General features: G+C 71.5%; 49 protein-coding genes (1 of these 49 running past the window's edge). 23 read left to right on the forward strand and 26 right to left on the reverse strand.

The genetic code is table 11. The features are described 5' to 3' along the window. Positions 1 to 1012: 1012 nt before the first annotated feature. Positions 1013 to 2260: an MFS transporter gene (locus ACIA5D_RS33640; RefSeq protein ID WP_396034416.1), complete on the reverse strand. Its 1248-nt coding sequence runs from the start codon at positions 2258 to 2260 to the stop codon at positions 1013 to 1015. Here ACIA5D_RS33640 and ACIA5D_RS33645 point away from each other — a divergent pair. From ACIA5D_RS33645 to ACIA5D_RS33655, 3 genes are all read left to right on the forward strand, one after another. After that, a complete protein-coding gene (locus tag ACIA5D_RS33645) occupies positions 2259 to 3203 on the forward strand; it encodes a helix-turn-helix domain-containing protein (protein WP_396034417.1) in 945 nt (314 codons plus the stop codon). The two genes, ACIA5D_RS33640 and ACIA5D_RS33645, sit on opposite strands and share 2 nt — an antisense overlap. Before the next feature lie 25 nt (positions 3204 to 3228). Beyond that, entirely contained in the window at positions 3229 to 4077 is an 849-nt protein-coding gene (locus ACIA5D_RS33650) for a GDSL-type esterase/lipase family protein (RefSeq protein WP_396034586.1), read from the forward strand. 66 nt (positions 4078 to 4143) lie between these two features. Continuing rightward, positions 4144 to 7119 (forward strand): glycine--tRNA ligase, encoded by a 2976-nt coding sequence (locus ACIA5D_RS33655; protein WP_396034418.1) that lies wholly within the window; start codon positions 4144 to 4146, stop codon positions 7117 to 7119. A 4-nt stretch (positions 7120 to 7123) separates the two neighbouring features. Here ACIA5D_RS33655 and ACIA5D_RS33660 read toward each other — a convergent pair whose 3' ends face one another. After that, positions 7124 to 7483 carry an MmcQ/YjbR family DNA-binding protein gene (locus ACIA5D_RS33660; protein ID WP_396034419.1) on the reverse strand — a complete coding sequence of 120 codons (360 nt, stop codon included), beginning with the start codon at positions 7481 to 7483 and terminating at the stop codon, positions 7124 to 7126. Between the two features lie 57 nt (positions 7484 to 7540). Beyond that, entirely contained in the window at positions 7541 to 8206 is a 666-nt protein-coding gene (locus tag ACIA5D_RS33665; protein ID WP_396034420.1) for a DUF2306 domain-containing protein, read from the reverse strand. Positions 8207 to 8328: 122 nt separating this feature from the next. Here ACIA5D_RS33665 and ACIA5D_RS33670 point away from each other — a divergent pair, with 122 nt between their 5' ends. Beyond that, complete coding sequence (locus ACIA5D_RS33670) at positions 8329 to 9093, forward strand: LLM class flavin-dependent oxidoreductase (protein ID WP_396034421.1); 765 nt, start codon at positions 8329 to 8331, stop codon at positions 9091 to 9093. A 9-nt stretch (positions 9094 to 9102) separates the two neighbouring features. On the opposite strand, the gene ACIA5D_RS33675 is transcribed toward ACIA5D_RS33670, so the two are convergent. Further along, entirely contained in the window at positions 9103 to 10143 is a 1041-nt protein-coding gene (locus ACIA5D_RS33675; protein WP_396034422.1) for a hypothetical protein, read from the reverse strand. 852 nt (positions 10144 to 10995) lie between these two features. On the opposite strand from ACIA5D_RS33675, the gene ACIA5D_RS33680 reads away from it, so the two are divergent. Beyond that, positions 10996 to 12228, forward strand: coding sequence for a ricin-type beta-trefoil lectin domain protein (locus tag ACIA5D_RS33680; RefSeq protein ID WP_396034423.1), 1233 nt, complete (start codon positions 10996 to 10998; stop codon positions 12226 to 12228). Between the two features lie 58 nt (positions 12229 to 12286). Here the strand turns inward: ACIA5D_RS33680 and ACIA5D_RS33685 are convergent, their stop codons facing one another. The 3 genes from ACIA5D_RS33685 to ACIA5D_RS33695 are packed head-to-tail and all read right to left on the reverse strand — an operon-like array spanning position 12287 to position 14805. Continuing rightward, complete coding sequence (locus ACIA5D_RS33685; protein ID WP_396034424.1) at positions 12287 to 12910, reverse strand: response regulator; 624 nt, start codon at positions 12908 to 12910, stop codon at positions 12287 to 12289. Next, on the reverse strand, positions 12907 to 14214 hold the full coding sequence (locus ACIA5D_RS33690; protein ID WP_396034426.1) for a sensor histidine kinase: 1308 nt from the start codon (positions 14212 to 14214) through the stop codon (positions 12907 to 12909). The genes ACIA5D_RS33685 and ACIA5D_RS33690 overlap by 4 nt, the downstream gene beginning before the upstream one ends. Next, positions 14215 to 14805, reverse strand: coding sequence for a hypothetical protein (locus ACIA5D_RS33695; RefSeq protein WP_396034427.1), 591 nt, complete (start codon positions 14803 to 14805; stop codon positions 14215 to 14217). 194 nt (positions 14806 to 14999) lie between these two features. On the opposite strand from ACIA5D_RS33695, the gene ACIA5D_RS33700 reads away from it, so the two are divergent. Continuing rightward, positions 15000 to 16088 (forward strand): glycerophosphodiester phosphodiesterase, encoded by a 1089-nt coding sequence (locus ACIA5D_RS33700; protein WP_396034428.1) that lies wholly within the window; start codon positions 15000 to 15002, stop codon positions 16086 to 16088. Between the two features lie 240 nt (positions 16089 to 16328). On the opposite strand, the gene ACIA5D_RS33705 is transcribed toward ACIA5D_RS33700, so the two are convergent. The 6 genes from ACIA5D_RS33705 to ACIA5D_RS33730 all read right to left on the reverse strand — a co-directional run bounded on the left by ACIA5D_RS33705 (position 16329) and on the right by ACIA5D_RS33730 (position 20783). Next, on the reverse strand, positions 16329 to 16973 hold the full coding sequence (locus tag ACIA5D_RS33705; RefSeq protein ID WP_396034429.1) for a tetratricopeptide repeat-containing protein: 645 nt from the start codon (positions 16971 to 16973) through the stop codon (positions 16329 to 16331). Between the two features lie 236 nt (positions 16974 to 17209). Further along, positions 17210 to 17491: a hypothetical protein gene (locus ACIA5D_RS33710; RefSeq protein WP_396034430.1), complete on the reverse strand. Its 282-nt coding sequence runs from the start codon at positions 17489 to 17491 to the stop codon at positions 17210 to 17212. A 12-nt stretch (positions 17492 to 17503) separates the two neighbouring features. Further along, entirely contained in the window at positions 17504 to 18733 is a 1230-nt protein-coding gene (locus ACIA5D_RS33715) for an anion permease (RefSeq protein ID WP_396034431.1), read from the reverse strand. Between the two features lie 171 nt (positions 18734 to 18904). Further along, positions 18905 to 19219: a DUF3349 domain-containing protein gene (locus tag ACIA5D_RS33720; protein WP_396034432.1), complete on the reverse strand. Its 315-nt coding sequence runs from the start codon at positions 19217 to 19219 to the stop codon at positions 18905 to 18907. Positions 19220 to 19232: 13 nt separating this feature from the next. Next, positions 19233 to 19550 (reverse strand): hypothetical protein, encoded by a 318-nt coding sequence (locus tag ACIA5D_RS33725; protein ID WP_396034433.1) that lies wholly within the window; start codon positions 19548 to 19550, stop codon positions 19233 to 19235. 12 nt (positions 19551 to 19562) lie between these two features. Continuing rightward, a complete protein-coding gene (locus ACIA5D_RS33730; protein WP_396034434.1) occupies positions 19563 to 20783 on the reverse strand; it encodes an anion permease in 1221 nt (406 codons plus the stop codon). A gap of 129 nt (positions 20784 to 20912) precedes the next feature. Here ACIA5D_RS33730 and ACIA5D_RS33735 point away from each other — a divergent pair, with 129 nt between their 5' ends. The 7 genes from ACIA5D_RS33735 (at position 20913) to fabV (ending at position 27211) form a co-directional block, all read left to right on the forward strand. Further along, positions 20913 to 21695 (forward strand): DUF899 domain-containing protein, encoded by a 783-nt coding sequence (locus tag ACIA5D_RS33735; protein ID WP_396034435.1) that lies wholly within the window; start codon positions 20913 to 20915, stop codon positions 21693 to 21695. Between the two features lie 67 nt (positions 21696 to 21762). Beyond that, positions 21763 to 22344, forward strand: a complete 582-nt coding sequence (locus ACIA5D_RS33740; protein ID WP_396034436.1) for an RNA polymerase sigma factor — start codon at positions 21763 to 21765, stop codon at positions 22342 to 22344. Positions 22345 to 22378: 34 nt separating this feature from the next. Continuing rightward, on the forward strand, positions 22379 to 23137 hold the full coding sequence (locus tag ACIA5D_RS33745; RefSeq protein ID WP_396034437.1) for a hypothetical protein: 759 nt from the start codon (positions 22379 to 22381) through the stop codon (positions 23135 to 23137). Further along, positions 23134 to 23502, forward strand: coding sequence for a hypothetical protein (locus ACIA5D_RS33750; protein ID WP_396034438.1), 369 nt, complete (start codon positions 23134 to 23136; stop codon positions 23500 to 23502). The genes ACIA5D_RS33745 and ACIA5D_RS33750 overlap by 4 nt, the downstream gene beginning before the upstream one ends. 1 nt (position 23503) lies before the next feature. Beyond that, on the forward strand, positions 23504 to 25597 hold the full coding sequence (locus ACIA5D_RS33755) for a bifunctional polysaccharide deacetylase/glycosyltransferase family 2 protein (protein ID WP_396034439.1): 2094 nt from the start codon (positions 23504 to 23506) through the stop codon (positions 25595 to 25597). A gap of 48 nt (positions 25598 to 25645) precedes the next feature. Then, positions 25646 to 25942 carry an STAS domain-containing protein gene (locus ACIA5D_RS33760; protein ID WP_396034440.1) on the forward strand — a complete coding sequence of 99 codons (297 nt, stop codon included), beginning with the start codon at positions 25646 to 25648 and terminating at the stop codon, positions 25940 to 25942. 75 nt (positions 25943 to 26017) lie between these two features. Beyond that, the gene (gene fabV / locus ACIA5D_RS33765; RefSeq protein WP_396034441.1) at positions 26018 to 27211 is read left to right on the forward strand and encodes an enoyl-[acyl-carrier-protein] reductase FabV; all 1194 of its coding nucleotides are present in this window, start codon (positions 26018 to 26020) and stop codon (positions 27209 to 27211) included. Positions 27212 to 27225: 14 nt separating this feature from the next. Here fabV and ACIA5D_RS33770 read toward each other — a convergent pair whose 3' ends face one another. After that, entirely contained in the window at positions 27226 to 28728 is a 1503-nt protein-coding gene (locus ACIA5D_RS33770; RefSeq protein ID WP_396034442.1) for a DUF4157 domain-containing protein, read from the reverse strand. Positions 28729 to 28873: 145 nt separating this feature from the next. Here ACIA5D_RS33770 and ACIA5D_RS33775 point away from each other — a divergent pair, with 145 nt between their 5' ends. After that, positions 28874 to 32179 (forward strand): S8 family serine peptidase, encoded by a 3306-nt coding sequence (locus tag ACIA5D_RS33775; protein WP_396034443.1) that lies wholly within the window; start codon positions 28874 to 28876, stop codon positions 32177 to 32179. 20 nt (positions 32180 to 32199) lie between these two features. On the opposite strand, the gene ACIA5D_RS33780 is transcribed toward ACIA5D_RS33775, so the two are convergent. The 3 genes from ACIA5D_RS33780 to ACIA5D_RS33790 all read right to left on the reverse strand — a co-directional run bounded on the left by ACIA5D_RS33780 (position 32200) and on the right by ACIA5D_RS33790 (position 35142). Continuing rightward, positions 32200 to 33279 (reverse strand): M4 family metallopeptidase, encoded by a 1080-nt coding sequence (locus tag ACIA5D_RS33780; RefSeq protein ID WP_396034444.1) that lies wholly within the window; start codon positions 33277 to 33279, stop codon positions 32200 to 32202. After that, a complete protein-coding gene (locus tag ACIA5D_RS33785; RefSeq protein ID WP_396034445.1) occupies positions 33258 to 33701 on the reverse strand; it encodes a phosphoglycerate mutase family protein in 444 nt (147 codons plus the stop codon). Before ACIA5D_RS33785 ends, ACIA5D_RS33780 begins: the two co-directional genes overlap by 22 nt. 70 nt (positions 33702 to 33771) lie before the next feature. Further along, the gene (locus ACIA5D_RS33790; RefSeq protein ID WP_396034446.1) at positions 33772 to 35142 is read right to left on the reverse strand and encodes an FAD-binding oxidoreductase; all 1371 of its coding nucleotides are present in this window, start codon (positions 35140 to 35142) and stop codon (positions 33772 to 33774) included. 66 nt (positions 35143 to 35208) lie between these two features. Here ACIA5D_RS33790 and ACIA5D_RS33795 point away from each other — a divergent pair, with 66 nt between their 5' ends. Beyond that, positions 35209 to 37434 (forward strand): putative bifunctional diguanylate cyclase/phosphodiesterase, encoded by a 2226-nt coding sequence (locus ACIA5D_RS33795; protein ID WP_396034447.1) that lies wholly within the window; start codon positions 35209 to 35211, stop codon positions 37432 to 37434. Here the strand turns inward: ACIA5D_RS33795 and ACIA5D_RS33800 are convergent. The 3 genes from ACIA5D_RS33800 to ACIA5D_RS33810 all read right to left on the reverse strand — a co-directional run bounded on the left by ACIA5D_RS33800 (position 37431) and on the right by ACIA5D_RS33810 (position 40899). Beyond that, positions 37431 to 37853: a VOC family protein gene (locus tag ACIA5D_RS33800; protein ID WP_396034448.1), complete on the reverse strand. Its 423-nt coding sequence runs from the start codon at positions 37851 to 37853 to the stop codon at positions 37431 to 37433. The genes ACIA5D_RS33795 and ACIA5D_RS33800 overlap by 4 nt on opposite strands. A gap of 62 nt (positions 37854 to 37915) precedes the next feature. Then, the gene (locus ACIA5D_RS33805; protein ID WP_396034449.1) at positions 37916 to 39988 is read right to left on the reverse strand and encodes a PQQ-dependent sugar dehydrogenase; all 2073 of its coding nucleotides are present in this window, start codon (positions 39986 to 39988) and stop codon (positions 37916 to 37918) included. Further along, on the reverse strand, positions 39988 to 40899 hold the full coding sequence (locus ACIA5D_RS33810) for a sugar phosphate isomerase/epimerase family protein (protein ID WP_396034450.1): 912 nt from the start codon (positions 40897 to 40899) through the stop codon (positions 39988 to 39990). Before ACIA5D_RS33810 ends, ACIA5D_RS33805 begins: the two co-directional genes overlap by 1 nt. A gap of 247 nt (positions 40900 to 41146) precedes the next feature. Here ACIA5D_RS33810 and ACIA5D_RS33815 point away from each other — a divergent pair, with 247 nt between their 5' ends. After that, positions 41147 to 42022 (forward strand): phytanoyl-CoA dioxygenase family protein, encoded by an 876-nt coding sequence (locus ACIA5D_RS33815; protein WP_396034452.1) that lies wholly within the window; start codon positions 41147 to 41149, stop codon positions 42020 to 42022. 183 nt (positions 42023 to 42205) lie between these two features. On the opposite strand, the gene ACIA5D_RS33820 is transcribed toward ACIA5D_RS33815, so the two are convergent. Beyond that, on the reverse strand, positions 42206 to 43507 hold the full coding sequence (locus ACIA5D_RS33820; RefSeq protein ID WP_396034453.1) for an aspartate aminotransferase family protein: 1302 nt from the start codon (positions 43505 to 43507) through the stop codon (positions 42206 to 42208). 12 nt (positions 43508 to 43519) lie between these two features. Beyond that, entirely contained in the window at positions 43520 to 44872 is a 1353-nt protein-coding gene (locus ACIA5D_RS33825) for an aminotransferase class I/II-fold pyridoxal phosphate-dependent enzyme (protein ID WP_396034454.1), read from the reverse strand. A 350-nt stretch (positions 44873 to 45222) separates the two neighbouring features. On the opposite strand from ACIA5D_RS33825, the gene ACIA5D_RS33830 reads away from it, so the two are divergent. Genes ACIA5D_RS33830 through ACIA5D_RS33860 form a run of 7 tightly spaced genes read left to right on the forward strand, consistent with a single transcriptional unit; the run spans position 45223 to position 52007 of the window. Further along, the gene (locus ACIA5D_RS33830) at positions 45223 to 46062 is read left to right on the forward strand and encodes a nitrilase-related carbon-nitrogen hydrolase (RefSeq protein WP_396034455.1); all 840 of its coding nucleotides are present in this window, start codon (positions 45223 to 45225) and stop codon (positions 46060 to 46062) included. Then, the gene (gene hydA / locus ACIA5D_RS33835; protein WP_396034457.1) at positions 46059 to 47459 is read left to right on the forward strand and encodes a dihydropyrimidinase; all 1401 of its coding nucleotides are present in this window, start codon (positions 46059 to 46061) and stop codon (positions 47457 to 47459) included. Before ACIA5D_RS33830 ends, hydA begins: the two co-directional genes overlap by 4 nt. A 4-nt stretch (positions 47460 to 47463) precedes the next feature. Continuing rightward, positions 47464 to 48459: a TIGR03842 family LLM class F420-dependent oxidoreductase gene (locus ACIA5D_RS33840; RefSeq protein WP_396034458.1), complete on the forward strand. Its 996-nt coding sequence runs from the start codon at positions 47464 to 47466 to the stop codon at positions 48457 to 48459. Beyond that, positions 48456 to 49298 carry an ABC transporter permease gene (locus tag ACIA5D_RS33845; protein WP_396034459.1) on the forward strand — a complete coding sequence of 281 codons (843 nt, stop codon included), beginning with the start codon at positions 48456 to 48458 and terminating at the stop codon, positions 49296 to 49298. Before ACIA5D_RS33840 ends, ACIA5D_RS33845 begins: the two co-directional genes overlap by 4 nt. Beyond that, positions 49295 to 50074 (forward strand): ABC transporter ATP-binding protein, encoded by a 780-nt coding sequence (locus ACIA5D_RS33850; RefSeq protein WP_396034460.1) that lies wholly within the window; start codon positions 49295 to 49297, stop codon positions 50072 to 50074. Before ACIA5D_RS33845 ends, ACIA5D_RS33850 begins: the two co-directional genes overlap by 4 nt. Then, the gene (locus ACIA5D_RS33855; RefSeq protein WP_396034461.1) at positions 50071 to 50835 is read left to right on the forward strand and encodes an ABC transporter permease; all 765 of its coding nucleotides are present in this window, start codon (positions 50071 to 50073) and stop codon (positions 50833 to 50835) included. Before ACIA5D_RS33850 ends, ACIA5D_RS33855 begins: the two co-directional genes overlap by 4 nt. Positions 50836 to 50873: 38 nt before the next feature. Continuing rightward, positions 50874 to 52007: an ABC transporter substrate-binding protein gene (locus tag ACIA5D_RS33860; RefSeq protein WP_396034462.1), complete on the forward strand. Its 1134-nt coding sequence runs from the start codon at positions 50874 to 50876 to the stop codon at positions 52005 to 52007. Here ACIA5D_RS33860 and ACIA5D_RS33865 read toward each other — a convergent pair whose 3' ends face one another. The 4 genes from ACIA5D_RS33865 to ACIA5D_RS33880 form a co-directional block, all read right to left on the reverse strand. Beyond that, complete coding sequence (locus tag ACIA5D_RS33865) at positions 52008 to 52787, reverse strand: hypothetical protein (RefSeq protein WP_396034463.1); 780 nt, start codon at positions 52785 to 52787, stop codon at positions 52008 to 52010. Between the two features lie 121 nt (positions 52788 to 52908). Further along, positions 52909 to 53418 (reverse strand): hypothetical protein, encoded by a 510-nt coding sequence (locus ACIA5D_RS33870; RefSeq protein WP_396034464.1) that lies wholly within the window; start codon positions 53416 to 53418, stop codon positions 52909 to 52911. Positions 53419 to 53461: 43 nt separating this feature from the next. After that, positions 53462 to 55750, reverse strand: a complete 2289-nt coding sequence (locus tag ACIA5D_RS33875; RefSeq protein WP_396034465.1) for a putative bifunctional diguanylate cyclase/phosphodiesterase — start codon at positions 55748 to 55750, stop codon at positions 53462 to 53464. 41 nt (positions 55751 to 55791) lie between these two features. Next, positions 55792 to 57671, reverse strand: partial view of a putative bifunctional diguanylate cyclase/phosphodiesterase gene (locus ACIA5D_RS33880; RefSeq protein WP_396034466.1) — the 3' portion only. Its footprint extends 406 nt past the window's final position; 1880 of the gene's 2286 nt are visible here — the last part of the coding sequence; its start codon lies off the right edge, out of view — the gene reads right to left on this strand; the stop codon is at positions 55792 to 55794.

Genomic DNA, 57671 nt, shown 5'->3' on the forward strand with positions numbered 1-57671 from the left:
TCCGAGCGTTTCTCCCGCACCCCGCACACCGCGACCGCGTCATCGACCGCGTCCCGGGGAACCTGCGAGATCAACACCCCGAGCGTGACCTGATCAGGACCCACGACCGGCCGACCGGCCGCACCAGAGGACATGACACACAAGCCAAGTCCGCGCCACCCCGCAAGTCACCACACCACGCCGACATCCACCAAGATCAAACTAGGCTACGCGGCATTGGGGGCTTGTCGAGCGGCACGCTCGTAAGCTGCGCCGCCTGCACGGCGGTGACGACGGTTCGCCACTGACGGCGGCCGGGCGCCGGCTCTGGTCCGGCGGCGCAGGCACACCTGGGCGCCCCGTGGCGCCGGTCCCGCCGCCCGCCCCCGCCCGCACCGGCCAGGACCTCGGCTCACCAGCACAGCGGGCGGTGCACCCGACAGGCAACCAGATCACGCAGCCCACCCCGGCGGTGCCCGCCGCGATCGAACAGATCACGCAGCCCACCCCGGCGGTGCCCGCCGCGGTCGAACAGGTCACGCAGGCCGCACCCACCGAGCAGGCCGCGCCCGCCGCGGGCGAGCCGCTGGCCTCCGCCGACCAAGACCGCACACCACCCGACCCGCGGCGCCGACCAAATTTCGGCCGCCGTGCCTGCCATTCCGTCAGCGCTGTTCCGCGTCATTCTTCCGCGACGGCAAACACCATTCAACAGCCTCCACCGACGATGGCAGATACCGATCGCATCAGCGTGGGACAGGCCGGGCGAAATCGGCGCCGACCAAAGCGGAGACTCGCGCAGCCCACCGCACGGGGCGAGCCGGGCGGCTGCCATGGCCCGGGGCGTCAATGGGCGCGGCCCGCCACCACCGGGCAGATCCGTCCGTGCGCCGGCAGTTGATCGAGGGCAGCCAGGGAGGACGAGTGCCGCCCCGTCACGGTCATCCGCGGCTGCCGCTTCCGACACCGGCCCGGCGCGGCTCGGCCATCACAGCCAAAGCCCGCTCGAACAGACCCCCACTCCAAGAAGTGTCTAACGCAATGCCGGCTCGGGGAGGCCGGCCCGGGCGCGCGCCGCGATCACGCACGTCCCGGCCCCGGCCGCCAGGAACAGCACGGCCAGCACTGCCCACCCCGGGCCGCCGTGGTCGATCGCGGTGGTGGTGACGGCCGCCGGCGCCAGCATCGTCCCGATGGCCGGTCCGGTCTGGCTGACCCCCTGATAGGCGCCGGCGAACCGCGGGTCGGCCAGCTCGAACGCCAGCTCCCACCCGCCCGACTCGGCGAGGACCTCCCCCGTACTGTGCGCCAGGACGCCCGCCACCAGCAGCACGACGGCCACCCCCGCCGGGCCGTGGCCGGCGAGCGCGTACAGCGCGCAGGCAACGGCCAGAACGGCCGCGGCCCCGAGAACCACGCGCCCGGCCGTACGGATATCGCGTGCCAGCCGTGCCGCACGGACCTGGAACATTGCCACGAAGGCCGTGTTGATCACCAGCATGAGCGCGACCGTCGCGGCCGGCGCGCGCGTGTGCCCGGTGACCCACAGCGGCATGCCGACGGTGAGCACCCCGAACTGGATCGTGAGGAGCCCGTTGAGCCCGGCGATCGCCACGTAGCGCCGATCCCGCAGCGGCGAGACGCGAGCCTCGCCGGTGGCGGCGACCGGTGACGAGGCCAACGGGAGGCGGCGCAGCGGAATCGCCGACGACAACACGAGCAGCGCGGCGATGACCATCGTCAAGGCGTACGCGACAGGCGAATTGAGCGTGAGCGCGCCCGCCGCCGCAACCGATCCCACGCCGATGAACACATTGGTCGCCACCCGCAGGCGGGCGCGGACCGAGACCCGATCGGCGCCGGTGAACTCGCGGGCCAGCAGCGTGGTCCGCGCCGTCCGCTGCGCGGCCTCCGCGCCCACCGCGACGCATGCGGTCAGGACGAAAGCGACGGCGCTGCGAGCCAGGCAGTACGCCCCGAGCGCCGCACCCTGGCACACCGTCATCGCCACCAGCACCCGACCCGCGCCGAGCCGATCGGCGAGGTGGCCGGCCCCGAACGACGCCGCCAGCCCCACCGCCCCGGCGATCGTCAGGCCCAGCCCGACGGTCGCCGCGCTCAGCCCGATCACCCGGGTGAAGAACAGCGCGCTGATGCCGAACAGCAGGCCCTTGGCCAGCGAGGAGGTGGCGGTGCCCCAGGTCAGGGCTCGTTCGAGAGTCACCAGATCTTTCTCGCAGCCCGGCCCGGCGCGAGCGAACGATGTAGCGTATTGCTTCATGTCCGTGCGCTATCGCCTCGTCGGCCAGGACCTCGCCGACGTGCGGTTCGCCATTTCCCCGCTCAACGAGCTGGTCCTGTCGCTGCACGCCTGGCGCGACCCCGGCCGGTACCCGTTGCACCTGCCGTGGATCCGCGACCTCGAGCGCGCCCGCGACCGGCTCGACGCCGAGATGCTGTTCGAGCTGGTCAACGACGCGCTGTGGACGCCCGACTTCCTGAACCCGCGCCCGCGCACCCCGCTGACCCGTCTCGAGGACGAGTTCAGGCTGGTGGCCGCCACCCCGGCCGACGTCGTCGCGCGCGACCTGCGGATGCTGCACGGGCCGGACCACCGCCCGCCGCCGCTGCACCGCGTGATCGAGGCGCTCGCCGGCTACTGGGAGCTGTGCTTCGCGCCACACTGGCCGCGGATGCGCGCGCTGCTCGAGGGCGACGTCACCCACCGCGGCCGGGAGATCGCCCAGCGCGGGCTGGCCGCGATGTTCGCCGGCCTGGCCGGGCGCGTCCGCATGACCGACGACGTCGTCGAGGTGCGGCTGACCTCCGCCGGCATCGACTACGAGCGCCCCACCACCGGCGGCCTGACCCTCGTCCCGTCGATGTGGACCAGCAGCGCGTCGGTGCCGATCTCCCCGTCGGAACCGCCGATGATCATCTACCTGGCGCGCGGCGTCGGCACCCTCTGGGAGGCCCAGCCGCTCCCGGCGCCCGGCGCGCTCGCGGCGCTGCTCGGCGCCCACCGCGCCGGCCTGCTCGCCACGCTCGACACGCCCGCGTCCTCAACCGAGCTGGCGGCCCGCCTCGGCGTCACCACGACCGCCGTCAACCAGCATCTGCGCGCCCTGCGCGCCGGAGGACTGCTGGTCAGCACCCGGCACGGCCGATCCGTCCTCTACCGCCGGTCCGAGGTGGCCGACCGGCTCCTCGCCCACGCCCGATAACATACCGTGCGTGGATCGTGGCTATCTGTTACGTCGTTGGCACCTTGTCACCTTCGTTCTGCTCGGCGCGCTGGCGCTCGCCTGCGAACAGGGCGCCGGCGGCGCCGAGCCGAAGCCCACCGGCAGCGTGAAGGGCTATCCGTCCTCGATGGCCGCCCTCGGCGACTCGATCACCGCGGGCTTCGGCAGCTGCGGCGCGTTCCTCATCTGCGGCCGCAACTCCTGGTCGACCGGCACGGCGGACGCGGTCGACAGCCACTACCGCCGCATCCTGGCCAAGAACCCGCGGATCGAGGACCACGCCCGCAGCTTCGCCCAGCCCGGCGCCGATTCTTCAGATCTGGCCGGCCAAGCCTCTCGCGCGGTCGACATGAAGGCCGAGTACGTCACGGTCCTGATCGGCGCCAACGACGCGTGCGCCTCGGCCCCGGCCGCGATGACCTCGGTGACCGCCTTCCGCGCCTCGATCGACCAGGCCCTCGCGCGCCTGCGCAAGGGCCTGCCCAAGTCGCGGGTCCTGGTCGCGAGCATCCCGGACGTCTACCGCCTGTGGCAGGCAGGACACACCAATCCCGACGCCGTACGGGTGTGGTCGCGCGCTCACATCTGCCCGGCGATGCTGTCCGATCCCACCGCGCAGACGAAGGCGGCCGAGGACCGGCGCCGGCAGGTGCGCGACCGCATCGACGACTACAACGACCAGTTGCGACAGTCCTGCAAGGCGTACGGGAAGCGCTGCCGCTGGGACAACGGCGCCCTGCACGAGTCCCGGGTGACGCTCGACCTGGTGAATCAGGTCGACTACTTCCACCCCGACGCCGAGGGCCAGCACGAGATAGCCGAGGCGACCTACCCGGGCCGCTTCACCTGGTGACGCGATCGGGTATCGGCGGGATATTCGATGCATGCCGTTCCGGCCGCCCACTTAGACTTGTCGGCCATGCTCACCATGCAGGACGCGCTCGCCCGGCTGACCTCGTACTGGACCGATCAGGGATGCCTGGTCGTGCAGCCGATGAACACCGAAGTCGGGGCGGGGACGCTCAACCCGGCGACGTTCCTGCGGGTGCTGGGGCCGGAACCGTGGCGGGTCGTCTACGCCGAGCCGTCGGTGCGGCCCGACGACTCGCGCTACGGCGAGAACCCGAACCGGCTGCAGACGCACACCCAGCTCCAGGTGATCCTCAAGCCCGACCCGGGCAACCCGCAGGAGCTCTACCTCGGCAGCCTCGCCGCGCTCGGCATCGATGTTGCGGCGCACGACGTGCGGTTCGTCGAGGACAACTGGGCGTCGCCGGCGCTGGGCGCGTGGGGGCTGGGCTGGGAGGTCTGGCTCGACGGCCTCGAGATCACCCAGTTCACGTACTTCCAGCAGGCCGGCGGCATCAACCTCGACCCGGTCTCGGTCGAGATCACCTACGGCATCGAGCGCATCATCATGGCGCTGCAGGACAAGAACCACTTCAAGGACATCGCGTACGGGCCGGGGATCTCCTACGGCGAGGTGTTCGGCCAGACCGAGTACGAGATGTCCCGGTACTACCTGGACGATGCCGATGTGGCGGCCAACCGTCAGCTGCTCGATCTCTACGCCGCCGAGGCGCAGCGGCTGATCGATGCCGGCCTGCCGGTGCCGGCGCACACCTATGTGCTCAAGTGCTCGCAGGCGTTCAACGTGCTCGACGCCCGCGGCGCGGTGTCGACGGCCGACCGGGCGAGGGAGTTCGCGCGGATGCGGCGGCTCGCCGGCGAGGTCGCCAAGCTGTGGGTGGCGCGCCGCGACGAGCTCGGCCATCCGCTCGGCCGGGTCGAGCCGCCCGCGCTCGCTCGCCCCGTCTCGACGCCGGCCGGGAAGGACGGGACGCGGCTGCTGGTCTTCGAGATCGGCACCGAGGAACTGCCGCCGTCGGAGTGCCGCGCCGCGCAGGGCGCCGTCGAGCGCGAGCTCAGGTCCGGTCTGGCCGGCACCCGGCTCGCCCACGGCGACGTGCGGGTGTTCGCGACACCCCGGCGGGTGGTCGCGGTGGTCACCGAGGTCGCCGCCCGTGAGGACGACCACGTACGGACCGTGCGCGGCCCCAAGCTCGCCCAGGCGTACGGTGCGGACGGCGCGCCGACGAAGGCCCTCGAGGGATTCCTGCGCGGACAGGGCGCGACCCTCGACGAGGTCGCGGAGGCCGACTTCAACGGCGTACGCCATGTGGTGCTGAACCGGCCGGAAACCGGCGGCGCGGCAGCCGAGGTCCTCGCCCCCGTGCTCGCGAAGGTCGTGACCGGCCTGCGCGCGGCCAAGAACATGCGCTGGCGCGACCCGCAGCTCTCCTACAGCCGGCCGATCCGCTGGCTGATGGCGTTGTGGGGCGACGACGTGGTGCCGGTGACGGTGGGGCTGCTCGCCGCGGGCCGCAGGACCCGGGTGCTGCGCACGGCCGCCGCGCCCGAGTTCGAGATCGCGTCGGCCGAGACGTTCATGGAGACCCTGGCGTTCAACGGCATCGTGGCCGACCCGGAGGACCGGCGCGAGCTGATCGTGACCGGCGCCCAGGACCACGTGTACCCGGAGGGCCGGGTCGACGTGCGCGGCGAGGCGGCGCTGATCGACCAGATCACCTACCTCGTCGAGGCGCCCACTCCCCTGCTCGGCACGTTCGACGAGAGCTACCTGACGCTGCCCGACGCGGTGCTGACCACCGTCATGCGCAAGCACCAGCGCTACCTGCCGGTGCGCGACGCCGACGGCGCGCTGCTGCCGATGTTCGTGACCGTCGCGAACGGGCCGGTCGACGTCGAGCTGGTGCGCAACGGCAACGAGGCGGTGCTGCGGGCCCGCTACGAGGACGCGGCGTTCTTCTACCGCGCCGACCGTTCGTCCGCTCCGGCCGAGCTGCGCAGTCGCCTGGAGCGGCTCACCTTCACCGACAAGCTGGGCTCGATGGCCGACCGGGCCGGGCGGATCTCGTCGCTGGCGCTCGCGCTGGCCGCCGACCTCGAGCTGTCGTCGGCCACGCTGAACCGGGCGGCCGCGCTGGTCAAGTTCGACCAGGGCTCGCAGCTGGTCACCGAGATGACCAGCCTGGCCGGCCTGATGGCCCGCGACTACGCCCTGCACGCCGGGGAGCCGCGGGCGGTCGCGCAGGCCGTCTACGAGGCGGAGCTGCCCCGCAACACCGGCGACGACCTGCCGGCCTCGCTGCCGGGCGCGCTGCTGTCGCTCGCCGACCGGCTCGACCTGGTGGCCGGCCTGGCCGCCACCGTCGGGCTGCCCACGGGCAGCAGCGACCCGTTCGCGGTGCGGCGGGCCGTGCTGGGCCTGCTCGCCGTGCACCGGGCGCATCCGGCGCTGGCCGGGCTCAGCCTGACCGACGCGCTCCGGCGGGCGGCCGCGCTGCAGCCGGTGCCGGTCTCCGGCGAGGTCCTCGCGGCGTGCGCCGGCTTCCTGGCCAAGCGGCTCGAGCAGACCCTCACCGAGGAGGGCAACCCCATCGATCGCGTACGGGCGGTGCTGCCCCACGCCGACCGGCCCTCCGTCGCCTCGAACCTGCTGGCCCAGCTCGCCTCCGTGACGGCGAACCCCGACTTCGTGGCCGTGGCCGAGGCCGTGCAGCGGGCCCGCCGGATCGTCCCGCCGTCGACGCCGGCCGGGTACGACGCCGGGATCCTCAAGGAGCCGGCCGAGGTCGCGTTGCACTCGGCCGTCGTCGCGGTCGCCGCCGAGCTGGGCCCGTCGCCGGAGCCCGATCTGTTCCGCTTCACCAGCGTCGTGTCCCGGCTGGTCGCGCCGCTGGCCACGTTCTTCGACGAGGTCTTCGTGATGGCCGACGATGCCGAGATCCGGGCCGCCCGGCTGGGGCTTCTCGCCACGGTCCGCGACCTCGGCGCCGGGCTGCTCGACTGGCCGGAGCTGCAGCTGCGCTGATCGGTTACCGGCTGCCGGCCAGGTCTCCGGGTGCGCGCATCCGCCACGCGTCGACGACCAGCTCGGTGAGACGGTCGACGGTGACCTCCGGCAGCCTCAGCATGACCAGCGGCAGCCCGTCGTAGCCCGGCGTGGTGAAGAACAGACCGGGCTCGCCGAGCAGCAGCGCCTGCTTCTCGGCCTCGTCGCCGACGTAGAGGACGGCGACGTCGGTGCGGATGACGCGCGGCTTGCCCGGCAGGCGCTCCGGATACGACCAGACGAAACCCTTGTTGCCCACCCGGAAATCGAAGCCGTCGCTGTCGATCTCCACCACCTGCGGCAGCGACAGCGCCAGCCGGCGCACGTCGTCGGCGTCCGCCACTCTCGCGTCCCCTTCCCGTCGTCTCGCAGCAGAGATCCCGTCGTCTCGCAGCAGAGATTACGACGTGGAGACCTCGAAGCGGGGACGCGCCGGGACCCGGGCGGCCTTGCGGTTCCGGCGGATGATCCATTCGGCGATCAGCGCGTTGATGAGCCAGCCGCCGCCCAGCGCGATCGCCCGCCCGGTCGCGTTCAGCTCGCCCACCGCCAGGATCCACGGGAGCTGCGTGAACGCCTGGGTGCCGGCGCCCTGGGCCAGCGCGTAGGCGCGGATCATCCAGGCCCGGTGGTTCGCGATGTCGCGCTTGCGCACGGCGAGGACGGCCAGGACGATCGCCGCGGTCATCACCCCGCCGACGATCAAACGTTCGATCTTCACGGCAAGACCGTCGACCGGCGGGAACTCGTACGCCAAAGTCATCCACACCCCGCTGAGCGCGACCATCAGGCCCGCCGGGATCAGCACCCGGCCGGCGATGCGATGCCACCGCGGGTGGCGACGCCGGAAACGCGGCGCGAACTGGAACGCGCCGAGCAGGCAGTAGATCAGGGCCGCGATGATGTGCAGCACGACCGGCATGGGCATGGCGAAGAAGCGCTCGTTGTCGGGGGTGACCGGGCCGCCGGAGGCGAGACTGCCGAGACGGATGGCGCCGCCCGCGGCCGGGATCAGGGTGAGGGCGATCAGCCCGGTCGGGATCAGCCAGCTCCTGCGCGAATTCATGGCCTTGATGCTTCCGGCCCCGGCGTCGCGGATCATCGGCGCGCGGGCCGGGTTTCCGCCGGTCTTTATGACGGCGGCAAGACCGTACTTCCGGCCGATGTGCCCGCCGGTAGGGTCTGGTGATGGTCATCCGGTATGCCGTCGGCCTGCCCACGGTCGGTCAATTCGGCGACGTCCGCTTCCTCACCGACCTCGCGGTCGCCGCCGAGCAGCACGGCTGGGACGGCGTGCACCTGTGGGACCACGTGCTGTACCACGACCGCGACTGGCCGGTCACCAGCGCCACCGTGGCGGCCTCGGCCATCGCGGCGAAGACCAGCCGGGTGCGCATCATCCTGACGGTGACGCTCCCCCGACGGCAGGCCCAGGACGTGGCCCAGGACGCCGCGGCGATCAACGAGCTCTCCGGCGGGCGGCTGACCCTGCTGACCATCCTCGGCTCGATGGACGAGGAGTATTCCGAGTTCGGCCTCGACCCTTCCCTGCGGGCTCGCGGACGCGCTCTCGACGAGCGGCTCGAAAAGATGGGCCGGCTCTGGTCGCAGTGGAATGTTCCCCGGCCGCCGATCTGGTGCGGCGGTCTGTGGCCGAACCGCGCCGGCTTGCGGAGGGCGGCCCGCTTCGACGGCGCGATGCCGATCTTCGAGGATCAGCGGGAGCGAAAAGTTGCGGTGGGCGATTTCGCGGCGGCGGCAGATTTCGTACGGGGGCAGGCAAGCGGCCCGGTCGACATGGTGCTGGAGGGCGCGACGTCGCCGGCGTCGGCGGTTTCGCAGATCGAGCCGTACGCGGCGGCCGGGCTGACGTGGTGGGTGGAGGCGCTCGGCTGGTGGCGCGGGGACCGAAACGCGGCGGCCGAGCGCATCGCGCTGGGTCGCCCGGCCTGAGCGCTCCGGTCAAAACCAACCCGCCCGCCAGATTCGCGGGAGGCGCCGGGCTGGCTTTCCCGAGCCGGCCGTCGCCAATCCACGCCCGAGGAGCTTGAAGAGAACCTCGGCCGATGCGCGGGCGGCGAATGCCTGGTACCGGTCGTCCTTGCGGGGATCGGCATGGTCCGTGACGCCCTTGACGACGACCCAGTACGGGACCTCGGCGCGGAATGCGGCGCTCGCGACAGTTGCCGCCTCCATCTCGAGCCCGAGAACGGTGCGCACTCCGGCCTTCTTCAACTGCCGCCACGTCACGCCGTCCTTCACGACGACGTTGCCGCTCGCCATCGGGCCGACGGCGACCTGGAACGGCAGGCGAACCGGTCCGTGGACGTCGTCGCAGATCACTTGCTCGATTTGACGCCGGCCGTCCTTGGTCAGGGACAGGTGCGCCCCGTCCCGCACCACCAGGCCCTCGGCCACCAGGGAACGAACGCACGTCGTCCAGGTCTCGGCGGGGAAGTACCTCTTCCGAGCCGGATGCCTCGTCGGATCTTCCCGCGCGAGAAGCCTTTCGAGCAGCCAGAGCCGGGCATCCGGCGGGCGAACCTCGCCGTAGCTCGGCAGATCCGCGGGCGACAGCTCCTGCGCTTCCCGCACCCATCGGTCGGCCAGCGGGAACTGCCGATGATCCCCCTCGAAAGCGCCCGGCCGGCGCCGCCCTTCGTCGTAGGCATACGTCAGCTCGGCAACGATCACGTCGCCGAGAGCGACGTTCTCGGGATTGCCGGCGCACACCCCCGACATGGCCAGGCACTGCGGCTTCAGGCGTTCCACCAGCGTGGAGACGACGGGAGCGATCGCGACGCCGCCCATCCTCGTCGGTCGCGCGAGGGCGACCAGGAAGGACGATCCTTCCCCTGTCGCGTACCGGCCGAGAAGGTACGGCGCCGATGTGTCGAGGTCCTGCGCCTGCCAATGCGCAACCCCGGGGGCGTCCGGGCAGCCTGCCAGCCCCGCCTGCCGGGCAGCCTCGTACTCCGCCTGCAAGGCGGTGACGATCAGCACGTCCACCTTGGTCGCGTCGCCGTCGGCGCAGGCGCACTGCTCGCCGCTTGACAGATCGCCCCTAGTCGCATGTAGGGTAGTCGTGTAGGAAGTTGTCGGCCGCCGCCCCGGCCGACGACCAAGGAGGGAGCGACCGAGATGGGCGCGACCTGAGGTTTCGGTTTCTTTTGGTGGGTCAGGCTCCTTCGGTGCGTTCCGCCGGCCGCGTCGTAGGCTTGACATCGGATTCCTTCCTTCGAGGGCAAGGATCTAGAGGCGGCACCCGGGGCAACGGGTGCCGCCATCCTTCGTTCAGGCCACTGTCCACTTTTCAGACCGCAGTCCCACCCGAGGCGATCATGTGCAGATGCACGTGCATTTGGTATTGCATCCTCAAGTGCTAGGCGCATGCTACTCACGCGACACCCAGTTCGCGGGTAGCTGTGCGTAGCGTTTCGCCGAGGGCACCCTCGTGGCGGCCGGAGCCGCGGTGCGGAGAGTCGTGCAAGATGCACGTGCGTCTTTGCGCGCGCGTGAGCGGTTTTCGCCGCTTGGCTCTTTGGCCTGATCAATGCCATCGCCACTGCCCGTGACCAAAAAGCCGACATTTCAGCTACCGCAGCCCGACCGCTAGGTCGGTTAGCGGGCATGCGATGATCGCACTACCACTGGTAACTGCCGTGATTTGCGTCACAATTCGGCCCGATCACCAGTTCGGGCGACATGAAGCTTTCTCCGGTGTCGGAGACGACGGAGCGTCAGCGAAGCCATGGTGTTGGTGAAGCTTTTCCGATAAGCCCGTTTCGGGCTTGACTGATGGCCGTCAATTTTTAAGACTCTTACGCATTACACCTCTTCCCCGGAGGAATCCCCATGCGTAAGTCCAGGTTTCTCATCGCGGCGATCGCCGTCGTGGTGACCATGGGCGCCGGCCTAGCCGTCGGCTCCCGAAGTGACAGGGCCGAAGCGGCCGTCGTCTGGAACGAAGATTTCAACGGCGCGGCCGGCACCGGCGTCGACACGTCGAAGTGGAACTTCGACACCGGCGGCAGCGGCTGGGGCAACCAGGAGCTGCAGTACTACAACAGCGGCACGAGCAACGTCGCGATGGACGGTCAGGGCCACCTGGTCATCACGGCCCGCAAGGGCAGCGGCGGCCACAACGACTGCTGGAACGGCACCTGCCAGTTCACCTCAGGCCGGATTCAGACCGCCGGCAAGTTCACCCAGCAGTACGGCCACATCGAGGCCCGCATCCAGGTCCCCAACGGCTCCGGCCTCTGGCCCGCCTTCTGGATGCTCGGCGGCGGCAACTGGCCGACCGACGGCGAGATCGACATCATGGAGGTCGTCGGCCGGGACCCCAACCGGCTGTACGCCACGCTGCACGGCCCCGGTTACTCCGGCGGCAACGGGTACGGCAACACCCTGCTCGCCGGCTCGCCGTGGTATCAGGCCTTCCACAACTTCGCCGTCGACTGGTCGGCGAACCAGATCGTCTGGACCGTGGACGGCCAGGAGTACTTCCGGGCCACCCCGGCCTCGCTGCAGGCCGCCAAGGGCAACGTGAGCTGGGTCTACAACCACGCGTTCTTCATCATCCTCAACCTGGCGGTCGGCGGTAACTTCGGCCAGGGCAACCCGGCCGGTCTGCCGGCCGAGAGCCGGATGCTGATCGACTACGTGCATGTCAGCACCTCGAGCACCACCCCGCCGCCGAGCGGCGGCCAGGCGATCAAGTCCAGCCTGAGTGGACGCTGCATCGACATCCCGGGCGCCAACCCGGTGGACGGCGCCCGGCTGCAGACGTACGACTGCAACGGCACCGCCGCCCAGCAGTGGGCGGCCAACAGCGACGGCACGCTGCGGGCTCTTGGCAAGTGCATGGACCCGGCCGGCGGGGCGCTCACCAACGGCACCCCGATCCAGCTGGTCACCTGCAACGGCAACCCGGTCCAGCGGTTCACCCTGTCGGCCGCGGGCGATCTGGTGAACGTGTCGGCGAATCGCTGCGTCGACGTGAAGGACCGCAACACCGCCAACGGCGCCCAGCTTCAGCTGTGGGACTGCACCGGCGGCTCCAACCAGAAGTGGACGCGCGCCTGATCCACCGGACGATCGGAACGCCGGCAGCCTCCCCGCTGCCGGCGTTTCTCGAGCCGGCTCAGGCGAACCCGTTCTCGTACGCCCACATGGCGATCTCGACGCGATTGCGGGCGGGCAGCTTCATCATCAGGCTCGCGATGTGGGTCTTGACCGTGCTCAGGCTGATGTACAGCTCGTCGGCGATCTCGTTGTTGGTGCGGCCGCGCGCCACCACCCGCAGCACCTCCGCCTCGCGGTCGGTCAGCGGCTCGAGGGGCTTGCTTTTGGCCCGGCCGGTGGCGAAGGTGCCGAGCAGCCTCGCGGTCACGCTGGGGGCGATCAGGGCGTCGCCCGAGGCGGCGGCGTGGACGGCCTGGTCCAGCATCGCCGCGCCGGACTCCTTCAGCAGGAATCCCCGGGCGCCTGCCCGCAGGGCGGCGTAGACGTGCTCGTCCAGGTCGAAGGTGGTGATCACGACCACCGGGATGGGATGCACCTGGCGGGTGGCCTCGATGCCGTCGAGGACGGGCATCCGGATGTCGAACAGGCACACGTCGGGCTGCAGGTCCCGGGCCAGCGCCACCGCCTCGCGGCCGTCGGAGGCCACGCCCACGACCTCGATGCCGGGTCTCGAGTTGAGCAGCATGGCCAGGCCGGTGCGGACGATCTCCTGGTCGTCGGCGACCAGCACGCGCAAAGTCACGACGCCGGCCCGGTGCGGGGCAGGGTCGCCGTCACGCTCCAGCCGCGGCCGGGGTTGGGGCCGGCCGAGCAGACGCCGCCGAGCAGGGCGGCGCGCTCGCGCATCCCGGCCAGGCCGAAGCCACCGCCCGCGGCGACGCCGGAACCGCCGCCCGCGGCGAAGCCGGAACGGTCGCTCGCGGCGAGCCCGGAACCACCGCCTGCGGCCGATTCGAAGCCCCCGCCGGTCGCGGCGAGCCCGGAACCCTCACTCGCGGCGAGCCCGGAACCGTCACTCGCGGCGGGGCCGGAACCGTCACTCGCGGCGGGGCCGGAACCGCCGCCCGCGGCCGATTCGGAGCCCTTGCCGGTCGCGGCGGCAACCTCGCCGTCGTCGGTGACGCGCAGGTGGACCGAGGTGTCGTCGGCGGCCACGCGCACCTCGATGCGGGTGGCGTGCCGGGCGTGGCGCCGGGCGTTGGTGACCGCCTCCTGGGCGAGGCGGAAGACCGCCGCGCCGACGGCCGGGGCCACCCCGCCGAGGTCGCCCGATATGCCGAGGTCGACCCGGGTGTCAACCGCGGCGAGGGTCTCGAGGTCGGCCAGGGACGGGGACGGCGACGCGCGCAGCGCCTTCACGACCGTGCGCATCTCGGCCAGGGCGGCGGTCGCCTCGGCCTCGATCACGCGCAGCGCGTCGGTGGCGGCGGCGGGGTCGGTCTCGGCGAGGGCCAGGCCCGCCTGCGCACGGATCGCCATGGCGCTGACGTGGTGGGCGACGGTGTCGTGCAGGTCGCGGGCCAGGCGTTCGCGCTCGACGAGGCGTACGCGCTCGTGCTCGCGCAGCCGGCCGACGGCCCGGAAGCGCATCGCCAGGCCCAGCGCGGCGACGGCGAAGGTGACGGCCGCGCCGGCCAGCGCGTCGGGGACGGTCATCTGGTCGGCGATCACCGAGACGACGATCTTGGCGGCGATGACGGCGACGCCGATCACGACGGCGCGGCCCGATCCCCAGCGCAGCAGCGAATACGGCAGCAGCGCCACGAAGACCAGCGACGCCGCCTCGGGCGGGACCCCATCGGTGAGGACCGGCGCGATGGCGGTGGCCGCGAAGGCGATCGTCACCATCAGCAAGGGACGGCTGCGACGCCACAGCAGGGTCGGTGCGAGCAGGAAGACCAGCGCGACGGCGACGAAGCCGCCGGAAAGCGACGGGCGGGCCAGGCCTTCGATCACCGCGAGCACGCAGAACGCGGCGACCAGCGCCCAGTCACGCCACCCGCGGGAAGGCGCGCCGGGCGCGGCCGGCTCCGCCCACAAGCTCATTCAGTGCCTCAGTGTCAGCCTCAGCAGGTTCTCGTTGTCGCGAGCGTACAGCGCGTGCATGGTGAAGGTCGGGAACCGCCATTGGTCGGACGGGCCGTACTCGTCGACATCGGCGCGGTCACGGTTGGGGTCGGTGCTCTGGTCGGGGCGGCCCAGCGCCACCCAGAGGCTGCTGCGCTTGGGAATCGTGCCGCCGCGGCCGGGGATGGTGCCGGCGTAGCGCCCGAAGCCGGCGTCGCCGTGGAAATGCAGGAAGATCATCGCGACCGTGCCCTGGTCGTCGGCGAGCAGCGAGACGCCGGCGCCGACCGACTGGTACGAGCGGGCCGGGCCGGCGCCCAGCGCGGGCAGCAGCGCGTACTCGCGACAGATCTCCTGTACGAAAGTTTCCACGATGTTGCGCCCGAGCAGCTGGGTCAGGTCGGTGCGGACGGCCGGACGCGGCGGCGGCGGCTGCATCGCGGGGAGGCGTACCTCGATGGGGTCCTGCCGCTCCATGTGGGAGCTGCGGGGCTGTTCGTCGACGGAAAGGGCGTGGCGCGGCGGCGGGGCGGCGCGCCGCCCCGGAATCACTCGCTCCAGAAAACCCATGGCCTCTCCGCCCGGCGAAGGTTTCGTGTCCGGTTGACAACCGTACGGAATCGCGAATGCCTTCGATAGATGCTTCCCATGTCGTTTCCGTGATCGCCATGTCACGGTCGCCGCCAGGTTGATCAGGTCGCGTCGACTGCTCCACGGGATCCGCCGGCGAGGGACGCCGGCAGCCGAGTCCCGTGGAGGATCTCGTGGCAGACCGACGTCAGGTGCTGCGCATGGGCGCCGTCGCCGCCGCAGCACCCGCCCTGACCGCGGCCGTCGCGACCCCGGCGCTCGCGCACGGGCACGACCGCGCGTCCTCGGAGGTGTTCGGCCACCGCGGCGCCTCGGGCTACCGGCCCGAGCACACGCTCGCCTCGTACGAGCTCGCCGCCCGGCTGGGCGCCGACTACCTGGAGCCCGACCTGGTCTCCACGAAGGACCACGTGCTGGTGTGCCGGCACGAGCCGGAGATCGGCGGCACCACCGACGTGGCGAGCCGGCCGGAATTCGCGAACCGCAAGAAATCCGTCCTGCTCGACGGCGTCAGCGTCACCGGCTGGTGGACCGAGGACTTCACGCTCGCCGAGCTCAAGACGCTGCGCGCGGTCGAGCGCCTCCCCGCCGTCCGGCAGCGCAACACGCTGTACAACGGCCTGTTCCAGGTGCCGACCTTCACCGAGATGCTGGAGCTGCGCGCGAAACTTTCCAAGGAGCTGGGCCGCGACCTGGGTGTCATCCCGGAGACCAAGCACCCCACCTACCACCGCCGGCTCGGCATGGAGCTGGAGACGCCGCTGCTGCGCACGCTGGAGCGGTTCGGCCTCAACAAGCGTGGCGCGAAAGTGTGGATCCAGTCGTTCGAAGCGGCCAACCTGCGCGCCATCCGCGGACAGGCCCGGGTCAACCTGGTGTTCCTGACCAGCGCCGCGGGCAGCCCGTTCAACGACACCACGACCTACGCGCAGTACCTGACACCGGCCGGGCTCAAGGAGCTGTCGCGCTACGCCGACGGCATCGGCCCGGACAAGGCCCAGGTCATCCCCCGCAAGGCGGACAACACCCTGGGCACGCCGACCTCGCTGGTCAAGGACGCGCACGCGGCCGGGCTCAAGGTCATCCCGTACACCTTCCGCGCGGAGAACCAGTTCCTGCCGGCCGACTACCAGGTGGGCACGGACCCCAACGCGTACGGCAGGGCGCTCGACGAGCAGATCACCTTCCTCGGCACCGGCATCGACGGCCTGTTCACCGATCAGGCCGACATCGGCGTCCTCGCGCGCAAGTTGCGCGGCTGAGTTTTCGCGCTTTCTTGCGAGACCGCGCCACGCCTTCGCGCTTTCTTGCGCGACCGCCACGCCTTCGCGCTTTCTTGCGCGACCGCCACGCCTTCGCGCCTTCTTGCACGACCGCCACGCCTTCGCGCCTTCTTGCGCGACCGCCACGCCTTCGCGCCTTCTTGCGCGACCGCCACGCCTTCGCGCCTTCTTGCGCGACCGCCACGCCTTCGCGCCTTCTTGCGCGACCGTGCCACGCCTTCACGAAAGGTGTGGCGCGGTCGCGCAGATGCGGCGCGCCTCCCCGGCCACCTCAAGCTGCCACTCGTCGGGATTTTCCAGCAATTCCAGCGACTTTCGTACGGTCATGGCGAGGCTCACCGCCTCGGCGGCCGGAGTCGCGTAGCCGTCGAGCCGCACGCCGTCCGTGGCCGCGAGCATCAACAGAGCAGCGGCCCGCACTCCGTGGTGGCAGTTCGCGTCCGGGGCGGCGAGATAGGTGCTCCGGTACCACCGGATCGCCTCGGCCAGATCGGCGGGACGGCGGGCGCCGAGGTAGCGCGCGTGGTGGACCCGCGCGATCGCCGCGCGCGTCAGGGCGTCGTCGCGGACGAAGGCGGACGGCAGCCGGAGCAGCACCGCCTCCGCCGCGGCGATCAGACCCCGGTCGAGGAGGATCAGCGCATATCGGCAGCGCACCCGAGGATGGTCGAGCCCGTGCCCGAGCATCGTCTCGGCCAGGGTGCGCGCGATCTCCCCGTACCCGTGCCGGTGAATTTGATGGAGCATCTCGAGGCCTTGGGCCAGCAGCACCGGGCCGCCGTCGCTGCGGGCGACCACCCGCCCGAACCGTGCGGCGGAGGTGACGACCCGCCGCCGATCGCCGCGCGCGAGTGCCTCGTCCAACCGGGCTTGATCCGTCCCCGTCCAGATCCCCATTTGTCGATGAGCGTCACGCCGCGCGACAGCCCGGGTCAATCACCCCGAAGAGTGAGCGCCGGAAAGTGAGCACCGGAAAGTCAGCGCCCGAAAGTGAGCGCCAGAAAGCCAGCGCCCGAAAGTCAGCGCCCGAAAGTCAGCGCCGGAAAGTCGGCGCCCGAAAGTCGGCGCCCGGAATTTGACGGCCGACGCGTGCGGGTCAGTCAGTGCTTGGGGACGATCGTCGGGAAGATGTGCTCGAAGCTGAGGGTCTTGCCGAAGCCGGTCGCCACGATGAACGTGATGCCGAGGACGACCCCGATGATCACGACGGCGAACAGCCCGTACCCGATGGCCTTGCCGGCCGGGCGCGGCGCCGGACCGGCCGCCGACCAGGCCAGCGAGCGGATGCCGAGGGTGAACAGGATCGGCAGGCCGGCGCCGAGAACCAGGCCGGCGAGCAGGACGCGCCAGGCGCCGTCGAGGGCGAAACCCAAGTTGTGCATCGGTGGTCTCTCTCAGCTCGCGGCAGCGGCGGGAAGGCGGGTCTCGGCGGGAGGCGGGGCCACCGCGTCCCAGTCGTCGTTGACGTTGCTGTGGTCGACGCGGATGCGGCGGGAACGCAGCCACATGGCGGTCGCGGAGACGATCAGCAAGGCGACCACGACCAGGGCGCCGGCCAGGCCGCCCACGAGGTCGCCGATCCACCACGTCAGCGCGCCGACCAGGCCGGCCGCCGGCAGCGTGATCAGCCAGGCGAGCACCATGCGCCCGGCCACCCGCCAGCGGACCTCGGCGGCGGGCCGGCCGACGCCGGAGCCGAGCACCGAGCCGGTCGCGACGTGCGTGGTGGACAGCGCGAAGCCCAGGTGGCTGGAGGCGAGGATGACCGCGGCCGAGGCGGACTGGGCGGCCATGCCCTGCGCGGGGACGATGTCGACCAGGCCCTTGCCGAGCGTGCGAATGATCCGCCAGCCGCCGAGGTAGGTGCCGAGCGCGATCGCCAGGGCGCAGGCGACCTTCACCCACAGCGGGATGCTCTTGGTGTCCGACCATTCGCCGGCGGCGATCAGCGCGAGCGTGATGACGCCCATCGTCTTCTGCGCGTCGTTGGTGCCGTGCGCGAGCGAGACCAGCGAGGCGCTGCCGATCTGGCCCCACTTGAAGCCGCGCTCGGCGTGGCGCAGCGCGATGCCGGCGGCCATCTTGAAGATGATCCAGGTGCCGGCCGCGGCGACCACGCCGGCGATGACCGGCGACATGATCGCCGGAAGCAGGACCTTGCCGACGACGCCGTCGAGCTTCGAGCCGTCGCCGTTCCAGTTGACCCCGGCCCAGCCCAGGCCCGCGACGGTGGCGCCGATGAGGCCGCCGAACAGCGCATGCGACGAGCTCGACGGGAGGCCGAGCAGCCAGGTCAGCAGGTTCCAGACGATACCGCCGACCAGGCCGGCCAGGATGATCATCAGGAGCGCCTCGCCGCCGTTCGCGGTGAGCGCCTCCTTCGGCGTGCCGTTGGAGTTCTGAATCTTGACGACCGCGTTGGTGACCGTCAGCGCCACCTGGACCGACAGGAACGCCCCGACGAGGTTGAGCAGACCGGAGAGGGCGACGGCGGTCTTCGGCTTCAGCGCCTTGGTCGCGATGGATGTGGCCATCGCGTTCGCCGTGTCGTGGAATCCGTTGGTGAAATCGAAGGCCAGAGCCGTCACGACAACCAGGGCGAGGATCACCGAAGTTTGGGTCACAAGGCTGATCGTCACCTGTACGACGTACCCCTTGCCAGAGGATGAACGTCACCTTTTCGATGTTCGACCCGTGTTAACCGGATGTTTCCTAAAGTTGCACGGAGCGTTACGGCTGATATACGGAAGGTGAATGGCCGAGGCCTCTGGCCCCGGCCGTTCATGTGAGGTTCATCATTCGGTAGGCGGATCCACCAGCGGCCAGCCGCCCGCCGCGAGGTGCGCCGAGACACGCGCGACGTCGGCCGGCGTGGCCTCCTGCAGCATCGAATCGCTGATCATCTGCTCGATGTCGTCGCCGCTGATCGGGTCGTCGGAGAGCAGCGACTGCTCGGCGAGGTCCTTGGCGATCTGCCGGATCTCGTCCTCGGTCAGCTTGCGGCGCAGCACCCCGAGCAGCGCGACATAGTCCTGCCGGGGCACCCCGGCCGGGTATCCGGCGCGCAGCCACTCCACGCTGCGCGTCAGGAAATTGGAACGTTCGCTCAAGGCGGGCTCCCTGTCAGTGCTTGTCCACGATCGTCGGGAAGATGTGCTCGAAGCTCAACTGCTTGCCGAAGCCGCTGGCCACGATGAACGTGATACCCAGGGCGATGCCCGCCAGCACCACCAGGAACAGCAGCCACCCGATCACCGTGCCGACAGGTTGCGGCTTCGGGCCGGTGACGCCGTCCGCGTGGACCTCGGCCTCGCCGCCGGCGCCCCACGCCAGCGAGCGGATGCCCAGCGCGAACAGCAGTGGCAATCCTGCGCCGAGAATAAGACCGGCGAGCAGAACCTTCCAAGCCCCTTCGAGGGCGAAGCCCAGGTTGTCTCCCATTGTCTACCCCCTTCAGCCGGCCGTGCCGGCGGGAACCCGCTCCGGCGCGGTCGTCTCGTCCCACTCGTCGTTGACGTTGTGGTGGCCGACCGGCGCCCGGCGCGAGCGCAGGTACATGTACCCGGCCGCGGCCAGCAGCAGGACGAAGATGACGATCGCGCCGGCCGTGCCGCCGATCGCGTCGCCGATGTACCACATGATCGCGCCCACGATCCCCGCCGCCGGCAGCGTGATCAACCAGGCCGAGACCATGCGGCCGGCGACCCGCCAGCGCACCTGCGCGCCCGGTCGGCCGACACCCGAGCCGAGGATCGACCCGGTGGCCACGTGCGTGGTGGAGAGCGCGAAGCCCAGGTGGCTCGAGGCCAGGATGACCGCGGCCGAGGCCGACTCGGCCGCCATGCCCTGCGGCGGCGAGATCTCGACCAGGCCCTTGCCGAGCGTCCGGATGATCCGCCACCCGCCGAGGTAGGTGCCCAGGGCGATCGCCAGCGCGCAGCACACCTTCACCCAGAACGGGATGCTCGCGGTGTCGGTCCAGTGTCCGGAAGCGATCAGCGCGAGGGTGATCACGCCCATGGTCTTCTGCGCGTCGTTGGTGCCGTGCGCGAGCGAGACGAGCGAGGCGCTGCCGATCTGGCCCCAGCGGAACCCGTTCTCGGTGAACCGCCGCGCCACCCCGACGACCACCCGGTAGATCAGCCAGGTCCCGACCGCGGCGACGATGCCGGCGATCACCGGCGACAGGACGGCCGGGAGGATCACCTTGCCGACCACGCCGTCGAGCTTGGTGCCGTTGCCGTTCCAGTTGACGCCGGCCCAGCCCAGTCCCGCGACCGTCGCGCCGATGAGGCCGCCGAACAGCGCGTGCGACGAGGACGACGGGAGGCCGAGCAGCCAGGTCAGCAGGTTCCAGATGATGCCGCCGACCAGACCGGCCAGGATGATCAGCAGGAGCGCGACGCCGCCGTCGGCGGTGAGCGACTCCTTCGGGGTGCCGTTCGAGGTCTGGAGGTTGCCGACGGCGTTGGTGACGGTCAGCGCGACCTCGACCGACAGGAACGCGCCGATGAGGTTGAGCAGACCGGAGAGGGCCACGGCCACCTTGGGCCGCAGCGCCTTCGTGGCGATGGACGTCGCCATCGCGTTGGCGGTGTCGTGGAAGCCGTTGGTGAAATCGAAACCGAGGGCGGTGACGATCACCAGGGCCAGAATGACCGTTGACTCTGTCACGACGCCAGCCTCGCGCCGGAAAGGTCAGACCAGAAGAAGTCGTCCGCAATGTTCCGCCGGGATTGGGCAGACTCACCCTCATCGTTCGCCGAACAGTCAGCCGGACCGACGTTTACGAGGAGGTCAGCAATGACGATAGGCAACCTTCCCGAGGTGGTGTCGCAGGACCGGTGGCTCGCCGCGCGCCGGGAGCTGCTGGCCAGGGAGAAGGAGGTCACCCGGCTGCGCGACCGGGTGAACGCCGAACGCCGGCGCCTGCCCATGGTGAAGGTCGAGAAGGCGTACACGTTCGAGGGCCCCGGCGGCACGGTGAGCCTCGCCGATCTCTTCGCGGGACGGCCGCAGCTGGTGATGCACCACTTCATGTACGCGCCGGAGTGGGAGCAGGGCTGCCCGAGCTGCTCGTCCTGCGCCGACGGGATCGCCGGCCTGCGCCAGCTGCACGCACGCAACACGACCCTGGTGGCGGTGTCCCGCGCGCCGTACCCGAAGCTCGCCGCCTTCCGCGACCGGATGGGCTGGACGTTCCCGTGGTACTCGTCGTTCGGCACCGACTTCAACTACGACTTCCACGCCACGCTCGACGATCGGGTGGCGCCGGTGCTGCTGCATTTCCGCACCGAGGCCGAGCTCGCCGAGGCGGGCACGCCGTGGACGGAGGGCGGGTGGACACCCGACATGCGCGGCACCGAGATGCCGGGGATCAGCTCGTTCCTCAAGCTGGGCGACGACGTGTTCCATACGTATTCGACGTTCGGGCGCGGCATCGAGGAGTTCCACAACGGCAACCCGTACCTCGATCTGACGATCCTGGGCCGCCAGGAGGAGTGGGAGGAGCCGGCCGGCCGGGCCGAGCCGCTCGGCCGGCAGGTCGGCGGGCCGGGCCTGCGCCTGCCCGACGAGTACGAATGAGACGGCCGGCCGCCCGCGTGATACAACACGTGGTCGGATCGATGCGTACCGTCCAGGGGAGTTGTGCTTGCCGACCGATGACGAGCTCGCCGGCGCGTTGAGCGCCGCGCGGGCCGGCCACGAGCATGGCTTCGCCGTCCTCTGGCGGGAGCTGAATCCCGGGGTGCTGCGCTACCTGCGGGTGGTGGCCGGCGACGCCGCCGAGGACGCCGCCTCCGAGACCTGGCTGCAGGTGGCGCGCGATCTCGACCGGTTCACCGGCGACCCGGCGGCGTTCCGCGGCTGGCTGTTCCGCATCGCCCGGCACCGCGGCATCGACGAGCTGCGCCGGGCCCGCCGCCGGCACGAGGACCCGGCCGAGGTGATCGATACGGGAACGCCCGCGCCGGACGCCGCCGCCGAGGCGATCGAGAGCGCCGAGACCGCCTGGGCGCTCGACCGGGTCATGGCCCTGCCCGCCGATCAGGCGGAGGCCGTCATGCTGCGGATCGTGGCCGGGCTCGACGTCGCCGCGACCGCCCGTGTGCTGGGCAAGCGCCCCGGCGCGGTGCGGATCGCCACCATGCGCGGCCTGCGCCGGCTGGGCGCCGACCCGCAGGTCCGCGACCGCGCCGGGGAAAATCTCCACGAATCCCGGAAGGGGGTGTAACAGGATGCGACCCCGCAACGCTCTCCTGCGTGCGATGCGTACATGGCGAGCTGGCCGGAGCGGCCTCGACGAGGCCGACCGGTTGGCCGCGGGCGGCCGGGCCGGGCCCGCAAGCCCCGGCCTCGACCACCTGCTCGACGCTCTGCGGGCTCCCGCCACAGCGGGAGACCGGAGCGCCGAGCAGTCCGTGGCCGCCGCTCTCGCCGCGGAGCGTCGCCGCGCTGCGCAGACCACGAGACGAAGGGGAGGCATCCGTGTCCACGTGCCGGCGTCCACGAGGACGATCGTCGTGAGCATCGCGACGGCCCTCGCCGTCCTCGGCGTCGCCGGCACCGCTGTGGCGGCAGGAACCGGAAATCTCCCCTCCGCGGTCCAGCAGCGCGCGCACCGCCTGTTCTCGGCGCTCGGCGTGCCGGCGCCGGGAACAGGCCCCACCTCGCCGGCCCCGCAGCCGGCGGCTACCTCCAACCCGGCCACGCCCGCCACCACAGCGTCGCCGACGGCCACCGCCACCCCCACCACTGTGCCGGCGCAGCAGCTCGCCTGGTGCGTGGCATGGCGGGAGGCCGTCGGCGGCGACCACCCGATGAACGGCCGGGACCGGCGCGACCTGATCGCCGCGGCCGGCGGCGAGGACCAGGTCGGGCGGTACTGCGCCGGCCTGACCGGCGCCGTCTCGCCCACGCCTGCCGCGACGACCACCGCGCCCGGTAAGTCCGGCTCGCACCGCGCGACCCCCGCACATCCGACCCCGCACGCCACCACCCCGAGCCACCCCGGCGGCAAGGAATGATCGTCGATCCCGTTTTCGTCGACCGGTCCGGCCGGCGGCGCCGCGTCCTCGTGGCCGCCGGCGTCGCCGGCGGGCTGCTGCTGGTGGCGGCCGCCGTCGCGTTGCTGGCCGGATTCACCGGGCCGGGCGGAGCGGGCGTGCCCGGCTGGCCCGCTGCGGCCGGGCATCCCGCGCCGCCACGGACGTACACCGCCACCACGACGCCCGCCGCCACCACCACCAGGGCGCGGCCCACCGCCACCACCAGGCCCGCCGCGCCGACGGCGACCAGCGTCTCCGCCTCGGCCACGCCGAGCGCCTCCGCGTCGGCTCATCCCCGCAGCCACGGCCGATCCCCCAGCGTGCGACCGTCCCGGAAGAAGTGACGTGGGCAAGCGGGTCCTCCGGCACGAGCCACGCGCCCACTGGGTCCTGCTCGCGCTCGCCATGCTCGTCCTGCTGGCCGAGCTCAGCCTCAACGGGTACGTCACGCACGCCGGCGCCGAGGGAGGCGATCCGCCGGCGGCCGACAACACACCGGCGCCCGCCGCGTCCACGGCCGGCGCTGCCGTCCAGCGCCTGGAGGCCGACGGGCGGGTGACCAGCCGCGCGCTGCCCGCCAAGACCATCGCGCTGACCTTCGACGACGGCCCCGACCCGCAATGGACCCCCCGCATCCTCGCCGTCCTTGCCAAGCACCGCGCCCACGCCACGTTCTTCGAGGTGGGCTCGCGGGTCAACGAGCACCCGGAGCTCACCCGCCAGGTCGTGGCCGGCGGCAACGAGGTCGGCTCGCACACGTTCACCCACGTCAGCGCCGGGACGCCGGCCTGGCGGATGCGCCTGGAGCTCACCCTCACCGGCAACGCCGTCGCCGCGGCCGTCGGCACCCGGCCCGTGCTGTTGCGCCTGCCGTACTCGTCGTCGCCGGAGGCGCTCACCGCCGCCGAGCAAACCGCGTGGCGCGAGGCCGGTCCCGGGTACCTGCTCGTGCTGACCGACCACGACACCGGCGACTGGCGCAAGCCCGGCGCCGACGCGATCGCCCGTGAGGTCCGGCCGGGCATCGTCATGCTGCACGACAGCGGCGGCGACCGCGCCCAGACCGTGGCCGCGCTCGACCGGGCCATCCCCCGGCTCCAGGCCCAGGGCTACCGCTTCGTCACCGTCTCGCAGGCGCTCGGCCTGCCGCCCGCGCCCGGCGCGCCCGCCGGCCAGCGATGGCGCGGGCAGGCGCTGCGGGCCGCCCAGGTCGCCGCCGCCGGGCTGGCCCGGATCCTGACCGTCGCGATGATCGTCGCCGTGGCCCTGGGCCTGCTCCGCCTCGCCGTTCAACTCGTCACGGCGGCCGTGCACGTCCGGCGGGTACGGCGCCGGCACCGCGGGCCACTGCGCTACCTCGGGCCGGTCAGCGTCGTCGTGCCGGCGTACAACGAGGCTGCCAACATCGCCGCGACGGTCCGTTCGCTGGTCGCCAGCGACTACCCGTCGGTCGAGATCATCGTGGTCGACGACGGCTCGACCGACGACACCACCCCCATCGTGGAGCGCCTCGGACTGCCGGGAGTGCACGTCGTCCGGCAGGCCAACGCGGGCAAGCCCGCGGCCCTCAACACCGGCATCCGGCACGCGCGCGGCGACATCCTCGTGCTTGTGGACGGCGACACCGTCCTCGAGCCCGGCGCCGTGGGCCGCCTCGTGCAGCCGCTGGCCGACGCCCGCGTCGGCGCGGTCTCGGGCAACGCCAAGGTCGCCAATCGTGGTGGCCTGCTCGGCCGGTGGCAGCATCTCGAGTACGTCATCGGCTTCAACCTGGACCGGCGGATGTTCGAGATCGCCCGCTGCATGCCGACCGTGCCGGGCGCCATCGGCGCGTTCCGCCGCGCCGCGGTACACGATGCCGGCGGCGTGCCGGCGGAGACGCTGGCCGAGGACACCGACTTCACCATGGCCGTGCTGCGCGCCGGGTGGCTGGTCGTGTATGAGCCCCGCGCGGTCGCCTGGACCGAGGCGCCTGCCTCCCTCCGCCAGCTCTGGCGGCAGCGCCACCGCTGGTGCTACGGCACGATGCAGGCCATGTGGAAGCACCGCCGCGCGGTGCTCCAACGCGGCGCGCCGGGCCGCCTCGGCCGGCGCGGGCTGGGCTATCTGCTTCTGTTCCAGGTCCTGCTGCCGCTGACCGCGCCCGTGATCGACGTGTGCGGGCTCTACAGCGTCGCCTTCCTGCCGTGGGGCAAGGCCGCCGCCGTCTGGGCCGGCTTCACCGCCGTGCAGACCGCCACAGCGGCGGTGGCCCTGCGTCTCGACGGGGAACGGCTCGGCCCGCTCTGGAGCCTGCCACTGCAACAGCTGGTCTACCGCCAGCTGATGTACCTGGTGGTCATCCAGTCGACGGTGGCGGCGCTGCTCGGGGGCCGGCTGCGCTGGCACAGCATGATCCGCACCGGCGCCGCCGCGGTGCACGCGGGCCGCGCCGACTGATCCCGACCGCGGTGTAACGACACGACCACTGCGCGCGCTCTTCACGCCATGACGACGGCACGAGTGCGCGAAGAGGTCGACATGGCGACGGTACGACTGCGCGGCGAGGTCGACTTGGCCACGGCGGCTGCCCTGGAAGGGGCGCTCGTGCGCACGATCGACCCGGGCGCCGACCTGGTCGTCGACGTCGGCGAGCTGACCTTCATCGACGCCGCGGGGCTGCACGCGCTGGCGCGGGTCGACGAGCGGATGCGCGAGCACGACCGCCGGCTGCGCCTGGAGCGGGCGAGTCCTCAGCTGCTCCGGATCCTCGCGGTGATGGGCCTCGGGGAGTTGGCGGCGTAGCGCGGCCGTCGAACATGGCGGATTACCCGATCGGGATGGGTGGCGCGGCGGTGATCCACCGCTACGCTACGGACCATGTCCGAGCGCATCGTGAGTCCCACCGGCCGCGGGTTTCTCCTGCTCGACTCGCACCCCGCCGGGTGCGTCGAGAGCGTCGCGCGGATGCGCGCCGAGGCCGGGGCGCCGCGTGACGCGGCGACGCCCGGGCCGGTCGCGCTGGTGATCGGCTCCAGCGCCGGGTACGGCCTGTCGGCGACGATCGCCGGGCTGGTCCGGCACGGCATCCGCGGGCTCGGCATCGGCTTCGAGCGGCCCGCCGGGCGGCGCAGCGCGACCGCCGGCTGGTACCGCACCATCGCCACCGACGCGATCGCCCGCGAGCTCGGCTGCGACTTCTCGTTCCTCAACGCCGACGCGTTCGCCGACACAACCAAGACGCAGGCGCTCGACCTGATCGCCGAGCGGTTCGGCGGCATCGACTACCTGATCTACAGCGTGGCGGCGCCGCGGCGCACCGACCCGCGCAGCGGGGACACCTACCAGTCCGTGATCAAACCGCTCGGCCGCACGTACGTCACCAAGACCCTCGAGTTCGACATCGAGGGGACACCGTCGCTGCGCGAGGTCACCCTGGAGCCGGCCAACGAGGCCGAGGCCGACGCGACCGTACGGGTGATGGGCGGCGAGGACTGGTCGCGCTGGATCGAAGCCTTGTCCGAGCGAGGGCTGCTGCGCGACGGGTTCCGGACGGTCGCGCTGACGTACATCGGCTCCGAGCTGAACGCGCCGATCTACCGCAACGGCACCATCGGGGCGGCCAAGGCCAACCTCGAGGCCACGGCCCGCGAGCTCGACGCGCAGCTCACGCCGCGCGGCGGCCGGGCGCTGACGGTGGTGAACGGGGCCGCGGTCACCCAGGCCTCCACCGCGATCCCCAGCATCGCGCTCTACGTCAGCATGCTGCGCGGCGAGCTGGGCGAGCGGCTGCAGTCCCCGATCGAGCAGTCGGTGCAGCTGTGGGAGCAACTGACCGGCGCCCGGCCGTTCGACATGGACGACGAGGGGCGGGCGCGGCTCGACCGATGGGAGCTCGACCCGGCGGTGCAGGCCGGGGTCACCAAGCGCTGGCAGGCGATCGCCCCCGAGACGGTCGACGAACTCGCCGACATCGACTGGTTCCGCACGCAGTTCCGGGCGCTGTACGGCTTCGACGTGCCGGGCGTCGACTACACGCATCCGGTCGAGACCGATCAGCCCTGGCCGGCCTGACAAACCTCATTGCCTCACCGGGCGAAGATCGCCTCGAGGCGGGATTCCTGGTCGCCGCTGATGAGGTCGCTGGGGTCGATCGCCTTCCTGATCATCGACCTCTCGGCCGGGGTCGCGCTGGTGTAGAGCACCTCGATCGCGTCGATGTCGCCGTCGGCCACCCAGCCTTCGAAGGCGAGCTCCGCCATCCGCACCTTCTCGTGCGGCGTGAGCAGCTTGATCACCTCGGGCCGCTGGGTGAACGTGAACTCGCGGACGTCGTCATCGTCGTCGACGCTCAGCGCGCCCTTGAGGAAGTCGGTGTCGGTGATGGTCTTGGGATCGTCCGGGTCGATCACGAACGGGAACGAGCGCTCCTTGCCCGCGAACTCCGGGATGGTCAGCAGGGGCGGGACCGCGGACTCGTTCTGGTTGGCGGGGATCATGTCGCCGGGGCTCTTCGGCTTCGGGTCGTTCACCACGTCGCCGTAGAAGTGCAGGACCGCCGACTGGCTGACCGAGCTGAGCGAGACGAAGTCGACGGGGTCGCAGCGGTCGAGCATGTCCTTGATGGTGTCGATCAGGTCGTCGGACTGCGGCCGGCCCGCCAGGCGGCTGCCGGTGTACGCCCCCATGGCGTTGGAGGTGGCGTCCTCGGCGCCGAACCGCGATTCCGACTCGGCCTCCAGCTCGTGTTCGCGGCCCTGCCGGGTGGCCGACCGGTTGCCGTTGGTGCCGGGCGACACCGCCGAGACGAAATGGGAGATGTAGAGCAGCTGGAAGAAATGCCGCATGTCGAGCAGGCCGGCGCGGCTGGTCAGCAGATAGCGCGGCAGCAGCATGGACTTGACCGTCGGCATGTCCGAGCCCAGCGTCTTGGAGATCTTGCGGCCGGCCGAGTTTCCGCCGCAGTTCTCGACGAAGGTGTCCATGTTGACCGTCGTGCCGTACGAGACCGAGGCCGCGACGATCGATCGGATCGTGGCCAGCATGGCGGCGTAGGTGCCGGCTATCTTCGACGTCTCGTCCCACTTGGCGCCCTGGTGGGCGCCGTGCGGCAGGTGGAAGCGCTTGAGCGTGGACCCGCCCTGCACCACGTGGGCCAACTCGTGGCCGAGCAGGCGGTCGCCGCCGGCCGTGCCCGGCGCGTACTGCCCGGCGCCGAACACGATGTCCGGCCCGACCGTGTACGCGGCCGCGCCGACCTGGCCGGCCGACCGGGTCGCCGCGCCGTCGGTATGCACCCGGACACCGGAGAAGTCCCGGCCGAACCGCTGCTGCATCGCGGCCATGGTCGCGCCGTCGAGGGGCCGGCCGGCGGCCGCAAGCGTCTCGACGACCCCACGGGGCAGCAACCCGCCGCCGCGGTCGGTCTCCCGGGCCTCGCCGCCCCGCTCGGCGTCACGTTCCAGCGCATCGCCGGGCCGGGTCATGGCGCGCAGGAGCATCTGGTTGGACAGCGGCACGGCCGTGCCACCGACCGCCGCTTCCTTCGCCTCCGGCAGGTCGCGGTCCCGCTCCGGCGCCCGCTTCCTCACCCGGCCATCATCCGCCACCCGGGCAACCCCGCGAAAGGGGACTGTCCAACAGTCGCCACGGCGCCGGAATGACATTTTCCTCTGTGGATTTGCTGCGTAGGTTGCCCGCCAAGCGCCGATCGGCGCGGGGAAACAGAGGAGAAACATGCGACTGGTTCGCACCACGGCCGTGCTGGCCCTGGCGGGCGTCGCGGCCTGGTCCGCCATGCCCGGCGGGGGCCTCGCCGCCGCGCAGACCGCCGGGAGCGGCGCCGCCACCGCGGCGACCGGGCCGGCCTTCGCCGCCTCATCACGGGCGGTCACCCTGATCACCGGCGACACCGTACGGGTACGCAGCGTCGCCGGGCAGACCGCCGTGGACGTCGACCCGGCGCCCGGCCGGGAGGGGATCCCGTTCCTCACCTCGAGCGCGGGCAACGACGTGCGGGTCGTCCCGGCCGACGCCGCGGGGCTGCTGGCCAGCGGCCGCCTCGACGACCGGCTCTTCGACGTGTCGGCGTTGCTGCGCTTCGGCTACGACGACACCCGCCGCACGCTCCCGCTGCTCATCGCGGGCACAGCCGCCCCGGCCGGCGCGCGCAAGACCAAGCATCTGCCGGACGTCGGCGTGACCGCCTACGAGCAGGACCGCCGCAAGCCGGCCGACCTGTGGAGAAGCCTGACCACCGCCGGAAATCTGCGCGGCGGAATCACGAAAGTCTGGCTGGACGGGCTGCGCAGGCCCACCCTCGACGTCAGCGTGCCGCTGATCGGCGCGCCCGCCGCCTGGCAGGCCGGGCTCACCGGCACGGGCGTCAAGGTCGCGGTCATCGACAGCGGCGTCGACCTCGACCACCCCGACCTGGCCGGGCAGGTGGCCGGGGCGGCCGACTTCACCGGCTCGGGCGACCTGCTCGACCACGTCGGCCACGGCACGCACGTCGCCTCGACGATCGCCGGCACCGGCGCGGCCTCGGGCGGGAAGTACCGGGGGGTCGCGCCGGGCGCGAAACTGCTCAGCGCCAAGGTCTGCGGCCTCGAGGGCTGCCCCGAGTCGGCGATCCTGGCCGGCATGGCGTGGGCCGCCGAGCAGGGCGCCGCGGTCGCCAACCTCAGCCTGGGCTCCCCCGACACGCCGGACATCGACCCGCTCGAGGCGGCGGTGAACGACCTGTCCGCGAAGTACGGGATTCTTTTCGTGATCGCGGCCGGCAACGACGGCGAGTACGGCGACAGCACGATCGGGTCGCCGGGCAGCGCCGACGACGCGCTGACCGTGGGCGCCGTGACCAAGACGAAAATTCTGGCGTCGTTCTCCAGCAAGGGGCCGCGCGCCGAGGACGCCGCGGTCAAGCCGGACATCACCGGTCCGGGAGTATCCATCGTGGCTGCCCGCTCCGCCGACGGCGAGTTTCCGCCGATCGACGGCAACGATGCGTACGCGTCGCTTTCCGGCACGTCGATGGCGACACCGCACGTCGCCGGGGCCGCCGCCCTGCTCGCGCAGCAGCACCCGGAGTGGCGCGCCGCCCGGCTCAAGGCGACCCTGACCGCCGCGGCCGACCCGAGCGCCGACCTCGGCCCCTACGAGCAGGGCGCCGGACTGGTCGACGTGGCGCGCGCCCTCGACCAGCCGGTCACCGCCGACCCGGTCAGCGTCGGTTTCGCGCGCGACACGAAAGTTCACGAACAAGCCGTCACGTACGCGAACAGCAGCGCGACGCCGGTGACGCTGAGCCTGGCTCTGCGCACGAATGCGCCCGGCGAAACTTTCCAGCTGAGCGCCGCGACTGTCACTGTGCCCGCGAACGGGGTCGCCACGGTGACCGTGTCCGCGCACCCGGCCGCGGATCTGCCGAACCAGCCCTACGGCGGCGAACTGACCGCGACGGCCGGAAACTTGCGGGTGCAGACGCCGATCGCGATGTACCTGGAGCGGCGCCTCCTGACCATCCGCACCCCCGGCGTGACCGGCGACAACCCGCGCTGGGTCACCATGCTCACCGACCTGGACCAGCAGTCGGTCACCGCTTTCGCGCACACGGGCGACGACCTGCAGGTGCCGGTGAGCCCCGGCCACTACGTCGCGCAGTCCTACCTGCTCACCGGCAGCGAGGAGGACCCGGCGATCACCTCGCTGGTCGACCCGGATCTGGTGCTCGACCAGGACCGCACGATCATCATGGACCCCCGGGCCGCCAAGCCGGTGGCGATCACCGTCGCCGACAAGCGGGCCGTGCCCACCTACCACGAGGCGGGCTGGACGATCCGCACGAAAGCGCCGGAGATCTGGGGCAGCAACGACCCGTACGGCGTTCTGATGAACGTGAATTTCGCGCGGCTGAGCACCGGCCCGGCCCAGGGTGGCGCCAAGGCGCCCGGTTTCGTGTCCTACCTGTCCGGGTCGTGGGCGCGCCTCGTCGACGGCTCGCCGGTGAACAGCCCGGCCGTCTACCGGGTCTACTTCTACGAACGCGGAAAGATGATGGCCGGCAAGACGAAAGCGCTCCGCGACGGCGATTTCGCCCGGGTGCGGTCGCAGATCGGCGCGGACGTGCCCGGCGTACGCGTCAATCGCCTTGTCGTTGCGCGCGCGCCCGGAAACTCGGCCGTGTATCGCAGCTCCGACGCACGACAGAGCCCGCTCAGCTTCAACTACGACGTGCCGGGCACGGTCGTCGAATATTTCAACCGGGATCAGCAGGCCGAGTGGCTGGTCTCCAGCGGGCAGCCGGGCTACACCCACTACGAGTCCGACTGGACCTCGTGGCAGCCCGGCCGCGCCTACACGGTGAAATGGGCCGGCGGTGTCCAGGGGCCGGTCTTCCCGGAGCCCGAGTTCGGCCAGCAGTACGCCGCCCGTTACTGGGGCGACACGATGGGCGGGCCGGGCCCGCTGCACGGCGACGGCAGCGGCCACGAGGGCTTCCGGTTCGTCCGCGGCGGCCACGCCGACGTGCGGATCTACCGCAACGGCACGCAGGTCGCGCAGTCGTCCGAGACGCCGCAGGCCGCTCAGGTCCCGGCGGCGGCGGGCGACTACCGGGTGCGCGCGGTGTTCACCAGTGACCCCGCGTTCACACTCTCCACCGTGGTCGACGCGGAGTGGACGTTCCGGTCGGCGCACGTGCCGGACGGCAAGCTGGTGAACCTGCCGATGACCGCGATCCGGTTCTCGCCGGACCTCGACGTCGCCGGCGCCACGAAGGCCGGACGGCCCCTGGCCCTGCCGATCTCATTGGACCGGCAGGTGGGGGCCGCCCGGGCGACCACGCGCAGCCTGAGCGTGGACGCGTCCTTCGACGACGGCCGGACGTGGAAGCGCCTCGTCGTCGTACGGATCGGGGAGAAGGCGGTGGCGCTGGTGCAGCACCCGCGCGGACACGGGTTCGTCTCGCTGCGCGCGGCGGCGACGGACACCGCCGGCAACACCGTGGCCGAGACGATCACCCGCGCCTACCGCTACCGATGAGACCGACGCCCGGGGCGCCCTCAGCGGCGCCTCGGGCTCGCCGGCGGCGGCGTGATGCCGATGCCCACTTCCTCCCAGCCCGCGGCGACCGCCTGCTGCTCGGCGCCGCCCGCGCCGTACAGCTGGCCGGCCTTGGCGTGCGTCGTGTCGGCGAACTCCTGGAACTGCGTGGTCGCCGTGGACGCCTTCAGCGATTCGTACCAGATGTGCCCCGGCGCCTCCCACGAGTTGCCGCCGATGCCGCTCGCCACCAGGTAGAACGCCTTGTTGGGGATGCCCGAGTTGATGTGCACGCCGCCGTAGTCGCCGTCCTCGGTGTCCGGCAGGTCCATGTAGCGGTCCATGTGGTCGGGCTGCGGGTCCTTGCCGAAGAGCTTGTTGTCGAACGCGGTGCCCGGCGCCTTCATCGACCGCAGCGCGTCGGCGTCGATGCTCGGCGTGAACACCTCGGGCCCGATCAGCCAGTCGGCCTGCTCGGCGGTCTGCCCCAGGTGCCACTGCTTCACGATCGACCCGGCCACATCGGACATCGACTCGTTGAGCGCGCCGGACTGGGTGCGGTACTCGAGGTTCGCGGTGTGCTCGGTGACGCCGTGCCCGAGCTCGTGCGCGATCACGTCGAGCGAGCCGGTGAAGTCGGCGAAGACCTGCCCGTCGCCGTCGCCGAACACCATCTCCTGGCCGTCCCAGAACGCGTTGTTGTAGCGGTCGCCGCGGTGCACGTACCCCTGCAGGCGCATGCCGCGCCCGTCGATGGAGTTGCGGTCGAAGATGTCGCGGTAGAAGTCGCGGGTCGCGCCGAACCCGTCGAAGGCCCGGTTGACCGACTCGTCGGCGACCGGCCCGTCGTCCTCGGAGCGGGCGAGCGTGGCGAACGGCAGGAACGTCCCGTGCTCGCAGTCGAAGATGCTGCGCCGCCCGTCGCCGGGCGAGGCGAGGGCGCCGGCGATCAGGCCGCGCACCTCGCGCTGGCCGCGCAGCCGCGCGGTGGTGAGCAGCGTGGCGAGGGCGGCGGCGCGGATCTCGGCGTTGTCGCTGTCGAGGAGCCGGTTCAGGATGTAGGGCGGCGTGATGCAGTTCAGTCGGCGGCTGGTGGACATGGCGCACCTCGGATCTCGGTCGCGTACTTCAGGGAGAGCAGGGCGGCGTCGTCGCTGACGGTGACGACGAACAGATTGTCGAACTCGGTCTCGCCGATGACCGGGGGCGCCGCCACGCCCAGCTCGGCGATGACCTCGGGAACGGTGTTGCTGTGGCCGGCGATCAGCACGACGTCGCCGAACTCACCGGCTCTGATGCGCGGCGCGACGTCGTCCGGCATGACCCGTGACTCGATGCCCACCGACGCCACGGTCTGCTTGGTGCGGGTGAGCGCCGAGGTGAACACGGCCGTCACCCCCGCACGGCCGACAACGCGGGCGAGGGCCTCGGCCCGCGCCCGCCCGGTGGCGTTCAGCGGCGGGTCGGCGGAGGCCGGTGGAAGGTCGATGTCCGCGTGCCGCACCAAGAGAACCGTGATCACGAGCCCTCCAGCCAGTGGTGAGGCCGTCGATACTCTCAGTGAACACATGCGCGGTCGAGAGGTCGGTCGGTCAGCCGACAACTTTGCCGGGGTTGAAGAGGTTCAGCGGGTCGAGGGTCTGCTTCACGGCGACCTGCATGGCGAGCACCGCGGGCGACAGCTCCTGCCGCATGCCGGAGCGTTTCAGCAGGCCGACACCGTGCTCGCCGGTCACCGTGCCGCCCATCGCGATCGCGGCGGTCAGCATGTCTTCGAACGCGGCCTGCGCCGCCCGTTTCGCGTCGTCGTCGCCGGCCGGGGCCAGGATCATCGGGTGCAGGTTCCCGTCGCCGGCGTGCGCGATCGTCGCGATGGTCGTGCCATGCCGCGCGGCGATCGCTTCGATCGAGGACAACATCCCGGGTACGCGTGAGCGCGGCACACAGACATCCTCGGTGAGCACGGGACCGAGCCGTTCCAGGGCCGGATACGCCAGGCGGCGCGCCGCGAACAGGGCCTCGGCCTCGATCTCGTCGGTGGACTGCTCGGCCCACAGGGCCCCGGCCGCGCGGAACACGCCGGCCACCGCGGCCGCCTCCTCGTCGCCGGCGCGACCGGGCGCGTCGAGCTGGGCCAGCAGCAGCGCGGCGGCGTCGGACTCCAGGCCCAGGTGCTTCCATTCCTCGACGGCGCGCAGGCAGGTGCGGTCGAGCAGTTCGAGGGCGGCGGGGAGCAGGCCCGCCCGGGTGATCGCGGCGACCGCCTCCCCCGCCGCGACGACGCTCGCGAACGCGCCGACGACCGTGCGCGGGGCCTCGCGGCGGGCCGGGCGCAGCCGTACGGTGATCTCGGTGATCACGCCGAAGGTGCCCTCCGACCCGGTGAACAGGCCGGCCAGGTCGTAGCCGCTGACGCCCTTGGTGGTGCGCCGGCCCAGCCGCACGACCGTGCCGTACTCGCCGGCCGGCCCGCCGACGACGGCCTCCAGGCCGAGCACGTAGTCGCGGGTCACGCCGTACTTGAGGCAGCACAGGCCGCCCGCGTTGGTGGCGACGTTGCCGCCGATCGTCGACCAGGGCGCGCTGGCCGGGTCGGGCGGATACCAGAGGCCGTGCTCGGCGACCGCGGCCTTCAGGTCGTCGTTGACCACGCCCGGCTGGACGGTGGCGGTCATGTTCCCGGCGTCGATCTCGACGATCCGGTTCATCTTCGACAGGTCGAGGATCAGCGCGCCGTCGACCGCGTTCGCGCCGCCGGACAGGCCCGTCCCGGCGCCGCGGGACACGATCGGGATGTTCCGCTGCGCGCACGCGGCGACCACCCGCCGTACGTCATCGGTGTTTCTCGGCCGGACGGCCGCGACCGCCTTCCCGAAGGGCGCCCACTCCGCCTCGTCGTGGCTGAGGCTCTCCAGGACGTCCGGATCGTCGACCAGATCGAGGCCGTGGAGCAGATCTTTCACACGTGGACCCTACGCGCCGCGCGGCGAATGCTCAGACCACCGCCCTCCCCGGCCGATGGGGACGGTGTGAGGACCAGCCGCGCCGTGGCCGCCTGCGTGTCCCTGGTCGTGGCGGCGACCACCATCTTCGCGGCCGGGCTGGTCCACCGGATCCCGGCGGTCCTCGGCTGGCTCCCGCTGCTCGGCTCGGTGCCGATCTCCGTGATCGTCTCGTGGCGCGCGGGCGGGCAGGGCCGGGCGTTCTGGCGGTACATGTCGGTGGGCATGGTGCTGATGGGCCTCGGCGCGGCCGGCAGCGCCCGCGACTACTTCAGCGGCGACGAGACCGGGCAGCGGATCAGCGAGCTCACCGCGGTCATCGACGTGGCCGGGCTGCTGGTGATGCTGCTGGGACTGATGCGCATCCCCGGGGCGCGCCGGGCGCGGATCGAGTGGGCGCGCTTCGGCCTGGACATCGCGGCGGTCATCGTCACGGTGCTGACCTTCAGCGTCCACCTGATCTACCCGCGCTGGAGCGAGTGGATGGACGACAGCGCGGGCGGGGCCACCGCCGTCCTCGTGTTGATCGGCGCCGGCTGCGTATGCGTGTTCGCGTTCGTCAAGGTGGCGTTCACCGGGACCGGCCCGATCGACCGGCGCGCCCTGCACGTCCTGGCGCTGACCGGCGCGGTCGGCGCGGGTGGCGGGTCACTGGCGCCGCTGGCGGCCGCCCATCCGTACGTGAACTCCGGCGCCGTGACCCTGTCGACCACCTGCCTGCTGGTCGTCCTCGCGGCACAGCGGCAGACGCGCGCCACCCGCACGGGCCGTCCCCTCCCCCGCCCGGTCCCCCGGCGGCTCAGCGTCATGCCGTACACCGCCGTGCTGGCCACCGGCGGGCTGCTGCTGTTCGGCGCGATCACGCACGCCACCGGCCTCGTCGCCGTCGCGATCGGCTCGGTCACCGTCACGCTGCTCGTCGCCGCCCGGCAGGTGGTCGCGCTGCGGGACAACGTACGGCTGCTCGACGACCTCGACGCCCGCGGCCGCGAGCTGGCCCACCAGGCCACCCACGACGTTCTCACCGGCCTGCCCAACCGCACCGTGCTCACGTGTGAGATCACCGCGGCGCTGGCGGCCGGCGAGCCGGTGACGGTCGCCCTGATCGACCTCGACGACTTCAAGGCGATTAACGACGACCTCGGCCACGCGGTCGGCGACGCCCTGATCATCGCCGTCGGCGAACGCATCGCCGCGCAGCTCCCCGCCGGCGGCATGGTGGCCCGCCTCGGCGGCGACGAGTACGCCCTGCTGCTGCTCGGCGACGACACCGCGCCGCTGGCGGCGGTCGCCGCCGAGCTGCGGCTGCCCGTGCGCGCGGGCGGCCACGACCTGGTCGTCGAGTCGAGCATCGGCCTGGCGCCCGCCCGTCACGGCGACACCGCCGGCGAGCTGCTGCGCCGCGCCGACGTCGCGATGTACTCGGCGAAGGGGCAGGGCAAGGGCCGGCTCGTGCGCTACGACCCGGTGATGGACCAGCGCAGCGCCGAACAGTCCCGGCTGGCCGCCGACCTGCGCACCGCCCTCGACGCCGGCGAGCTGCACCTGCTCTACCAGCCGATCGTCTCGCTGCCGTCCGGCGCGTTGCACGGCGTCGAGGCGCTGGTCCGCTGGGGGACGATCAGCCCGGTCGAGTTCATCCCGGCAGCCGAGCGCACCGGCCTGATCGTCCCGCTGGGCGCGTGGATCCTCGAGGAGGCCTGCCGGCAGGCTGTTTCCTGGCGGCTCGAGCTGGGTGACGCCGCGCCGCGGACGGTCAGCGTCAACGTGTCGGCCCGCCAGTTGCGGGAGGCCGGTTTCGCCGCCGAGGTCGACCAGGTCCTGCGCCGCACCGGCCTGGCGCCGGGCGCCCTCACCGTCGAGGTCACCGAGACGGCCGTCTTCGACGGCGGCACGGCCCTGGCCGAGCTGAAGGCGATCGCCGCGCTGGGCGTGAACATCGCCCTCGACGACTTCGGCACCGGCCACTCGTCGCTGGGCCTGCTGCGCACCTGCCCCGCCGACATCCTGAAGGTCGACAAGTCATTCGTCGACGACGTCACCGACAACGGCCACGCGGCCGTCGTCGTGGCCGCGCTGATCGGCATCTGCGACGGGATGGGGCTGCGAGCGGTGGCCGAAGGGGTGGAGACGGCCGCGCAGGCGGAGGAGCTGCATCGGCTGGGGTACCGGTATGCGCAGGGGTACCACTTCGCGCGGCCGCTGCCGGCCGCGGAGATCGCGACGTACCGGGCGGTGCGGGCCGCCGCCTAGTCGCGGCCCTGCCAGGTCGTGATGCAGGCTTCGTTGCCCTCGGGGTCGGCCAGGACCCAGAACGCCGGCGCGTAGGTGTCGGACACCAGGTGGCCGCCGGCCGCCAAGGCCGCCTCGATGCGTGCGGGGACCTCGTCATGCGGGACGCAGATGTCGAGGTGGATGCGGTTGCGCTGGGGGCGCGGCGCGTCCATCTGCTGGAACCAGATCGGCGGGGCCTCGCCGCCCGTGATCGCCGCCCAGAAGGGGCGCACCGCCGGGATGTCGAGGGCGTCCGCGCCGCAGGCCTCGACGGCGCGGGCCGCCACGGACGCCGCCACCGCCAGCGAGGTGACCGGGATCGACGTGCGCAGCGTGCCGAGCAGGAAGCGCCAGCCGTCGTCGTACACAGCCTCGGATGCCTGTTGGCGCGTGGTCATGCGGGGCATCCTCGCACGGGCCGGCCGGGCCATGACGGCCCGGCCGGCTCGCTGTCGCGGGATCAGGCGGCAGGGGTCAGGACCACCGTCGCGCTTCCGGTCTGGGGCGGGGTGCCGGTGTCCGTGTACGAGGCGACGAACACCGCCGTGAGGTTGCCGGCGCCCGCGTGGCCGGCGTCGACGAACGTGGTGATCTGGCCGGTGCAGCCGGACGACGTGGACAGCGGGTGGCCGTGCTGGTCGTGGCCGAGGATGTAGGTGACGGTGACCCGGGCGCAGTCGATCGGGGCGTCGTCGGTCACCGCGACCTCGTAGGTCACGGTGTCGCCGAAGCTGAACGGCTGGTCTTCCGTGGGGGTCACGAAGGAGACCTCGGGCGCGAGCGTGCCGACCGGGAGGATGACCTCGGCGGCGGCCGAGCGGCCGGTCGAGTCGGTCACCTTGAGGACGGGACGGTAGTTGCCGTTGGTGGTGAACGTGTAGGACGCGTTGGGCGCGGTCGAGTCGACCTTGCCGTCCGCGTTGAAGTCCCACGCGTAGCGCAGGGCGTCGCCGTCGGGATCCGCGGTGCCGGCGCTGGAGAACGACACCGTCAGCGGGGCCTGGCCGGAGGTCGGCGTGGCGCTCGCGACGGGGATCGGGGTGCGGTTGCCGCGGACGAAGTCGAACCGGGACAGCTGGGCGTCGGGGTTCTCGGCGAAGTAGCCGTCGCCGTACTCGAGGACGTAGAGCGCGCCGTCGGGGCCGAACTCGAGGTCCATCGGGTTGTCGAAGACCAGCTCCGGGATGACGTCGTCGATCTGGGTGACGTTGTTGCGCCGATCGAGGTGGAACGCCTTGACGTAGTCGCGGGTCCACTCGGCGAACAGTGGCAGGCCGTCGAACGATGCCGGCCACTTGATCGCCGACCGCAGGCGCGGGTCGTAGTCGTAGGCCGGTCCGCCCATCGGCCCGATCCCACCCGTTCCGAGCTCGGGGAACTGGGTGCTCGGGGCGTACGAGTAGATGACCTGTGCCTTCTGCACCGGGGGAAGATTGCGCAAGCCGGTGTTGTGCGGCGATTCGTTGACGGGGGCGGCGCAGTTGAACGGGGCGCCGGACACGCCGGTGGCGAAGTCGTAGTCGACGTACGGCTGGTCGGGGGCGACACAGTAAGGCCAGCCGTAGTTGGCGGGCTTGCTGATCGCCATCCAGCGGCCCTGACCGGCGGGACCGCGCGCCGGGTTCGCCACCTGCGCGTCCGGCGAGTAGTCGGCCAGGTAGACGACGTCGCTGGTCGGATCGACGGTGAAGCGGAACGGGTTGCGCAGACCCATCGCGAAAATTTCCGGACGGGTCTTCGGCGTTCCGGGCTTGAAGAGGTTGCCGCGCGGGATCGTGTAGCCGCCGCTGCGGCCGGGCTTGATCCGCAGCAACTTTCCCCGCAAGTCGTTGGTGTTGCCGGCCGAGCGCTGCGCGTCGAAGACCGGGTTGCGGTTGGCCCGCTCGTCGATCGGCGCGTAGCCGTCGGAGAAGAACGGGTTGGAGTCGTCGCCGGTCGACAGGTACAGGTTTCCGTGGCTGTCGAAGTCGATCTTCCCGCCGACGTGGCAGCACTGGCCACGGTCGGTGCCGACCTCGAGGATCTTCTGCTCGGTGCCGAGCTGCAGCGTGTTGCCGGTCAGCTTGTAGCGCGACAGCCGCATGACGCCCTTGAACGGCGCGAAGTCGGCCGCGGTGCCCTCGGCGGGGGCGTCGCCCTCGTTGACGGTCGGCGTCGACGGGTCGTCCGACGGGGTGTTCAGCGGCGGCGAGTAGTAGACGTACACCCACTTGTTGCGCGAGAAATCAGGGTCAAGGGCAATTCCCTGTACGCCTTCCTCGTCGTGCTGATAGACGGGGATCTTCGCGGCGAGCACGTTGCGGCCGGTCGACGGCTCGTGGATGCGGACCTCGCCGGTACGCGCCGTGTGCAGCACGCGCCGGTCGGGCAGGACGGCGAGCGCGATCGGCTCGCCGGGAAAGTCGTCGAGGGTGACTTTCTGGAAATCTGAGCTCGGCGGCAGGTCGTGGCCCGGGTGCGCCACGGCCGCGGTCGGGAAGGCCAGCAGCACGGCCACGCCGACGGCGCTGATCGTTGCCTTGCGGCGCACCATCAGAACCGGATCCCGGCCAGGAAGTCGTAGCCGACCTCGGCGGTCGTGAGGGCGTCGGCCGGGGTGCGCGGCGGCGTGCCGGCGTCGTCGCGCTCGACGATGTACTCGACCAGGCCGGCCTCCTTCGAGCGCGCGAAGATCCGGCCGAAGTCGATGAGGCCGGCGCCGGGGTCGGCGAAGCTGCCGCTCACATCGAGGTCCTTGACGTGCACCTGCTTGATGCGGCCCCGCAGCTTCTCGATGAGATCCACCGGGTCGCGGGCGCCCCGGAAGGCCCAGAAAAGATCGACTTCGAGGTGTACGAGGCGGGGGTCGGTCTCGCCGGTGAGGATGTCGTACCCGGTCTGCGAGGTGCCGTTCTGGCGCAGGAACTCGGCCTGGTGGTTGTGGTAGCCGAAGTCGAGCCCGGCCCGGCGCGCGAGGGCGCCGGCCTTGTTGAGGTCGCGGGCGAACGCCCGGTAGACGGCGGCGTCGCGGATCGGGCCACCGGCGCCCTGCCCGAAGAACGGGTGGACGATGTACTTGTTGCCGACGATGTTGGCGTCTTCGAGGGCCCTCTGCCACGCGTTCGCGTCGAAGGGCTGCGGGATGCCGACGTGGCCCGAGGTGGCGCGCAGGCCGGCGTTGTCGAGTGCCGCGCGGAACTGGGCGGCCGTGCGGCCGACGAAGCCGGCGTGCTCGACGCGGGTGTATCCGATCTCCACGAGCTCGGCGAAGCTCGCCTCGAGGTCGATGCCCAGCTGGTCGCGCAGGGTGTAGAGCTGCACGCTGATCTGGTCGCGCGGGACCCGGTGGATGTCGCCGTGGCCGTGGCCTCCGGCCTGGGCGGCGGCGGGGGCGGCGAGAGCGGTGGCGGCGCCGGCTGCGGCGGCGGCCCCGAGGAGTTGGCGGCGGTTCAATGACTGCGGCATTGCGGTCTCCTTCAAACGGCGTCCTCGGGCAGATTAACCAGAAGTTTCGACGATCGTGAAGACAAGTTTCTTCAGATCAAGCGAAAGTTCGCCGCCGTCAGACGAAACCGCCCGGCTACAGAGAGTGTTGGCACGAAGCCGGGAGAAAACTTTGCAACGAAATGGCGGCCCAGCGGCGTCTCTACTCATGAAGCACCGGATCCCCCGGGGGAAAAACGAATAGTGGACATTTGAGGGGGACCGTCAAATGGTATTGACCGGTTTCGAGGCGATCACGCCGGAGCAACGCGACGAGTTCCAGCGGGAGGGCATTCTGCTCATTCGCAACGCGCTCACCGAGGAGCATCGGGCCCGCCTCGAGGCGGCCGTCGACCGGGTCTACGCGCACGAGCGCGAGGCCGGCCGGCTCAAGCCCGACGGCACCCTGCACATGCTGGGGTTCCTCGACCGCGACGAGCAGTTCGGCGAGTTGCTGACGCATCCCGCGACGTTCCCGTACGTGTGGGGGCTGGCCGGCTGGAACATCTACAGCCACCACAACCACCTCGACGTGACGCCGCCGTCGCCGTTCGAGGAGCCACCCGGCTGGGGCTGGCACCAGGACGGATACCGCCAGAACTCCGACCCCGAGTCGCTCGGCGGCGAGACGCGGCCGATGCTGTCGCTGAAGGTCGCGTACGTTTTGTCCGACCTGTCTCGCACCGGCCGGGGCGCCACCAAGGTCATCCCGGGCAGCCATCTGAGCAACACGCTCGAGCGCACCGAGGCCGGCCATGACCCGCGCGGCACCATGGAGATCACCGCGAACCCGGGCGACGCGTTCGTCTTCGACCGGCGGCTGTGGCACTCGCGCTCGGTCAACCGCAGCGCCGTGACCCGCAAGATGCTGTTTGTCGGATATACGTACCGGTGGATCCGCCCGCTCGACGACATGCCGATCGACCACGACGGCGAATGGTGGCAGAATCGCACGCCGGTCCAGCGGCAATTGCTCGGCGAGGCGACCCACACCGCCAATTACTGGGGCGTCAACTGGGACGGCTACATCGACGAGAAAATTCCGCTGCGGCACGAATTGTCGACCCGCGGGCTGCTCGACAGGTCCATTCCGTGGCTCCGCTAAATCGCCACGGAGCGTAGTCACCGCCGGTCCCGTCCGCCCCGGCAGCCCTCCCCCAGAGCACCCGGGATGGCGGGACCGGCGGGCGGCAACTCGTCAAGATCTCAACGGGGGTCGGCCGAACGGACAGGCGGCCGGCACGACGCCGGGCCGCGCCCAGGAGCGAGGGCGCGGCCCGGCCCACCACTACGCGATCCGCGACTCGGCATCAACGCGGTTGATGGCGTCCACCAGGATGGCCAGTCCTTCGCGCGCCTCCGACTCGGTGAGAGTGAGCGCCGGCCCGATCCGGATCACGTTGCCGTACAGCCCGCCCTTGCCCACCAGCAACCCACCCGCCTTGCACAGGTCGAAGACGTGCACGGTCGCCGCGGCATCCGGCTCCGACGTCCCCGCCCGCACGAACTCGAGGCCCACCATCAAGCCTTTGCCGCGCACCTCGGCCAGGATCGGCACCGAGAGGGCGCGCAGCCCGTCGAGCAGGATCGACCCGACGCGGGCCGCGTTGGCCTGCAGGTCGTGCGAGAGCACGTAGTCCAGCACCGCATTCCCCGCCACCGCCGACAACGGGTTGCCGCCGAAGGTCGAGAAGCTGATCGCCGGGACCGCGTTCATCACGGATGCCCGCCCGACGACGCCGCCGAGCGCGAACCCGTTGCCGATGCCCTTCGCGAACGTGATCAGGTCGGGCGTCACCCCGTGCGCCTCATACCCCCAGAAGTGCGACCCGGTCCGCCCCCACCCCGTCTGCACCTCGTCCGCGATCAGCAGGATGCCAAATTCATTCAAGACTTTCTGGTACGCCCCGAGCACCCCGTCGGGCGCGGCCACGAACCCGCCCACGCCCTGAATCGGCTCGGCGATCAGCGCCGCCACGTCCCCCGCGGTGACGGTCGCCAGCACCTCACGAAGATCATCGACGGCCGCGTCGAGGATGTCGCCGGACGACAGGCCCGCCATCCGCCCGCGCAACCGGTCGCCGGACGCGAGCCACGACACGTTCAGCGGGCTGAGCGAGCTCGACGACCACGACCGGTGCCCGGTGACGGCCATGGTCGCGAACGTCCGCCCGTGGTAGCTGTTCTTGATCGCGAGGATCTGGTTGGAGCGGCGCACGTTGGTGGCCATGAGCAGCGCGGTCTCGTTGGCCTCGGTGCCGGAGTTGGTGAGGAAGACGCGGGCGTCGGGGATGCCGGAGAGCCGGGCGATCTTCTCGGCCAGCGAGACCTGCTCGCGGATCAGGTACAGCGTCGAGGTGTGCACGACGCCGGTGGCGAGCTGCCGCTGGACCGCCTCGTTGATCTCGGCGATGTCGTAGCCGATCATGTTGGTCAGCACGCCGCCGAAGAAGTCGAGGTAGGTGCGGCCGGCGCCGTCGGTGACCCGGCGGCCGGAGCCGGCGACGATCTCGATCGCGTCGTCGCCGTAGTAGATCGGCATCCAGTCGGGGAGCACGGCGCGGTGGCGGGCCAGCAGGTCGTCGGTCATGTCGGAATCTCCTCAGCGGAAGCCGCGCGGGTGCGCTCGGGCCCGGGCGCCGCTGCCGCGGCTGTCCAGGATGGCGGCCGACGCGAGCGCGTCGGCGAGGTCGTCGAAGCCGTCGGCGACCAGTCCGGCTGTGACACGGATGTGGTCGGAGGCGAGCGGGGTGACACAGAACGGCGCGCCGGGGGCGACCGCGATGCCATGGGCGGCGAGCGACACCATGGCGATCTGCTGGTCGTCGACGGCCATCCAGAGGTTGATGCCGTCGGCGGCGGTGGCGGTCACCCCGCGCTGGTGGAGCCGGGCGAGCAGGGCCGAGCGCCGTGCTGCGTACGCGTCGCGGGCGGCCGTCACCTGTGCGACGGCGGCCGGATCGGTGAGCAGGTCGAGCAGCACGCCCTGCAGCAGGCGGCTGGACCAGCCGGGGCCGAGCAGCCGCCGGTCGGCGACGGCCGAGACGACCGCGGCGGGCCCGCCGACGGCGGCGAGGCGCAGGTCGGGGCCGTGACTCTTGGAGAAGCCGGCGACGTGCACGGTACGGCCGGGCAGGTGGCGGCCGAGGCTGACCGGGGGCGCGGTGGCGATGTCGCCGGCGTGGTCGTCCTCGACGACGATCACCTCGGGGAACTCGGCGAGGACGGCGGCGAGGGCGGCGGCCCGGGCCGGCGGGATGCTGACGCCGGTCGGGTTGTGGGCGCGGGGCTGGAGGAAGACGGCGACCCCGGGGTATTCGGAGAGGGCCTCGTGCAGCCGGTCGGGGGTCATGCCGTGCTCGTCCATCGGCACCCCGATCACCGTGGCCCCGAGGGTCTGTAGCAGGTCGACCACGGCGGGGAAGGCCGGGTTCTCGACGATGACGTGGTCGCCGAAGCTGACCACGGCGCCGATGATGCGGTCGATCGCGTCGAGGGCGCCGTCGACCACGGTGAGGCGTTCGGGCGGGTACGGCCATCGGTTGCGCAGCACGGTCTCGAGCATCGGCAGGACCGGCTCGTCGAGGTAGCTGGTGGTCAGCCGGCCGTCGCCGATCCGTTTGAGCGCGTCGGTGAGGTCGGGCAGCAGGTCGTGGTCGGGGATTCCGGTCGACAGGTCGCGTACCGGGCCGGTCCTCGACGACCCCAGCTGCGAGTATCGCCAGGTCTGCCGGGGCACGACGGGCACGGCCACGAAGGTGCCGGAGCGGCCGCGGGTCCGGATGGCGCCGGCCCGGGTGAGGCTGCGCCACGCCTCGCTCACGGTGGTGGGGCTGACCCCGAGCTCGCGCGCGACGTCGCGGACGGTGGGCAGCCGGGCGCCCGCCGGCAGGTCGCCGGCGCTGACCAGACGGCCGACGGCCGCGGCGATCCCCCGGGCGCTGCGATCGTCCACAGCTCCGGTGATGAGCGCTAGCAAATTACCTCTCCGAAACAACTGGTTACGTTCAGGCAATTGTCCGCCCGAATGTGTGTCGTTAGTGTCCTACGGCATCTGAACCTGACATGCAAGCTTGCGATCGCCGCCGGTGAGGAGACAGTCGGGTTCCGTCGGCCGTGGGGTTTGCGGCCGCCGGAACCCGACTGGCTCGTCACCGGTTACCAGGCGATCGCCCGCGGAGCCAAGCGGAGCCAAGCGGAGCCAACAACACTAGCGCTGGCCGTATAACTCGGAGTAGACACACGATCACGGGTGCGCCACCGTGCCCGGGATGCACCGACTTGATCTAGAGAGGGGCAGCAGTCATGACCGACGTCGTTCGCGCCGCCCTCGTCCAGACCACCTGGACGGGCGACAAGGAATCGATGATCAAGGCGCACGAGGACTATGCCCGCGACGCCGCCGCGCAGGGCGCGAAGGTGATCTGCTTCCAGGAGCTGTTCTACGGGCCGTACTTCTGCCAGGTTCAGGACGCCGCCTACTACGAATACGCCGAGTCGATCCCCGGCCCGACGACCGAGCGCTTCCAGGCCCTCGCCGCCGAGCTCGGCATGGTCATGGTCCTGCCGATGTACGAGAAGGAGCAGGAGGGCGTCCTCTACAACACCGCGGCGGTGGTCGACGCCGACGGCCGATACCTCGGCAAGTACCGCAAGCACCACATCCCGCAGGTCAAGGGCTTCTGGGAGAAGTTCTACTTCCGGCCCGGCAACCTCGGCTACCCGGTCTTCGACACCGCGGTCGGCAAGGTCGGCGTGTACATCTGCTACGACCGGCACTTCCCCGAGGGCTGGCGCGAGCTGGGCCTGGGCGGCGCGCAGATCGTCTTCAACCCGTCGGCAACCAGCCGCGGCCTGAGCAGCTACCTCTGGCAGCTGGAGCAGCCGGCCAGCGCGGTCGCCAACGAGTACTACATCGGCGCGATCAACCGGGTCGGCATCGAGCCGCTCGGCGACGACGACTTCTACGGCCAGACCTACTTCGTCGACCCCGAGGGCAAGTTCGTCGGCGAGGTCGGCGACACCCACGAGCCCGAGCTGATCGTCCGCGACCTCGACCTGAGCCTGATCAAGACCGTGCGCGAGCGCTGGCAGTTCTACCGCGACCGCCGGCCGGAGTCGTACACCCGGACGGTGGAGCTGTGAGCATCCTGATCAAGAACGGCACCGTGGTCGGGCCGACGGGGGCGTACGCGGGCGACGTACTCGTCGATGGCGAGACCATCGCCGCCATCTTCGCCCCCGGGAGAGGGCCCGAAGGGCCCGAGGTCATCGACGCGACCGGGAAGTACGTGATCCCGGGCGCGGTCGACGCCCACACCCACATGGAGCTGCCGTTCGGCGGCACGCACGCCAGCGACACCTTCGACACCGGCACCAAGGCCGCCGCGATCGGCGGCACCACCACGATCATCGACTTCGCGGTGCAGCGCACCGGCGAGGTGGTCCAGGACGGCCTGGCCGCCTGGCACGGCAAGGCCGACGGCAACTGCCACATCGACTACGCCTTCCACATGATCCTCGGCGGCGTGGACGACGACGCGCTCAAGGCCATGGACCAGCTGGTCGCGAACGAGGGCATCACGAGCTTCAAGCTGTTCATGGCGTACCCGGGGGTCTTCTACTCCGACGACGGCCAGATCCTGCGCGCCATGCAGAAGGCGCGCGAGAACGGCGCCATGATCATGATGCACGCCGAGAACGGCCCGGCCATCGACGTGCTGGTCAAGCAGGCCCTCGAGCGTGGCGAGACCGACCCGATCTACCACGGCTTGACCCGGCCGCAGGAGCTGGAGGCCGAGGCGACCAGCCGGGCGATCTGGCTGGCCAGCGTGGCCGCCGACTGCCCGCTGTACATCGTGCACCTGAGTGCGTCCAAGGCCCTCGAGCAGGTCAAGGCCGCCCGCGACCTGGGCCGCAACGTGTTCGCCGAGACCTGCCCGCAGTACCTCTACCTGACGCTGGAAGACCAGTTGGGCGCGCCCGGCTTCGAGGGCGCCAAATGGGTCTGCTCGACGCCGCTGCGCAGCAAGCACGAGAGCCACCGCGCCGACCTGTGGCAGGGCCTGCGCACCAACGACCTGTCCGTGGTCTCGACCGATCACTGCCCGTTCTGCATGAAGGACCAGAAGGAGCTGGGACTCGGCGACTTCTCCAAGATCCCGAACGGGATCGGCAGCGTCGAGCACCGGGTCGACCTGCTCTACCAGGGCGTGGTCGACGGCAAGATGTCCCTCGCGCGCTGGGTCGAGACGATCGCCACCACCCCGGCCCGGATGTTCGGCCTGTATCCGCGCAAGGGCGTCATCGCGCCCGGCTCGGACGCCGACATCGTCCTGTACGACCCGCGCGGCCAGACCCGGATCAGCGTCGAGACCCACCACATGAACATGGACCACTCGGCCTGGGAGGGCTGGGAGATCGACGGCAAGGTCGACACGGTCATGGCCCGCGGCGAGGTCATCGCGTCCGGCGGCGAGTACAAGGGCCGGAAGGGCCGGGGCAAGTACGTCCCCCGCGCGCTCTCCGAGTACCTGGTGTAAGCCCATGGACATCGGTGTTGTCCTCCAGAACGACCCGCCGGCGCGGACGGTGGTCGAGCTGGCCAAGAAGGCCGAGGCGGCCGGCTTCAGCCACGTGTGGACGTTCGACTCGCACGTGCTGTGGCAGGAGCCGTTCGTCATCTACTCCAAGATTCTCGACGAGACCGAGCGGGTGATCGTCGGGCCGATGGTCACCAACCCGGGAACCCGGGACTGGACGGTCACCGCTTCGCAGTTCGCCACGCTCAACGAGATGTACGGCAACCGCACGATCTGCGGCATCGGTCGTGGCGACTCGGCACTGCGCGTGCTGGGCCTCCAGCCGCAGACGCTGGGCCAGCTCCGCGAGTCGGTCCAGGTGATCAAAGGGCTCGGCAACGGCGAGAAGGTGACCGTACGCGGCAAGGAGCTCCAGTTCGCCTGGGCGCCGGACAGCCGGCTGGAGGTCTGGGTCGCCGCCTACGGTCCCAAGGCCTTGGCGCTGACCGGCGAGGTGGGCGACGGATACATCCTGCAGCTCGCCGACCCGGACATCGCCGCCTGGATGATCGGGGCGGTGCGCCGCGCGGCGGTGAAAGCCGGGCGCGACCCGATGGCGATCAAGTTCTGCGTGGCGGCGCCGGCCTACGTCGGCGACAACCTCGACCACCAGCGGGAGCAGACCCGGTGGTTCGGGGGCATGGTCGGCAACCACGTCGCCGACATCGTGTCCCGCTACGGCTCCGAAGGCGCGGTGCCGCAGGTGCTCACCGACTACATCAAGGGCCGCGAGGGCTACGACTACGCCGAGCACGGCCGGGCCGGCAACACGCACACCACGTTCGTGCCCGACGAGGTGGTCGACCGGTTCTGCATCCTCGGTCCGGTCGAGCACCACCTCAAGCGCCTCGGCGAGCTGCGTGATCTGGGCGTCGACCAGTTCGCCGTCTACCTGCAGCACGATGCCAAAGAGCAAACCCTTGACGCGTACGGGACGCAGATCATCCCGGCGATGACGTGAGAAGAGCTTTGTTCGTTCTCGCCGGCGTCGCGGTCTTCGTGCTGCTGTGGGAGGGCTACAAGATCGTCGGCAGCCCGGACGGCACGGTGCTGTTCGGGGTGCGCGTCCTGCCGCGCGCCGACGACCTGTCCATGCCGCACCTGTGGACGGTGCTGCAACGGCTCGGCCGCCCGGAGCTGACGGGCGGCCGGCCGGTGTGGATCGTGGTGGTGCAGGCATGCGCGTTCACGTTCGGCATCACCGCGGTCGGCTTCGTCATCGGGGCGCTGGTCGGGCTGCTGCTGGCCGTGGCCATGCAGCGGTTCCGGATCGTCGAGCGCGGCCTGCTCCCGTACGTGATCCTCAGCCAGACCGTTCCGCTGGTGGCGCTCGCGCCGCTGGTGGCCGGGTGGGGCGGCACCATCATGCCGCCGTGGGCGACGGTCGCGGTGATCGCGGCCTACCTGGCGTTCTTCCCGGTCGCCGTGGGCATGCTGCGCGGCCTGCAGTCGCCGTCCACGAGTGGGGTCGAGCTGATGCGCAGCTACGCCGCCGGGTGGTGGCGCACGCTGGTCAAGCTCCGCCTGCCCGCCTCGCTGCCCTACCTGTTCCCGGCGCTGCGCCTGGCCGGAGCGGCCGCCGTGGTGGGCGCGGTGGTCGGCGAGATCTCCACCGGCACGCGCGGCGGCATCGGCCGTCTCATCATCGAGTACTCCCGCGAGGCCACCAGCGACCCCGCGAAGGTCTACACCGCGATGCTCGGCGCCGCCCTGCTGGGCCTGGTCGTCGCCGGCGCCGTCAGCCTGTTGGAGGTGCCGCTCATGCGGCACCGGCGCCACGTGGAGGTGGTGACACTGTGACCGCTGTCGTCGTGGACAAGGTGACGAAGGTCTTCAACCAGGGGCGCAGTGACGAGGTCACCGCCCTGTCCGAGATCTCCCTGACGGTCGGCGACGGCGAGTTCGTGTCGCTGATCGGGCCGTCCGGCTGCGGCAAGAGCACGCTCCTGCGCCTGATCGCCGACCTGATCGAGCCGACCGAGGGCACGGTGCGCGTGGCCGGCAAGGATGCCGGCAAGGCCCGCCGCGACCAGGACTACGGCATCGCCTTCCAGCAGGCCGGGCTCTTCGAGTGGCGGACCGTGCGGCGCAACGTGGAGCTTCCCCTCGAGCTGCGCGGCATGGGCAAGGCCGACCGCCGCGCCCGCGCCGAGGAGATGCTCGCGCTGGTCGGGCTGGCCGACTTCGCCGGCCACTACCCGGCCCAGCTCTCCGGCGGCATGCAGCAGCGGGTCGCGATCGCCCGCGCCCTGGCCGTGCAGCCGCCGCTGCTGCTGATGGACGAGCCGTTCGGCGCGCTCGACGAGATGACCCGCGAGCGCCTGCAGACCGAGCTGCTCGGCATCTGCGCCAAGACCGGCACCAGCACCGTCTTCGTGACCCACTCGATCTCGGAGGCGGTGTTCCTGTCGAACCGCGTCGTGGTGATGTCGGCGAGGCCGGGCAGAATCACCGCGGCCGTCGAGGTCGATCTGCCCGCCCGCGACGAGGCCGCCCGCCAGTCCGAGAAGTACTTCGAGCACGTCACCGACGTCCGTCAGGCGCTGCGAGGCGTACCCGTGCAGAGCACGACATGAGGTGGGCCCGCAGCGTCCTGCCCCCGGTGCTCGTCGGCATCGCCGCGATCGCCGCCTGGCAGCTCACCGTCACCCTCGGCCGGATCGCGCCGTTCATCCTGCCCGCGCCCAGCGCCATCTGGGACGAGCTGGTCGAGCAGCGCCAGAACGTCTGGGAGGCGGCCCTCGCCAGCGGCGAGAACGCGCTGATCGGGCTGATCGGCGGCTCGCTCGCGGGCGTGCTGCTGGCCATGGTCGCGAGCCGGTTCCGGCCGATCGCCGAGATCTCCATCCCGTTCGCGGCGGTGATCAGCGCGCTGCCGATCATCGCGCTCGCCCCGATCCTCAACAACATGTTCGAGTCGACCAGCAGCATCCCGCGCCGGCTGGTCGCCGCGATCATCGTGTTCTTCCCGGTTTTCCTCAACACGCTGCGCGGCCTGCGCGAGGTCGATCCCATCCATCAAGAGCTCATGCACACGTACGCGGCGAGCGGCTGGACCTTTGCCACCAAGGTGCGGCTGCCCGGCGCTCTCCCGTACGTCTTCACCGGCCTGCGGCAGGCGTCCTCGCTCGCCGTGATCGCCGCGGTGGTCGCCGAGTACTTCGGCGGCCTGCAGACCGGGCTCGGCTCGCGGATCACCTCCGCCGCCGCGTTCACCGCCTACCCCCGCGCCTGGGCCTTCGTGGCCGGGGCGTGCCTGCTGGGACTCGTTTTCTACCTCACCACGCTCCTGCTGGAGCGCTTGGCGATGCCGTGGCGCTCGCGGCTCATCGCCTGATCCTCCGTCCTCGCCACACCGAAAATGGAGGGATTTACATGAAAGTTCGGATATTTACCGCTATTGCCGCCGCATCCACGCTGCTGCTTGCCGCGTGCGGCACGGCCGACCAGGATTCCGCCACTCCCGCCGCCAGCGGCGGCCTGACCACGATCAAGCTGCAGCTGCAGTGGTTCTACCAGGCCCAGTTCGCCGGCTACATCGCCGCCGTCGACCAGGGCTTCTACAAGGAGCAGGGCCTCGACGTCCAGCTGCTCGAAGGTGGCGTCGACATCGTCCCGCAGACCGTGCTCGCCCAGGGCAAGGCCGACTACGCGGTCGCCTGGGTGCCCAAGGCGCTCGCCTCCCGCGAGCAGGGCGCCGGCATCACCGACGTCGGGCAGATCTTCGCCCGCTCCGGCACGTACCAGGTCGCCTGGAAGGACAGCGGCATCAGCACCGCCGCGAACCTCAAGGGCAAGAAGGTCGGCAACTGGGGCTTCGGCAACGAGTTCGAGCTGTTCGCGGGCATGACCAAGGCCGGGGTGAACCCCGGCAAGGACGTCACGCTGGTGCAGCAGCAGTTCGACATGCAGGCGCTGCTCAAGAAGGAGATCGACGCCGCCCAGGCGATGAGCTACAACGAGTACGCGCAGCTGCTCGAGGCCAAGAACCCGGCGACCGGCAAGCTGTACACCGCCGACGACTTCTCGATCATCGATTGGAAGACCGAGGGCTCGTCCATGCTCCAGGACGCGGTCTGGGCCAACACCGAGAAGCTCAGCGACCCGGCGTACCAGCAGCAGACGGTCAAGTTCCTGGCCGGCACGATCAAGGGCTGGGCGTTCTGCCGCGACAATCCCGAGAAGTGCCGCGACCTGGTGGTGGCCAAGGGCTCCAAGCTCGGCAAGAGCCACCAGCTGTGGCAGATGAACGAGGTCAACAAGCTGGTCTGGCCGTCGGCCGGCGGGATCGGCGTGGTCGACGACACGGCCTGGAAGCAGACCGTGGACATCTCGATGACCACGAAGAACCAGACCGGCGATACCGTGCTCAAGAAGGCGCCGGAGGGGCTGGCCTTCACCAACGATTACATCAACCAGGCGATCACCCAGGCCAAGGCGGCCGGCATCGACGTGAACGGCGCGTCGTTCCAGCCCCAGACCGTCACCCTCACTGAAGGCGGGGCGTAGTCACACCGGGATGAGACGTGCCGCGAGGGCGACCGCCGTGAGGTCGCCCTCGCGCAGCTTCGCGGCGGCCTCGCCCTCGCCCAGGGTCTCCAGGCGAGCCGCGGAGGCGTCGATGAGGCCCTCGTCGCCGTTGAGCAGGCGGCGGGCCATCTTCGACTGGGCCGGGGTGAGCTCCGCGTAGGCGCAGCGGTCGAGCGCCGCGACGGTCTCGGCGTCGAGCGTGCCGGCCATCGCCCGCTCGCTGACGATCTTGAGTAGCCAGTGCGGCCACCAGCCGTACTTGCCGACCACGAGGCCGGCCTGCACCGCGGTGCCCGGATCCTGGCCGGCGCGCAGCAGCCGCACGGTCAGGCCGGTGTCGAAGCGCTCGAGGTGCAGGGCACCGACGAAGACCTTCAGCAGCGGCTGGGTGCCGACGAACGGCTCGGCCTCGGCGGCGGCGTCGGCCCAGCGGCCTTGCAGGGCGTGGCAGAGGGCGTACACCTCGGCGGTGCCGGAGTCCTCGCCGGTGTGCCGCTCGGCGATCCGCTCGACCGTGGCCACCAGGCGCTCGATCGCCTTGGCGGACCGCTCGGCCAGCTCGGGGCTGACCGGCTTGTTGAGATAGCGCACCACCACTTCGGCGGCGATCTCGGCCTCGCGGCGCAGCAGCGGCGAAGCGATCTTGGGGGTGATGGAGTCGGCGAGGCCCTCGGTCACCACGGCCGCGTCGAATCGGTCGGAGACCTTGGGGAACTGCGCCCACCAGGAGGCGGGATGCCGCCCGTGTTTCGTCTCCACCCTTACAGCCTGTCGTACCATGCTGCCGGTCGCGCCCGGATTCACGATCGTGACTCCTCATCTCTGTGCCGTACGGGGTCTCCTATCGTCCGACGTATACAGAAGTTGAGGGAGATCGCTGTCACGTCTCCCAGGGCAGCTCGGCGGCCTCCCCTGCGGTCTCGACGGCAGTCCCGACAGCGGGCGAGTGCCGCGGCGCGGGCAGGTCGGCCACGGTGTGCCAGTGGCCCTTCGTGCGGGCCGCCTCGCGGGTCACCATGTGCACGGGCAGCGGCGGGGACCGGAACGGGCCGGCGCCCCAGCGCACCCAGATGGCCAGACGGCCGGCGGCGGCCTCGGCGAGGAGCTTGTCGACCGTGCGCTGCCGGTCGAGGCGGTCGACCTCGATGGCGATCGGCTGGGCGCCGTCCGGGCGGGCGCAGGCCACGTCGAGCACCGAGTGGCCCTTCAGCGGCGGGGGCAGCGGGACGACGCTGGGCGCCCGGCGGTACACGCGCCAGCCCCGCGATTCACCCCATCCGGCGACGGCGTCGACGATGCGCGCGGTCGCCCGGTCCTCGGTCAGGTCGATGAAGTGCAGGTCGCCGAGCCAGGCCGCGAGCGACTCGGCCGTGCGGGTGCCGTCGTCCATCGCCGTACGATAAACCGCTGCACCGCCGTACGATCAATCGCTGCTATGCCGCGGCGGCAAGGTCCCTCTGCTGAGCCGCGAGCAGACGCCGGAAGTCCTCGGCCGGCATCGGCCGGGCCAGGTGGTAGCCCTGGCCCAGCGTGTAGCCGAGCGCGAGCAGACGGTCGGCCTGGTCCTGGTTCTCGATGCCCTCGGCGACGGTGTCCAGGCCGAGCGCCCGGGCCAGCTGGATGACCGCGTGGGCCACCGCCTGCCGGGCCGTCGCCTCCGCGGTGCCCTGCTCGCCGACCTCGATGCCGTCGACGAACGACTTGTCCAGCTTCACGATCGAGGCCGGGAACGCCCGCAGCAGCGACAGCGACGACTCGCCGGTGCCGAAGTCGTCGAGCGCCAGCCGGATGCCCATGTCGTGCAGGCGGTGCAGGGTGTCGAGGACCTGCGGCCCGCGCAGCACCGCCGACTCGGTCAGCTCGAGAACCACCCGGTCGCTGGGCAGCCCGGTCTCGGCAAGCACCTGCCGCACGTCGGCGAGGAAGTCCGGGTCGTGCAGCTGGCGCACCGAGACGTTGGGCCCGACCTTCTGCAGCGCGTCCGGGCCGAACTCGGCCAGCCACGCCGCGGCCTGCCGGCACGTCTCGCGCAGCACGAACCGGCCCAGCGGCACGATCAGGCCGGTGCCCTCGGCGGCCGGGATGAACTCGACCGGCGACACCAGGCCCCGGGTCGGGTGCTGCCAGCGGACGAGGGCCTCGACGCCGACGACCCGGCCGCTGGCCAGCGCGATGATCGGCTGGTAGACGAGCCGGAACTCGCCGGCGTCCAGGGCCCGGCGCAGCTCGCCGCCGAGCCGGGCGTGGCCGGCCTGCGGCAGCTCCATGCCGCCGTGGTAGCGCACCCAGTTCGCCTTGCCGCGCTGCTTGGCGGCGTACATGGCGACGTCGGCGTCGCGCAGCACCGTGTCCAGCGGGGTGCCGGCGACAGCGCCGGCGACGCCGATGCTGGCGTGCACGAGCAACTGGTGCTCGCTCATCGGGCCGCTGAACGCGTCGATGATGCGCTGGGCGAGGGCCTCACCGTCGACCGCCGGGTCGTCGACGAGCACGGCGAACTCGTCGCCGCCGAGCCGCACCGGCATGCCGTCCGGACCGGTGGCGGCGCGCAGCGTCCCGGCCACCGCGATCAGCAGATGGTCGCCGACCTCGTGGCCGAGCGAGTCGTTGACGGTCTTGAAGTCGTCGAGGTCGACCAGCAGCACGGTGACGTCCTTGTCGCCCAGCACTTCGGCCAGCCGCGACCGGAACAGGCCGCGGTTGGCCAGGCCGGTGAGCCCGTCGTGGGTGACCTCGTGGCGCAGCCGCTCCTCGGAGGCGCGCTTCTCGCGCAGCAGCCGGGAGTTCTCCCGCATCGCGACGTACTGCCGGACCGCGACCAGCGCGTTGACCAGCACGGTCGCCACCACCACGAAGCGGCTCGTCCCGGTCAGCGCCTGGCCGGCCAGCTGCGCCAGAAGCGGCACGTCGACCGCGGCGATCGCGAGGTAGGGCAGCCAGGTGTTGGCCCGGCGCGACCGCGCGCCGGTCGAGACCCATTGCCGTCGCGCGGCGATTGCGGCGAGCAGCGGGGCGATCGGCATGACGACGGCCTGCGCGGGCACGGCGCTGTCGTAGCCGCCGGCCACCGACAGCACCGCCACGGCGGCGCCGACGAGGCTGGTCAGGCCGATCAGGCGGATCGCCACCCGATCGACCGGGCCGTTGCCGATGTACGCCACCTTGGTGATGCCGCCGACCGCGAGCAGGATCGACAGGCTGATCAGCACGAGCGCCTGGGTGCTCCAGGGGTCGGGCGCGCCGATCATCGGGGCGAGGCCGAAGGTGAACAGCACGGTGCTGCAGCCGAGGAACGCGATCGACCGGTCGAGCCACTGCTTGAGGCGCTGGGAGCGGTTGGCGATGCCGAGCGGCACCCGGCCGACGGCCCACATCGCCATGCCGAACGCGCCGGCGACGGCAACGGCCGCCGGGATCGGCATGGTCGGCAGGACGCCGGTGTCCGCGAACGCGGCGACGGCCAGCATCGCGTACCCGATCGAGAGCAGCGCGAGCGAGACCAGCATCTGCCGCCAGAAGCGGCGGGCGACCGGGTCGAGCGGCACCCGCCGGATCAGGGCGAGGACGGCCGGCACCGCCACGGCGGCGCCGAGCGGCATCGCCAGGTAGGCGATCGCGGCCGGTCCGACCGGGGCGCCGGCCAGCCAGGCGATGTACCAGGCCGACCAGGCCAGCCAGATCGCGGCGATGATCGCGAGGTGGCGGCGGGGAGCGGTGGTCACCCTCGTGGTTTCGGCTCGGCGGCCCGCGACCGTAGGACTTTTCACGCCGCCGACGTGTTGTCCCGCTGACCCGCCAGCATCCGGGTGACCAGCTCGGGGTGCATCGGCTCGGCGAGGTGGAAGCCCTGCCCGAGCGAGTAGCCGAGCCGGCGCAGCCGCTCCGCCTGCTCCTCGTTCTCGATGCCCTCGGCCACCGTGTCCAGGTCGAGCGCGCCGGCCATCTGGATCACCGCGCGGGCCACGGCCTGGCGGGCCAGCGCCTCGGGGGTGTCCGGCTCGTCGAGCTCGATGCCGTCGACGAACGACTTGTCCAGCTTCACGATCGAGGCCGGGAAGGCGCGCAGCAGCGACAGCGACGACTCGCCGGTGCCGAAGTCGTCGAGCGCCAGCCGGACGCCCATGCCGTGCAGCTCGTGCAGGGTGCGCGACACCTGCTGGCCGCGCAGGACCGCCGACTCGGTCAGCTCCAGCACCAGCAGCTCGCCGGGCAGGCCGCTGTCGGCCAGCGCGGCGCGCACGTCGTCGACGAAGTCCGGGTCGTGCAGCTGGCGGGCGGAGACGTTCGGACCGGCCTTCTGCAGCACCTCGGGGCCGAACTCCTCGAGCCAGGCCGCGGCCTGCCGGCAGGTCTCGCGCAGCACGAACCGGCCCAGCGGCACGATCAGGCCGGTGCGCTCGGCGACCGGGATGAACTCGGCCGGGGAGATGACCCCGCGGGTCGGGTGGTGCCAGCGGACCAGGGCCTCCACCCCGATCACCCGGTTGAGGTGCAGGTCGACCAGGGGCTGGTAGACGACGCGGAACTCGCCGGCCTCGAGGCCGCGGCGCACGTCGGCGCCGAGCTGGGCGTCGGCGACCACCGGGCGTTCCATGCCGGGGGCGAAGCGCACCCAGTTGGCCTTGCCGCGCTGCTTGGCCGCGTACAGGGCGGTGTCGGCGTCGCGCATCACGTGGTCGAGGGGGGTGCCGGCCGGTGCCGTGGCGATGCCGGCGCTGGCGTGCATGAGCAGGCGGTGCTCGCTGAGCGGGCCGTCCAGCACGGCGCCGATCCGGCGGATCAGGTCCTCGGTGTCGACGTACGGGTCGCTGACCACGACGGCGAACTCGTCGCCGCCGAGGCGGGCCGCCAGGCCGTCGCCGCCGACCGCTTCGCGCAGCACGTCGGCGACCGCGACGAGCAGGTCGTCGCCGATGTTGTGGCCGAGCGAGTCGTTGACGGTCTTGAAGTCGTCGAGGTCGACCATGATGACCGTGGCCGGGCCGCTCTCGAGCGCGGCGGCGAGGCGCTCGCGGAACAGCGAGCGGTTGGCCAGGCCGGTGAGACCGTCGTGGGTGGCGTCGTAGCTCAGCTGGGCCTGGGTGGCGCGCTGTTCCCGGATGAGGCGCTGGTTCTCGCGGTAGGCGAGGAACTGGCGCAGCGAGGCGAGCAGGGTGACGCCGACGGCGAGCAGCACGACCACACGGCCGGCCCAGTTCATCGGGCCGAAGACGGTGGCGACCAGGGGGACGTCGACCGCGACCACGGCCAGGTAGGGCAGCCAGGCCTCGCGCTGCGGGCGGGCGCCGGTGTAGCGCCACTGCCGGGCGACGGCCATGGTGACCATGAGCGGTCCGAGCGGCAGCAGGAGCGCCTGGCCGGGGGTGGTGGCGCTGTGGCCGGCGTGGCCGGCGAGCATCGCGTACCCGGCGGCGGCGAGCCCGCTGCAGGCGACCAGCCGCACCGCGACCCGGTCGACCGGCCCGCCCGGCACGAACGCCACCCGGGCGATCCCGACCGCGATCATGATGACCGCCAGCGCGATCGTGACCTTGCTGCGCAGCGGCCAGGCGTCGTCGGCCTCGATGAGCGGCTGGAGCGCGGCGAACCACAGCAGCGTGAAGCAGCCGTAGAAGGCGATCGTCCGGTCGAGGGTGCGCTTCC

Origin of the sequence: Actinoplanes sp. NPDC051513 (assembly GCF_044454685.1) — a bacterium.
In the GTDB taxonomy this organism is placed as follows: domain Bacteria; phylum Actinomycetota; class Actinomycetes; order Mycobacteriales; family Micromonosporaceae; genus Actinoplanes.

Coding starts and splice junctions, on each gene's coding strand:
- ACIA5D_RS33800 (WP_396034448.1), bottom strand. CDS start 37,853: ATGACCACGCGCCAACAGGCATCCGAGGCTGTGTACGACGACGGCTGG.
- ACIA5D_RS33690 (WP_396034426.1), bottom strand. CDS start 14,214: ATGAGCTTGTGGGCGGAGCCGGCCGCGCCCGGCGCGCCTTCCCGCGGG.
- ACIA5D_RS33870 (WP_396034464.1), bottom strand. CDS start 53,418: ATGGACGACGGCACCCGCACGGCCGAGTCGCTCGCGGCCTGGCTCGGC.
- ACIA5D_RS33645 (WP_396034417.1), top strand. CDS start 2,259: ATGTCCGTGCGCTATCGCCTCGTCGGCCAGGACCTCGCCGACGTGCGG.
- ACIA5D_RS33745 (WP_396034437.1), top strand. CDS start 22,379: ATGCGTACATGGCGAGCTGGCCGGAGCGGCCTCGACGAGGCCGACCGG.
- ACIA5D_RS33725 (WP_396034433.1), bottom strand. CDS start 19,550: ATGGGAGACAACCTGGGCTTCGCCCTCGAAGGGGCTTGGAAGGTTCTG.
- fabV (WP_396034441.1), top strand. CDS start 26,018: ATGTCCGAGCGCATCGTGAGTCCCACCGGCCGCGGGTTTCTCCTGCTC.
- ACIA5D_RS33655 (WP_396034418.1), top strand. CDS start 4,144: ATGCTCACCATGCAGGACGCGCTCGCCCGGCTGACCTCGTACTGGACC.
- ACIA5D_RS33760 (WP_396034440.1), top strand. CDS start 25,646: ATGACGACGGCACGAGTGCGCGAAGAGGTCGACATGGCGACGGTACGA.
- ACIA5D_RS33805 (WP_396034449.1), bottom strand. CDS start 39,988: ATGGTGCGCCGCAAGGCAACGATCAGCGCCGTCGGCGTGGCCGTGCTG.
- ACIA5D_RS33665 (WP_396034420.1), bottom strand. CDS start 8,206: ATGAATTCGCGCAGGAGCTGGCTGATCCCGACCGGGCTGATCGCCCTC.
- ACIA5D_RS33820 (WP_396034453.1), bottom strand. CDS start 43,507: ATGACCGACGACCTGCTGGCCCGCCACCGCGCCGTGCTCCCCGACTGG.
- ACIA5D_RS33810 (WP_396034450.1), bottom strand. CDS start 40,899: ATGCCGCAGTCATTGAACCGCCGCCAACTCCTCGGGGCCGCCGCCGCA.
- ACIA5D_RS33750 (WP_396034438.1), top strand. CDS start 23,134: ATGATCGTCGATCCCGTTTTCGTCGACCGGTCCGGCCGGCGGCGCCGC.
- ACIA5D_RS33710 (WP_396034430.1), bottom strand. CDS start 17,491: ATGCACAACTTGGGTTTCGCCCTCGACGGCGCCTGGCGCGTCCTGCTC.
- ACIA5D_RS33680 (WP_396034423.1), top strand. CDS start 10,996: ATGCGTAAGTCCAGGTTTCTCATCGCGGCGATCGCCGTCGTGGTGACC.
- ACIA5D_RS33840 (WP_396034458.1), top strand. CDS start 47,464: ATGGACATCGGTGTTGTCCTCCAGAACGACCCGCCGGCGCGGACGGTG.
- ACIA5D_RS33775 (WP_396034443.1), top strand. CDS start 28,874: ATGCGACTGGTTCGCACCACGGCCGTGCTGGCCCTGGCGGGCGTCGCG.
- ACIA5D_RS33670 (WP_396034421.1), top strand. CDS start 8,329: ATGGTCATCCGGTATGCCGTCGGCCTGCCCACGGTCGGTCAATTCGGC.
- ACIA5D_RS33640 (WP_396034416.1), bottom strand. CDS start 2,260: ATGAAGCAATACGCTACATCGTTCGCTCGCGCCGGGCCGGGCTGCGAG.
- ACIA5D_RS33855 (WP_396034461.1), top strand. CDS start 50,071: ATGAGGTGGGCCCGCAGCGTCCTGCCCCCGGTGCTCGTCGGCATCGCC.
- ACIA5D_RS33830 (WP_396034455.1), top strand. CDS start 45,223: ATGACCGACGTCGTTCGCGCCGCCCTCGTCCAGACCACCTGGACGGGC.
- ACIA5D_RS33815 (WP_396034452.1), top strand. CDS start 41,147: ATGGTATTGACCGGTTTCGAGGCGATCACGCCGGAGCAACGCGACGAG.
- ACIA5D_RS33695 (WP_396034427.1), bottom strand. CDS start 14,805: ATGGGTTTTCTGGAGCGAGTGATTCCGGGGCGGCGCGCCGCCCCGCCG.
- ACIA5D_RS33780 (WP_396034444.1), bottom strand. CDS start 33,279: ATGTCCACCAGCCGCCGACTGAACTGCATCACGCCGCCCTACATCCTG.
- ACIA5D_RS33860 (WP_396034462.1), top strand. CDS start 50,874: ATGAAAGTTCGGATATTTACCGCTATTGCCGCCGCATCCACGCTGCTG.
- ACIA5D_RS33735 (WP_396034435.1), top strand. CDS start 20,913: ATGACGATAGGCAACCTTCCCGAGGTGGTGTCGCAGGACCGGTGGCTC.